This is a genomic window from Providencia sp. PROV202, from assembly GCF_028479565.1.
Classification (GTDB): Bacteria; Pseudomonadota; Gammaproteobacteria; order Enterobacterales; family Enterobacteriaceae; genus Providencia; species Providencia zhijiangensis.
The window spans coordinates 1-57671 of sequence record NZ_JAMPNV010000018.1; the positions used below are offsets into that span (position 1 = coordinate 1).

The 57671-nt window shown below is 42.5% G+C and carries 49 protein-coding genes (1 of these 49 running past the window's edge); 21 read left to right on the top strand and 28 right to left on the bottom strand.

Annotated features, from left to right (window positions below):
* The 10 genes from PR799_RS13365 to PR799_RS13410 form a co-directional block, all read left to right on the top strand.
* Positions 1 to 2252, top strand: a 2252-nt coding sequence (locus PR799_RS13365; RefSeq protein WP_272522384.1) for an Ig-like domain-containing protein, incomplete at its 5' end; no start/stop codon positions are given.
* A gap of 82 nt (positions 2253 to 2334) precedes the next feature.
* The gene (locus PR799_RS13370; RefSeq protein WP_272522385.1) at positions 2335 to 3594 is read left to right on the top strand and encodes a TolC family protein; all 1260 of its coding nucleotides are present in this window, start codon (positions 2335 to 2337) and stop codon (positions 3592 to 3594) included.
* Between the two features lie 3 nt (positions 3595 to 3597).
* Positions 3598 to 5814: a type I secretion system permease/ATPase gene (locus PR799_RS13375; protein ID WP_272522387.1), complete on the top strand. Its 2217-nt coding sequence runs from the start codon at positions 3598 to 3600 to the stop codon at positions 5812 to 5814.
* A 1-nt stretch (position 5815) separates the two neighbouring features.
* Complete coding sequence (locus tag PR799_RS13380; RefSeq protein WP_272522388.1) at positions 5816 to 7051, top strand: HlyD family efflux transporter periplasmic adaptor subunit; 1236 nt, start codon at positions 5816 to 5818, stop codon at positions 7049 to 7051.
* A 482-nt stretch (positions 7052 to 7533) separates the two neighbouring features.
* Positions 7534 to 9528, top strand: coding sequence for a transketolase (gene tkt / locus PR799_RS13385; protein WP_154604462.1), 1995 nt, complete (start codon positions 7534 to 7536; stop codon positions 9526 to 9528).
* Positions 9529 to 9865: 337 nt separating this feature from the next.
* Positions 9866 to 10885, top strand: coding sequence for an erythrose-4-phosphate dehydrogenase (gene epd, locus PR799_RS13390; RefSeq protein ID WP_272522390.1), 1020 nt, complete (start codon positions 9866 to 9868; stop codon positions 10883 to 10885).
* A gap of 103 nt (positions 10886 to 10988) precedes the next feature.
* Positions 10989 to 12152: a phosphoglycerate kinase gene (gene pgk, locus PR799_RS13395; protein WP_272522392.1), complete on the top strand. Its 1164-nt coding sequence runs from the start codon at positions 10989 to 10991 to the stop codon at positions 12150 to 12152.
* A gap of 60 nt (positions 12153 to 12212) precedes the next feature.
* On the top strand, positions 12213 to 13289 hold the full coding sequence (gene fbaA, locus PR799_RS13400) for a class II fructose-bisphosphate aldolase (protein WP_132496207.1): 1077 nt from the start codon (positions 12213 to 12215) through the stop codon (positions 13287 to 13289).
* A 172-nt stretch (positions 13290 to 13461) separates the two neighbouring features.
* Positions 13462 to 13737 carry a VF530 family DNA-binding protein gene (locus PR799_RS13405; protein WP_154628280.1) on the top strand — a complete coding sequence of 92 codons (276 nt, stop codon included), beginning with the start codon at positions 13462 to 13464 and terminating at the stop codon, positions 13735 to 13737.
* A 79-nt stretch (positions 13738 to 13816) separates the two neighbouring features.
* Positions 13817 to 14230 carry a GNAT family N-acetyltransferase gene (locus PR799_RS13410; protein ID WP_154628279.1) on the top strand — a complete coding sequence of 138 codons (414 nt, stop codon included), beginning with the start codon at positions 13817 to 13819 and terminating at the stop codon, positions 14228 to 14230.
* Positions 14231 to 14348: 118 nt separating this feature from the next.
* Here the strand turns inward: PR799_RS13410 and PR799_RS13415 are convergent, their stop codons facing one another.
* From PR799_RS13415 to PR799_RS13535, 25 genes are all read right to left on the bottom strand, one after another.
* Positions 14349 to 14606, bottom strand: coding sequence for a helix-turn-helix domain-containing protein (locus PR799_RS13415; protein WP_154628278.1), 258 nt, complete (start codon positions 14604 to 14606; stop codon positions 14349 to 14351).
* Positions 14607 to 14639: 33 nt separating this feature from the next.
* A complete protein-coding gene (locus PR799_RS13420; RefSeq protein WP_272522396.1) occupies positions 14640 to 16028 on the bottom strand; it encodes an O-antigen ligase domain-containing protein in 1389 nt (462 codons plus the stop codon).
* A 21-nt stretch (positions 16029 to 16049) separates the two neighbouring features.
* On the bottom strand, positions 16050 to 17105 hold the full coding sequence (locus tag PR799_RS13425; RefSeq protein ID WP_272522398.1) for an adhesin: 1056 nt from the start codon (positions 17103 to 17105) through the stop codon (positions 16050 to 16052).
* Between the two features lie 15 nt (positions 17106 to 17120).
* On the bottom strand, positions 17121 to 17627 hold the full coding sequence (locus PR799_RS13430; protein ID WP_272522400.1) for a fimbrial protein: 507 nt from the start codon (positions 17625 to 17627) through the stop codon (positions 17121 to 17123).
* A gap of 10 nt (positions 17628 to 17637) precedes the next feature.
* Complete coding sequence (locus PR799_RS13435; protein WP_154628275.1) at positions 17638 to 18174, bottom strand: fimbrial protein; 537 nt, start codon at positions 18172 to 18174, stop codon at positions 17638 to 17640.
* Positions 18167 to 18532: a hypothetical protein gene (locus PR799_RS13440; protein WP_154628274.1), complete on the bottom strand. Its 366-nt coding sequence runs from the start codon at positions 18530 to 18532 to the stop codon at positions 18167 to 18169. Before PR799_RS13440 ends, PR799_RS13435 begins: the two co-directional genes overlap by 8 nt.
* A 27-nt stretch (positions 18533 to 18559) precedes the next feature.
* Complete coding sequence (locus PR799_RS13445) at positions 18560 to 19288, bottom strand: fimbrial biogenesis chaperone (protein WP_272522403.1); 729 nt, start codon at positions 19286 to 19288, stop codon at positions 18560 to 18562.
* Positions 19289 to 19300: 12 nt separating this feature from the next.
* A complete protein-coding gene (locus PR799_RS13450; protein WP_272522404.1) occupies positions 19301 to 21790 on the bottom strand; it encodes a fimbria/pilus outer membrane usher protein in 2490 nt (829 codons plus the stop codon).
* Between the two features lie 26 nt (positions 21791 to 21816).
* A complete protein-coding gene (locus PR799_RS13455) occupies positions 21817 to 22371 on the bottom strand; it encodes a fimbrial protein (RefSeq protein WP_272522405.1) in 555 nt (184 codons plus the stop codon).
* Positions 22372 to 22412: 41 nt separating this feature from the next.
* A complete protein-coding gene (locus tag PR799_RS13460; protein WP_006657258.1) occupies positions 22413 to 22964 on the bottom strand; it encodes a fimbrial protein in 552 nt (183 codons plus the stop codon).
* A gap of 468 nt (positions 22965 to 23432) precedes the next feature.
* A complete protein-coding gene (locus tag PR799_RS13465) occupies positions 23433 to 23915 on the bottom strand; it encodes a FidL-like protein (protein ID WP_272522406.1) in 483 nt (160 codons plus the stop codon).
* Positions 23905 to 24597: a winged helix-turn-helix domain-containing protein gene (locus PR799_RS13470; RefSeq protein WP_442959923.1), complete on the bottom strand. Its 693-nt coding sequence runs from the start codon at positions 24595 to 24597 to the stop codon at positions 23905 to 23907. Before PR799_RS13470 ends, PR799_RS13465 begins: the two co-directional genes overlap by 11 nt.
* A gap of 299 nt (positions 24598 to 24896) precedes the next feature.
* The gene (gene hpaC / locus PR799_RS13475; RefSeq protein ID WP_272522409.1) at positions 24897 to 25415 is read right to left on the bottom strand and encodes a 4-hydroxyphenylacetate 3-monooxygenase, reductase component; all 519 of its coding nucleotides are present in this window, start codon (positions 25413 to 25415) and stop codon (positions 24897 to 24899) included.
* 19 nt (positions 25416 to 25434) lie between these two features.
* Positions 25435 to 26997 carry a 4-hydroxyphenylacetate 3-monooxygenase, oxygenase component gene (gene hpaB / locus PR799_RS13480; protein WP_108479482.1) on the bottom strand — a complete coding sequence of 521 codons (1563 nt, stop codon included), beginning with the start codon at positions 26995 to 26997 and terminating at the stop codon, positions 25435 to 25437.
* A gap of 450 nt (positions 26998 to 27447) precedes the next feature.
* Entirely contained in the window at positions 27448 to 28326 is an 879-nt protein-coding gene (hpaA, locus tag PR799_RS13485; protein WP_154604476.1) for a 4-hydroxyphenylacetate catabolism regulatory protein HpaA, read from the bottom strand.
* Positions 28327 to 28650: 324 nt separating this feature from the next.
* The gene (gene hpaX / locus PR799_RS13490) at positions 28651 to 30021 is read right to left on the bottom strand and encodes a 4-hydroxyphenylacetate permease (RefSeq protein WP_272522410.1); all 1371 of its coding nucleotides are present in this window, start codon (positions 30019 to 30021) and stop codon (positions 28651 to 28653) included.
* Between the two features lie 153 nt (positions 30022 to 30174).
* Positions 30175 to 30981 carry a 4-hydroxy-2-oxoheptanedioate aldolase gene (gene hpaI, locus PR799_RS13495; RefSeq protein ID WP_036954009.1) on the bottom strand — a complete coding sequence of 269 codons (807 nt, stop codon included), beginning with the start codon at positions 30979 to 30981 and terminating at the stop codon, positions 30175 to 30177.
* Positions 30982 to 30991: 10 nt separating this feature from the next.
* Positions 30992 to 31795, bottom strand: coding sequence for a 2-oxo-hept-4-ene-1,7-dioate hydratase (gene hpaH / locus PR799_RS13500; protein WP_006662720.1), 804 nt, complete (start codon positions 31793 to 31795; stop codon positions 30992 to 30994).
* Positions 31796 to 31987: 192 nt separating this feature from the next.
* Positions 31988 to 33451, bottom strand: a complete 1464-nt coding sequence (locus PR799_RS13505; protein WP_272522412.1) for an NAD-dependent succinate-semialdehyde dehydrogenase — start codon at positions 33449 to 33451, stop codon at positions 31988 to 31990.
* Positions 33448 to 34677, bottom strand: coding sequence for a Bcr/CflA family multidrug efflux MFS transporter (locus PR799_RS13510; protein ID WP_195848248.1), 1230 nt, complete (start codon positions 34675 to 34677; stop codon positions 33448 to 33450). The genes PR799_RS13505 and PR799_RS13510 overlap by 4 nt, the downstream gene beginning before the upstream one ends.
* A gap of 70 nt (positions 34678 to 34747) precedes the next feature.
* The gene (locus PR799_RS13515; protein WP_006657317.1) at positions 34748 to 35131 is read right to left on the bottom strand and encodes a 5-carboxymethyl-2-hydroxymuconate Delta-isomerase; all 384 of its coding nucleotides are present in this window, start codon (positions 35129 to 35131) and stop codon (positions 34748 to 34750) included.
* Between the two features lie 9 nt (positions 35132 to 35140).
* Complete coding sequence (gene hpaD, locus PR799_RS13520) at positions 35141 to 36022, bottom strand: 3,4-dihydroxyphenylacetate 2,3-dioxygenase (RefSeq protein WP_006662718.1); 882 nt, start codon at positions 36020 to 36022, stop codon at positions 35141 to 35143.
* Between the two features lie 223 nt (positions 36023 to 36245).
* Positions 36246 to 37712, bottom strand: coding sequence for a 5-carboxymethyl-2-hydroxymuconate semialdehyde dehydrogenase (gene hpaE / locus PR799_RS13525; RefSeq protein ID WP_006657319.1), 1467 nt, complete (start codon positions 37710 to 37712; stop codon positions 36246 to 36248).
* Positions 37712 to 38479, bottom strand: a complete 768-nt coding sequence (locus tag PR799_RS13530; RefSeq protein WP_154628264.1) for a fumarylacetoacetate hydrolase family protein — start codon at positions 38477 to 38479, stop codon at positions 37712 to 37714. Before PR799_RS13530 ends, hpaE begins: the two co-directional genes overlap by 1 nt.
* Positions 38480 to 38481: 2 nt before the next feature.
* The gene (locus tag PR799_RS13535; protein ID WP_154628263.1) at positions 38482 to 39111 is read right to left on the bottom strand and encodes a fumarylacetoacetate hydrolase family protein; all 630 of its coding nucleotides are present in this window, start codon (positions 39109 to 39111) and stop codon (positions 38482 to 38484) included.
* Positions 39112 to 39590: 479 nt separating this feature from the next.
* Between PR799_RS13535 and hpaR the strand changes: the two genes are divergently transcribed.
* From hpaR to PR799_RS13560, 5 genes are all read left to right on the top strand, one after another.
* On the top strand, positions 39591 to 40043 hold the full coding sequence (hpaR, locus tag PR799_RS13540; RefSeq protein ID WP_272522415.1) for a homoprotocatechuate degradation operon regulator HpaR: 453 nt from the start codon (positions 39591 to 39593) through the stop codon (positions 40041 to 40043).
* A gap of 444 nt (positions 40044 to 40487) precedes the next feature.
* Entirely contained in the window at positions 40488 to 42161 is a 1674-nt protein-coding gene (locus tag PR799_RS13545) for a ShlB/FhaC/HecB family hemolysin secretion/activation protein (RefSeq protein WP_272522417.1), read from the top strand.
* A 24-nt stretch (positions 42162 to 42185) separates the two neighbouring features.
* The gene (locus PR799_RS13550; protein WP_272522418.1) at positions 42186 to 45209 is read left to right on the top strand and encodes a two-partner secretion domain-containing protein; all 3024 of its coding nucleotides are present in this window, start codon (positions 42186 to 42188) and stop codon (positions 45207 to 45209) included.
* Positions 45145 to 47334, top strand: a complete 2190-nt coding sequence (locus tag PR799_RS13555; RefSeq protein ID WP_272522419.1) for a DUF637 domain-containing protein — start codon at positions 45145 to 45147, stop codon at positions 47332 to 47334. Before PR799_RS13550 ends, PR799_RS13555 begins: the two co-directional genes overlap by 65 nt.
* Entirely contained in the window at positions 47334 to 47666 is a 333-nt protein-coding gene (locus PR799_RS13560; protein ID WP_272522421.1) for a hypothetical protein, read from the top strand. Before PR799_RS13555 ends, PR799_RS13560 begins: the two co-directional genes overlap by 1 nt.
* Positions 47667 to 47892: 226 nt before the next feature.
* On the opposite strand, the gene PR799_RS13565 is transcribed toward PR799_RS13560, so the two are convergent.
* From PR799_RS13565 to cptA, 3 genes are all read right to left on the bottom strand, one after another.
* Entirely contained in the window at positions 47893 to 49899 is a 2007-nt protein-coding gene (locus PR799_RS13565) for a BCCT family transporter (RefSeq protein WP_272522422.1), read from the bottom strand.
* A gap of 524 nt (positions 49900 to 50423) precedes the next feature.
* The gene (locus PR799_RS13570; RefSeq protein WP_154628259.1) at positions 50424 to 50879 is read right to left on the bottom strand and encodes a hypothetical protein; all 456 of its coding nucleotides are present in this window, start codon (positions 50877 to 50879) and stop codon (positions 50424 to 50426) included.
* Positions 50880 to 51102: 223 nt separating this feature from the next.
* Positions 51103 to 52812 (bottom strand): phosphoethanolamine transferase CptA, encoded by a 1710-nt coding sequence (cptA, locus tag PR799_RS13575; protein ID WP_272522423.1) that lies wholly within the window; start codon positions 52810 to 52812, stop codon positions 51103 to 51105.
* Positions 52813 to 53159: 347 nt separating this feature from the next.
* On the opposite strand from cptA, the gene PR799_RS13580 reads away from it, so the two are divergent.
* From PR799_RS13580 to PR799_RS13605, 6 genes are all read left to right on the top strand, one after another.
* Positions 53160 to 54338: an ion channel gene (locus tag PR799_RS13580; protein WP_272522424.1), complete on the top strand. Its 1179-nt coding sequence runs from the start codon at positions 53160 to 53162 to the stop codon at positions 54336 to 54338.
* 33 nt (positions 54339 to 54371) lie between these two features.
* Positions 54372 to 54989 (top strand): cytochrome c biogenesis heme-transporting ATPase CcmA, encoded by a 618-nt coding sequence (gene ccmA, locus PR799_RS13585; protein WP_272522425.1) that lies wholly within the window; start codon positions 54372 to 54374, stop codon positions 54987 to 54989.
* Positions 54989 to 55654: a heme exporter protein CcmB gene (gene ccmB / locus PR799_RS13590; protein WP_272522497.1), complete on the top strand. Its 666-nt coding sequence runs from the start codon at positions 54989 to 54991 to the stop codon at positions 55652 to 55654. The genes ccmA and ccmB overlap by 1 nt, the downstream gene beginning before the upstream one ends.
* 66 nt (positions 55655 to 55720) lie before the next feature.
* Complete coding sequence (locus PR799_RS13595; protein ID WP_272522426.1) at positions 55721 to 56089, top strand: thioredoxin family protein; 369 nt, start codon at positions 55721 to 55723, stop codon at positions 56087 to 56089.
* Complete coding sequence (locus PR799_RS13600; RefSeq protein WP_272522427.1) at positions 56077 to 56892, top strand: sulfite exporter TauE/SafE family protein; 816 nt, start codon at positions 56077 to 56079, stop codon at positions 56890 to 56892. The genes PR799_RS13595 and PR799_RS13600 overlap by 13 nt, the downstream gene beginning before the upstream one ends.
* Before the next feature lie 261 nt (positions 56893 to 57153).
* Positions 57154 to 57671, top strand: the 5' portion of a protein-coding gene (locus PR799_RS13605) for a LacI family DNA-binding transcriptional regulator (RefSeq protein WP_154604492.1). Its footprint extends 487 nt past the window's final position; 518 of the gene's 1005 nt are visible here — the first part of the coding sequence; its start codon is at positions 57154 to 57156; the stop codon falls past the right edge of the window.

The window sequence follows — 57671 nt, forward strand, 5'->3', positions numbered from 1 at the left end:
CTATCGTCGACGGCAAATTGGTGTATACCCCAAATGCTGGCGAAGTGGGCACGGATACCATCACGTACCAAGTGTTCGACAAGAACGGTAATGTCTCCAACGAAGCGACGGTGACTATTGAAATCGATGCGGCGCCAGTGGTAACGAATGACAGCGGTATTACCTTAAAAGATACGCCAGTAACGGTCGATCTGAGTGACAACATCAGTGATTTAGATGGTGACGTTGACTTGTCCACATTAAAAATCGTCACTGATGGTGAAAAAGGCAGCGCCACAATTGATGCAAACGGAAAGCTGATTTATACGCCAAAACCGGGTGTAACAGGCACGGATACCATCACTTACCAAGTGTTTGATAAGAATGGTAACGTTTCAAATACAGCAACAGTCACTATCTCTATTAAAGAGCAAGGATCTGAAGCTGTTGATGTTTACGAAAAAGGCTTAAGAACGGATGGTACTGCGAGCGATTCTCAAATCCTTGCTGATGGAAAAGTTATTCTCGCAAACCCAGAAGATAAGCCAGTTGCTGAGCAAGATATTCAGATCACTAAGCCAACAACGGAATTAACCTCCGGTGGTAAGCCTATCACTTGGGAAAGTACCGATAATGGTTTTGTAGGTAAAGACGCTGACGGTAAAGAAGTGATTACGCTGACAGCCAATAGCACAACCGATAATGGTCAAACGACAGTTGACTACAAAGTTGAGCTCAAAGGCCTTGTCGATCACCCAGCAGGCAAAGACTCTCTGAATATTGAGTTTGGTGTGAAAAATGGCACCGATGAAGTAAAAACAGAAATCGTGGTACATGATGATAAGCCAAGCGCTGCGGATGTTGAGTTGTCAGTAGAACCACCGGCTGAAAATACCTTTTATGCTAACTTGATTATCTCGTTAGATTTGTCCAGTAGCATGGGTAGAGATGACAGTGGTATTCAAGGCGGTAATACAGCATCAGGAATGAAAACGCGATATGACGCTGCGTTAGATTCAATTGACAGCGTGTTAAGTAGCTATGAAGAGCGTCTAAACAGCGCTGATGCAGGAGAAGTGCGTGTTAGCATTAATGGTTTTGCTAAGCAAGCATCTGCAATTGGTGGAGCTGCGGGCTACCCAATGGATCAACCATATTGGTGTACCATTTCTGAAGCGAAACAAATTATTGAAGGTTTACGTGGTGCTCAAACGTTACGCCCAGACTGGAATGTTATCGGTGTAGATACTAACTATGATGCGGCATTGCAGCAGGTAATCAGTATTTTCCAAAAAACATCCAGTAGTGGCATGGAACCGATTGATGCGAAAGATATTAATGGGAAACTAGATAACACATTGTTTGTCATTACTGATGGTATTCCGAACTTCGGTAACCAAAGCAATAGCCAGGATCCTGTAGCAGGAAATGGTATCGCACCAACATCGCCAAATGGTTTTATCCCAGGAAGCCCAAATACTGATATTGGTGAAGATAGCTGGAAGGCCTTCTTAACGGAAAAAGGTATTCGTTCTGTGGCGATTGGTATTGGTCAAGATATGCTCAATAGCGTAGGTGGCAAAACAGGTGAAGAGTTTATCAAACCTATCGCTTTTGATGGCCAAAAAGGCGAAAACAACGACGCTAACGATGTCATCGTTCTGAAAGATATGAGCTCTTTAGGCAACATCCTGGGCAAATATGTTCCTAACGAAAACACTATCGAAAGTAGCTTCTCAAAAGCGAATGATGGCAAGGAAACTCTGAGCTTCGGCGCAGATGGCATGAAATCCATCAGCATTGAAGTGGATGGTCACACGTACAAATACGATCCAAAAACCAAGGGAATAACGTCGGATAACCTTGATAAGAGTATGTGGGTTGATTTTGGTCAGGGCGAGTTAGCCGTTAAAACAGATGCGGGCGGTTTACTCTCTATCTCTTTAGGCGAGAAAAACTTTGGTCACTTAACCTATCGTCCGGGGGCAACACGCCCAACAGGAATGGAAAAAGAGACCTTTACGCTGACGTTAACCGATAACGACGGTACCAACGGTAAGTCATCAATTACAGTGGATATCAGTAAGTTAAAAGAGTCTGGCAACACCGGCTTAAATGATACTGATTTAACAGCGCTGAAATTGTTCTCACCAGAAAGTGCAATGGAATTACATGGAGTAGACACCGATGTCAATGCAACATCAAGTCACTCTACTGGTTTCATGAATTCATCGTTAGATGCATTACAAGAAACTCAGAACGCCATTATTTAAGGCTAATGATTGAGGGTTACCATGGGTAGCCCTCAATCTTTTATTTCGCCAACACCCGTTTTATTTACTTTGTGCCAACTTTATGAAATCTCTAATTAATAGCATCTTAGCGTTATTCTTCGTGAAGATGCTTTCCCTTTCTGCTGTGGCAGATGTGGTTGAATTAAAAAACCTATTAAAAGATTCACTCGATAATGCCCCAGAAGTCCAAGAGGCTTATGCCAATTATCAAGCGGCACAAAGCAACGTCAGTGCAGCGGAAGCGGGGCATTACCCTGTCATCAGTTTAATGGGAACCCAGCCTCTTGCGCAGCAACACAAATACGAAAGTAACGCGATGGAATCAGGGTTTCACCTCGGTACCAAAGCGACTATGAACATTTATGCTTGGGGGGGAATTGAAGCGGGTGTTGACCGCGAACAGTCCAAGCAAAGTTACTATGAAAACCAATATATTCTTTCTCAAGAAGATATCAGCGTGCGCATCAGCCAGCTTTATTTGCAGGTTTTGCGTCACAAAGAAACTCTTGATGTGATTGATGAAAACCTTGTTCGTCATCACCAAATTGAAAAGCAACTGACCACGATTGTTCAATATGATTCCGGTCGAATGAGCGAATTAACGCAAGTCAAAGCGCGTACTTTAAAGGTGGAAATGAGCCGCGCCGAAACAGAGAGAAACCTGAATTTAGCCCTGAGCCAATTATCGATTTTGACTCAGCGCCAGCTAACCGTTGACCAATTTGTTGACCCATTCAGAGCGACAACCAGTGGTGCGATTCTAGCTAAATTTCAAGAAGATAATCTAGAAAATAATCCAAGCTATAAAGCCCAAGTCGCTGATGCCCAAAGCCTTGATGCTGAAGTCAAAGTCGCCAGCGCCATGAGAAAGCCAGCACTGAATTTAGAAGTTAATGCGACGCCAGATAATAGCGAAGTTTTCTTACGTGTTTCTTGGAATATTTTCGACCAAGCCAGCTATTACAGCCAAGCACAGAAAGAGTACGCCCTGTCCGCAGCCAATGAGCGTATTAAAAAGACATTCCGTGAAATCAAAGAGATGAGCCAATCTGCGGCGATCAATATGGCGCAAAGTGAAAAGCAAGGAAACATTGCGAAAGCCTATATTGCCGAGCAAAAAGTGGTGATCAGCAACTATGAAAAACAGTTCACTATTAACCGCCGCACCTTGATTGATTTGCTCGATGCTTATAACGAGCTGGCGAGCATTCAAACCAGTGCAGTTATCTTACAAAACGACTTCCGTGACGCGACACTTAATTACCTCAGTGTGCAGGCAAAAATGTCTGCATGGATGAACCAAGAATTGGCTTCCAGATAAATTATGAACATTATTAATAACCTATCATTAGTTACCAAGCGTTTGGGTTATACCCTTTCACCGGAAATTTTATTAGCACAAACCAAGCGTACTGAGTCGAAGTCTTTCGATTATGCCTCGTTAGTGAATGTGTTGAATTCCCACCAATTTGATAACCAGATCATTGAAATCGATCTGCATAAGATCCCAGCGATTGCGGCGCCGTTTCTGGCGCTATTGGCAAATAATGAATCAGTGGTGATCAGCAAAATTGAAGATGGTGAAAATGGGCGTCACTTTGAGATCTTAACGGAAGAAGGCTTACGTCAAACATTAAGCGTACAAGATCTGGCAGTGAATTACAGCGGCTACAGCTGGTTTATTAAACGTAATATTCGCTCAGAAACCCGTTCGGAAATCGATAAATACGAAACCAACGGTTTCTGGAAAGTGATTTGGCGTTATAAAAAATATTACTACCAAGTGATCATTGCATCGTTTGTGATCAACTTATTAGCCTTAATCAGTTCCCTGTATGTGATGAACGTGTATGACCGCGTGATCCCAAACCAAGCTTACGAAACCTTATGGGTACTGACCATCGGTGTTGTGCTGGCAATCAGTTTTGAGTTTCTCGCTAAGATGTTGCGATCTTACTTACTCGATATCGCAGGGAAAAAAGCGGACATCGTGATCAGCGCCATGCTATTCCATCGCGTGATGGGAATTCGCCTTGATAAGCGCCCAGCCTCATCAGGATCGTATGCCAACAATTTACGTGACTTCGAATCCATTCGTGAATTTATGACCAGCGCGAGCCTACTAGCCCTCGTCGATCTGCCGTTTATTTTGCTGTTTATCGGCGTGATCAGCATGATCGGTGGTTACTTAGCATTGGTGCCACTGACCATTATCCCGATTGTGGTGATCGCGGGTCTTTTGATCCAAAAACCGCTGGCAAAAGGGATCAACGCATCAATGAAAGAGACGTCTCAACGCCAAGGTTTAGCGGTGGAATCCATTGAAGGGATTGAAACCTTAAAGCTGAACAATGCGGTGAACTGGGCGCAACAGCGCTGGGAAATGCTCACAGAAAAAACCGCATTTTCATCCATTGCGGTGCGCAATCTTACCAACTTTATGGTCAACTTCAGTGCGGCGATGCAGCAGCTGAATACCGTCGGTTTAGTGTGTTTAGGGACTTATTTGATCCACGCGAACGATGTGAACTCGCGTATTACGATGGGGGCGCTGATCGCCAGTGTAATCTTATCTGGTCGAGCATTAGCGCCACTGGGGCAAATTGCGGGTCTGGCAACACGTTTCCAATCAGCGCGTATGGCATTAGCCGGCGTACGCAATATCTTTAGCCGTCCTATCGAACGCGAAGATCATAAGAAATACATTTCGCCGACTTCCGTTAATGGCGCATTACGACTGGCCAATGTGACCTATCAATATAATAAAGATGGGCAGCCAGCATTAAACAACATTAATTTGGAGATCAAAGCGGGAGAGAAAGTTGCGATCCTCGGCAAAATTGGTGGCGGGAAAAGTACACTATTGAAATTACTCACCGGGCTATATGAACAGCAGCAAGGGAATATCAGCTTAGATGAGCTCGATATTCGTCAAATTGACCCGATTTTCCTCAGAAGCAAAGTCGGCATGTTGACACAAAAGCCACGTTTATTCTTCGGAACTCTGCGTGAAAACTTGGATTTGGCGCGTCTTGACGGCTATTCCAGCGATGACGATTTAGTGCGTGCACTCAAGCGCTTCCAGCTCGATAAAATCATTCGTCAGCATCCAGCAGGTTTAGATATGCCGCTAGGGGAAGATGGTTTAGGGCTTTCAGGCGGACAAAAACAGATGGTGGCACTGGCGCAGTTAACCCTGCATAACCCAAATGTGGTGTTGCTGGATGAGCCAACCACGGGCATTGATGTGGATACCGAAAAACGGGTGCTTGATGCGCTAGAAGCGTGGACGAAAGACAAAACGCTGATCGTCGTCACCCATAAATTGCCAATTTTACGTTTAGTTGACCGCATTATCGTGATGGACGAAGGCAAAATCTTAATTGATGGTCCGAAACAAAAAGTCTTAAAAGCGTTAGGACAAACGGAGCAAGCCACTGGCACGGTCACGACAGATAAACCCGCTCCACAACCTGCGCCACAAGTGCGAGTCGTTTCACAGGTTAGACACGTAATTAATAAAGAAGAAGGGGCGATTTAAAATGGATCAATATGGTAAAGCGCCAAAAGAGCATCGCACTTTTTCCAGCGATTTTTCTCACGATTTAGAATCGGTAATGAGAAAAGAGCGCAGTAACTTACTGTTTTTGCCTATTATCTTTCTGGCGCTATTACTGACAATTTTTGTGGTCTGGGCCTATAACAGTAACTTAGAAGAGATCATTCGTGGGCAGGGAACTATTATCCCAAGCAGTCGCGAGCAAGTTATTCAAAGTATCGATCCTGGCAATATCCAAGAGATGTACGTCAAAGAGGGGGATATTGTTGAAAAAGGACAAATTTTACTGAAACTGGATGATGCGCGCAGTATGGCATTATTACGTGAAAGCCAAGCGCGAGTGCAAAACCTTGAAGCCATTTCAGCGCGTTTGCAGGGCGAATCTCGCAACGAAGCTCCTGATTTTTCAAAGATAGCCGACCAAGAATTAGTGGCGCGTGAAATCAACGCCTACAACGCGAAAAAAACGCAGCGTGACCAAGCTATTGCAGGTTTACGCCAAAGCAAAGGGTTATTAGACAGAGAAATCGCTATCACTAAACCATTGGCGAAAGAAGGGTTAGTTTCCAATGTGGAAATCCTGCGAATGGAAAGGCAATCTGTTGAATTAGCAACGCAAATTAACGAACGCATGAATAACTACCTTGCGGAAGCGAACGCCGAATTAGTGAAAGTGGAATCGGAACTGGATCAAGCGGAAGAGACCATGAGCATGCGCGAAGACCCTGTTACACGCTCGGAGATCCGCGCACCCGTTCACGGCATCGTAAAAAACATTAAGATCAATACCATCGGTGGCGTGGTGAATACAGGGCAAGACATCCTTGAGATCATTCCCCTCGATGATAAATTGATGGTGGAAGCTTATATTCGTCCGCAAGATGTGGCTTTCTTAAGACCGGGAATGCCAGTGGTGGTGAAAGTAACTGCTTATGATTACGCTATTTATGGTGGCTTAAATGGGGTGGTAAAGTTAATCAGCCCTGACACGCTGAGTAATGATAATCGCCGTAGTGAATTGAAGCTTAATCCGGATGAGACGTTCTACCGAATTCTTGTCGAAACGGATACCAATTATTTATTAGATAAAAATAACCATAAAATGGAAATCATTCCGGGTATGGTGGCATCGGTGGATATCAAAACGGGCGAAAAAAGCGTCTTTGATTACCTGATTAAGCCTATCACGCGGATGAAACAGGCGATGACAGAGCGTTAATCGCTATAAAAGAAAACAAAAAGAAAGCAATGTGAAAACAAGGGCGCAAAGATGAGCGCCCTTGTTGTTTTGTGCGGGTTTTCCAGTAAAAAATTTGCCAAATATCACTAATATTGCGGCTAATTACTCAAGAAGCATAAATCACCTTGATCCTAAGTGGTGAACTCAGGTTTAATACGGTCAGGCAATTGCGCAAAACGAAGAACTCAAAGGGATATTTTGCGCAATGGAAAGGATTCAGCTTGACGGTTGCGATAAAGATCCGCAGTCTGCTGTCATATTGTTTCAAATAATTGCTGTATGGATGAAATTGCGCTAGTTTCGTAGGGTCTCATCGCCAAACTTCAAGTTGTGGGTAGGTCTAATAAGCTTTTATGCACCTGCGGCTCGAATTATTGAGGCTAACTCTATAAACCGCAATGATTCCCTATTGCGTTGTGAATATTGGTTTAAGTACGTTCTATCCTACTTGGAGTATACTAATGACGACTCGTAAAACCCTTGCTAATGCTATCCGCTTTCTAAGTATGGATGCGGTTCAAAAAGCAAAATCAGGGCACCCTGGCGCACCAATGGGCATGGCTGATATTGCTGAAGTTCTTTGGCGCAACCATATGAATCATAACCCAGCAGATCCACATTGGGCTAACCGCGACCGCTTCGTACTGTCTAACGGTCACGGTTCAATGCTGATTTACAGCTTGCTGCACCTGACCGGTTATGACTTATCTATTGATGAGTTAAAGAACTTCCGTCAATTACATTCTAAAACCCCGGGTCACCCAGAATATGGTTATACGCCAGGCGTTGAAACCACTACCGGTCCTTTAGGTCAAGGTATTGCAAACGCAGTGGGTTTTGCGATTGCAGAACGTACTTTAGCGGCACAATTCAACCGCCCAGGTCATGACGTTGTCGACCACCACACCTATGTGTTCATGGGTGACGGCTGTATGATGGAAGGTATCTCCCACGAAGTGTGTTCATTAGCGGGTACCCTGAAATTAAATAAACTGGTCGCATTCTACGATGACAACGGCATCTCTATCGATGGTGAAGTTGAAGGCTGGTTTACTGATGATACCGCCGCTCGTTTCGAAGCTTACGGCTGGCACGTTATCCGTGACATCGATGGTCACGATGCAGACCAAATCAACGCTGCAGTGAACGAAGCACACAAACAATCAGATAAACCAACACTGATTATGTGCAAAACCGTTATCGGTTTTGGTTCACCAAACAAAGCAGGCACCGAAGCGGTTCACGGCGCACCTTTAGGTGATGCAGAAATCGCAGCAACTCGTGAAGCACTGGGCTGGAAATTCGGTCCATTCGAAATCCCAGCGGATATCTACCAAGCTTGGGATGCGCGCGAAGCTGGTAAAGAAAAACAGCATTCTTGGAATGAAAAATTTGCGGCATACGCAAAAGCACACCCAGAATTAGCGAAAGAATTCGAACGTCGTATGGCGGGTGAACTGCCAGCGAACTTTGATGCAGAAGCGAAAAAATTCGTTGAAAATCTGCAACAAAACCCTGCGAATATCGCAAGCCGTAAAGCATCTCAAAACGCGTTAGAAGCATTCGGTAAAGTATTACCAGAATTCATGGGCGGTTCTGCGGACTTAGCGCCAAGTAACTTAACCATGTGGTCTGGCTCTAAACCTCTGAACGAAGACAAAGCGGGTAACTACATCCATTACGGTGTTCGTGAATTCGGTATGTCCGCAATCATGAACGGTATCGCTCTTCACGGTGGTTTCATCCCTTACGGCGCAACATTCTTAATGTTCGTTGAATACGCACGTAACGCAGTACGTATGGCAGCGCTGATGAAAATTCGCAGCATCTTCGTTTATACCCATGACTCTATCGGTCTGGGTGAAGATGGCCCAACGCACCAACCAGTAGAACAACTGGCAAGCCTGCGTGTGACTCCAAACATGAGCACATGGCGTCCATGTGACCAAGTGGAATCTGCAGTTGCATGGAAATATGCCATTGAGCGTAAAGATGGCCCAAGCGCACTGATTTTCTCTCGTCAAAACCTGGAACAGCAACCTCGTACCGCTGAGCAATTAGCAAATATCGAGAAAGGGGCTTATATCCTGAAAGATTGCGCAGGTACGCCTGAGCTGATCTTTATTGCAACCGGTTCTGAAGTTGAATTAGCAGTGAAAGCGGCTGAGCAACTGACTGCGGAAGGTCGTAAAGTTCGCGTGGTTTCTATGCCTTCTACCGATGCATTCGACAAGCAAGATGCGGCTTACCGTGAAGCCGTTCTGCCTGCAAACGTAACTGCTCGTGTGGCTATCGAAGCGGGTATCGCTGATTACTGGTTCAAATACACTGGCCTGAATGGCGCTATCATCGGTATGCACTCATTCGGTGAATCAGCACCAGCGGATCAGCTGTACAAAGAGTTCGGTATTACGGTTGAAAACGCCGTTAAAGCTGCGAAATCTCTGCTGAAATAATTCATTTGATTGCTTGAGGTGTGTTCCGAATAACCGGCTGCGCCTCTGAAAATAAAGTGAATTAATCTAATTTACGCCTCAATATCAAGTTTGGTATTGGGGCGTTGTTTTTTTGTGCACCGTTTCTTGTTTTTCTATTGCGTTCTCTAAATATATCCCTTAATCTAAAACTCAATAAGCTGAACCGTTTCAGTTGAATTTGAAATAATGTAAATAAATTTTAAAAATGTCGAGTGAAGCACACTTTTGATGTTTGACAGTTAAAATGAGCAGTAGAGTTGGTGGTAGTCAGTTATCCTTAGCAACCGTGTGATTTTGCTCAGATACAAGGTGTAGAATGGCAATCAGGGTAGCAATAAACGGCTTCGGTCGAATTGGTCGAAGTGTTCTCAGAGCGTTATATGAATCAGGTCGCCGGGCAGAAATTGTCGTTGTTGCGGTCAATGAATTAGCGGAGCCGGAAGGTATCGCTCATTTGCTGAAGTATGATTCAAGTCACGGACGCTTTGCATGGGATGTCCGCCTCAATGGCGATCTGCTACAAGTTGGGGATGACAATATGCGTCTTTTCCATCAAGCGGATATCAGCAAGCTACCTTGGAAAGAGTTAGGTGTGGATGTGGTGTTAGATTGCACGGGCGTTTACGGCTCTCGCGAAGATGGGTTAAAGCATCTGCAAGCCGGCGCGAAAAAAGTGCTCTTTTCCCATCCGGGAACCGATGATCTCGATGCGACCATTGTGTATGGCGTTAACCATGACAGCCTACAAAGAAGCGATAGTATCGTTTCCAATGCATCTTGTACCACCAACTGTATTATTCCAGTCATCAAAGTGTTGGATGATGCATTTGGTATTGAGTCGGGCACAGTCACCACCATTCATGCATCCATGAATGATCAACCTGTGATTGACGCCTACCATAAAGATTTACGCAGAACGCGGGCAGCGAGCCAATCGATTATTCCTGTCGATACTAAATTGGCAGCGGGGATCACACGAATTTTTCCAAAATTCCAAGGCAGCTTCGAAGCAATTTCTGTACGCGTTCCAACCACCAATGTTACTGCCATTGACTTAAGCGTCACTGTCGATGCGGATGTTTGTGTTGATAAAGTCAACAAGCTATTACAGAGCGCCGCGCACGGGCATTTTCGTGGTATAGTAGACTATACTGAACTACCGTTAGTCTCGATGGATTTTAATCATGATCCGCACAGCGCGATTATTGATGGCACGCAAACACGAGTTAGCGGCAAGAACTTAATCAAAACCCTGGTTTGGTGTGATAACGAATGGGGGTTTGCTAACCGGATGCTAGATACAACCCTAGCGATGGCAGCAACAGGTTTAAACTAATTGGCGTCTGACAGACAGCGGGGCACAATAGACAAATACGCTATTGACCACCTTGCACAGTCGCTAATGAAAACTTTATAGAGAATCAACAAGAGGATTCACCATGTCTGTAATTAAGATGACCGATTTGGACTTAGCGGGTAAACGCGTTTTCATTCGTTCGGACCTAAACGTTCCTGTTAAAGACGGTAAAGTTACTTCAGATGCACGTATCCGTGCTTCATTACCAACAATTGAATTAGCACTGAAACAAGGTGCTAAAGTCATGGTTACTTCCCACCTCGGTCGTCCGACGGAAGGTGAGTACAATGAAGAATTTTCACTGCAACCTGTTGTTGACTATCTGGCAGAAAAATTAGACAACCCAGTTCGTTTAGTTAAAGACTACCTGAACGGTGTTGATATCGCCGCTGGCGAATTAGTCGTTTTAGAAAACGTGCGCTTTAACAAAGGCGAGAAAAAAGACGACGAAACGCTGTCTAAACAGTATGCAGCACTGTGTGATGTCTACGTTATGGATGCATTCGGTACGGCTCACCGTGCTCAAGCGTCAACGCACGGCGTTGCTAAATTCTCGCCAGTTGCGTGTGCAGGCCCTCTGTTAAGCAACGAACTAGAAGCATTAGGCAAAGCGTTAGGTAACCCAGCGCGTCCAATGGTGGCTATCGTTGGTGGTTCTAAAGTTTCCACCAAACTGACCGTATTAGATTCCCTGTCTAAAATCGCTGACCAACTGATTGTGGGTGGCGGTATCGCGAATACTTTCATCGCAGCAGAAGGCAACAATGTGGGTCGTTCACTGTATGAAGCGGACTTGATCCCAGAAGCGAAAAAATTACTGGCTAACTGCCAAATCCCAGTGCCAACCGATGTTCGCGTGGCTACCGAGTTCTCAGAAACGGCTGAAGCAACACTGAAAGCAAGTAACGCTATCAAAGATGATGAGCAAATTCTGGACTTAGGTGATGAATCCGCAGAACGTCTGGCTGAAATTCTGAAAAATGCGAAAACCATTCTTTGGAACGGCCCTGTGGGCGTATTCGAATTCCCTAACTTCCGTAAGGGAACTGAAATCGTTGCTCGTGCTATTGCAGACAGCGACGCTTTCTCAATCGCTGGTGGTGGTGACACCCTAGCGGCGATCGATTTATTCGGTATCGCTGATAAGATTTCATACATTTCTACCGGTGGCGGTGCTTTCCTTGAATTTGTTGAAGGTAAAAAGCTCTCAGCCGTTGTGATGCTAGAAGAACGTGCTAAAGCGTAATTAATTTGTTCATACACAACAGGCAGCGTAGGCTGCCTGTTCACCACAGGACCTTTTCACATGTCTAAAATTTTTGATTTTGTTAAACCAGGTGTTATCACTGGTGATGATGTACAGAAAGTTTTCGCGGTTGCCAAAGAAAATAACTTTGCATTGCCAGCTGTGAACTGTGTTGGTACTGATTCAATTAACGCCGTACTTGAAGCGGCGGCTAAAGTACGCGCTCCAGTTATTGTTCAGTTCTCTAACGGTGGTGCTGCATTTATCGCAGGTAAAGGCCTGAAAGCTGAAGGGCAACAAGCAGCTATCTTAGGTGCAATTTCAGGTGCATACCACGTACACCAAATGGCAGAGCACTACGGTGTGCCAGTGATTCTGCACACTGACCACTGTGCGAAGAAATTGCTGCCATGGATTGACGGCCTGTTAGATGCGGGTGAAAAACACTACGCGAAAACCGGTAAACCACTGTTCTCTTCTCACATGATTGACCTGTCAGAAGAATCTCTGGAAGAAAACATTGCAATCTGTTCTAAATATTTAGAGCGCATGGCGAAAATCGACATGACTCTGGAAATCGAATTAGGTTGTACTGGTGGTGAAGAAGACGGTGTTGATAACACTGGCATGGACAGCTCAGCGCTGTACACCCAACCAGAAGACGTGGCTTACGCTTACGAAAAACTGAACGCTATCAGCCCACGTTTCACTATCGCGGCTTCTTTTGGTAACGTACACGGTGTTTATAAGCCAGGTAACGTACAATTAACGCCAAAAATTCTGCGTAACTCCCAAGATTACGTGTCTGAGAAATTTAACCTGCCACACAACAGCTTAGATTTCGTTTTCCACGGTGGTTCCGGTTCAAGCGCTGCTGAAATCAAAGAAGCAGTAAGCTACGGTGTTATCAAAATGAACATCGATACCGATACTCAGTGGGCAACATGGGATGGTATTTTACAGTATTACAAAGCGAAAGAAGGCTACCTGCAATCTCAGTTAGGTAACCCAGAAGGCGATGATAAGCCAAACAAAAAATACTACGATCCACGTGTGTGGCTGCGTAAAGCACAAGACTCAATGGTTGTTCGTTTAGAGCAAGCATTCAAAGAACTGAACTGCGTAGACGTTCTGTAATTTACGAGTTTAACTTGTGAATAAATCATCCCCCAGCAGGGTAGCTTGCTGGGGGATTTTTTATGTTTTCACTAAGGAGCCTGTCACTTGCCGTATTGATTGCGAGCGCCTTGCTTTTCTTGTAACCTTCGCGTGCTTTGAACACTCTGAAATGCCCTATAAGGTAATCCAAATGACTGAACATAAATCTAAAGACCCGTTACATGGGGTTACGCTTGAAATGCAGGTAACAGAATTAGTTAACCATTATGGCTGGGCAAAATTAGGCAGTATCATCAAAATTAACTGCTTCAACAAAGATCCCAGTATCAAATCAAGCTTAAAATTCCTACGAAGAACGCCATGGGCACGAGCTGAAGTTGAAGCGCTTTATCTTGATATGCTAGAAGACGATTCAATGGATGATGCTAATTTGTCTGATGATCCGTGGGGTAATCACCGCGTTTAATGCCTCGACCAAAAGATACATCCCGTCCCGCTATGATCTCTATCTATGGATCGTCACTACGAATGGAGAGTAAACCACTATGCTGATTCGTCTAGCCACTTTGCAAGATATTGCTGCACTCCTCAATATTGATACCTATATCATGGTTGACTCTATCCGTAGGCAGCAAATTCAAGACTGGGTTATGAGTCAAAGCTGTTACCTTGCGGAAGAAAAGGGAGAAGTGCTGGGGTATGGCGTATTAAATTACCATTTCTTTGGCTGTGGTTTCATTGAAATGCTTATGGTTGCTGAGCGGTTTCGCCACCGAGGTATTGGTCTTGCATTATTGAAGGCTTTACAGGAAATTTGTCATCACCCTAAATTATTTACATCGACCAACCAATCCAATTTGTTGATGCAAAAATTACTGTTAAAATCGGGTTTTATTCCTAGCGGGCAGATTGACAATCTCGATGATAATGACCCAGAAATTATTTTTTATCATAAATAAAAGTCATTGATATTAGTTTAGACTGCTTTATAAATGAAAATACCCTCTAAAAAGAGACTTAGAGGGCATGATTATGTCGCGACTAAATTAGGCTGTCGATGGTATGAATACAGCGGCATTACAGATTAATCGGTAATGTTACCGAAGAATTCCTACGTTCTAAAAAGTAATTTAAATCGCACTGAAGCACATTAGCAAAAATACATAATCGGTGGATCGTAAAATTTTGAGTTCCGCGCTCATAACGAGAGATTTGTTGTTGGCTTAAGCCAGTTTTTTTACCAAGAATACTGGCGCTCCAACCTAATAATAGGCGGCGCTTACGAACTTTTGCACCAATATCGGTATTGGAGATTTGATTGTCATAGAGAGTCATTATGCTGTCCTCGTTTATCCTTTAATTTTCTCATTATGCAAATGAGAAAATATTGGTGTGAAAGAAAGATTGGCCATTAAATAAATTTAATCCAATAATAAAAACGCTTAGGCCAATAATAAAAGTGCTAAAGCTAAATAATAACGATAAGTGCTTGTTAATATAAAAGTTTGATTGTTCTTTTAATGGGAATGACGCATCTGAAAATGATAAAAATAGTATAATCATTCCCCAATGCAGTACCGACTGTAAAAATGGGTGCTCTAAGTTACTGTTGATGACAACAGGCGTTAGCGCTAATACCAACGATATTGAGTATCCATTTCCATTTTTTTTATATTTAATGATTGACTGATAAATAACATAAATTCCTCCTGTAATAAGAAATGACATGAAAATAAGATTAATATATCCACCTGTCATCACCCAACGTAAAATTTCATTAAAAACATGTGGCATGATGTAATTATCAGAACTCAAGAATGGAATTTGATTTGCTTCAAAGCTCGCATTCATTATTAATGGTTTTTCCCACACTTCAGTTGGTGGTGAGATAAACAGTGAAATGGAAAACCTCAACATTTGTTTAATATGGAAACGATTAATAATTTCACTATCAATATATTTTGGACATAACTGAATCAAGTAAACACCGATAAAAACGGCAATAGCAATGATGAAGTAGCTTACACTCACTCTGAGTTTATTTTTCTGATAAAACAAGCAGATAAATGTAAAGGCGCACACTGCAAAGCTCAATATTATCGTCATGGACTGCAAGATAACTAGCATCATAGTAAAAAGGAAAATGCCAATACCCAATAGCATCGTGCGGCATTTTTCTTGGAAAATTGATGCTAATTTAAACTGCGATAAAACCATCGCCATTAACGATAATATGCAACTCATTGCCATATTAACCGACAAAACGGTGATTTGCTGGGTCAAGCCGTATGAGCGCATGCCCGTTGCAAAATAAAAAATATTAGTTTCAAAAATATACTGGTAAATAGTAAAGAGACACTGAATTACATTAATAATTATGAAACAATAAATACAGAAAGATTGAATTAACCATTTTTCTCTTATTTGCAGCCCGACAATATAGAGTATTACACCGGCACTAATTCCAGACCAATACCAAAATATGATATTGGTATTTTCTTGCACATAAAAAAGATTAATACTTAATATCACGAGCCCTAGACAAAAACACATTGCAGGAATCGTAATGAAAATCCGATTTTTTCTATAAAATACGGTAAATGCAATGATGGAAATGATTAATGCAATCGCTAACCAGCTAATAATGTTTTGAGGCAGCGATTGCCTTAAACTACCTAAATTATCAATATAAATTATGCTGGCGAGATTCCAAATAATAAAAATACTAATAAATACAGCACGAGAAAGCATAATCATATTATTTTTTACAACATGTTATTATAAATAAGTCGCAATTAACCACGCATTACCGGTATATTTACCTGGTTCAGCATCTAATCCGTAAAGATGACTTTCAATTTGAATATTCTTTACTTTTTCAATGGTGGTTTCGATGGTTTTACCCCGTTGATTGGTCTCTGCATCGTACAGGGATAGCTCGGAATAAATGGTGTTATTGCCTGATTTTAACGGCACCCGCTTTTGTGGATCACTATCTGTTACATAATCTAAGGCGAATTTCACTCTAACCCCCTGACTTCTATCACATTGATAGGTTGCAGTGCGGGTTTGTTTACTGTCAAATTCAATGGCATCCAGTGTATTGTGATTGATATTTAAGTTATCAATATTGGATTTACAGTTTGATGGGTAGTTAATTATTGATTGAGTTAAATCCAGTTTCACGCCTGATTTTTCAGCAGGAATAAACATGTCTGGTGTTCCTGGGTATTGGAACATACGTGTATAACCCGCAATCATTGCTGGTGGAATAACAACTTTGCCATCCAGTGGAATTTCTTTTACATAGATACGGACTTCAAATGGAAATTGAACGGTAAAATAGGAAGTACTTTGTGAGGTTTCCGTACCACTACATCCATTACCGGCAATATTTTTCCAGCCTTGGGTAATTCCGTTGTCTGAATACAAAGTAAAAAACGTATTACCATTAATTTTATATGCAGTTAACCCTTTGATAGTAAATCCAGCTTCAGGCATATACGAAAATACACGGTGGAAGGCATAGCTTGAAGCCAGCCCGCTTTGGTAGTTACCTTCTAAATAGTTAACTTTACAGTACACCGTGCCAACAGGTTGTGAAGTGCTTTCATCAATCACAATGCCTTCTTTATTAGGCGGAGCAACGGAATAGTATTTCTCTCCATTACTGCCAATCGTTGGGGTGTCGGCTAATACAGAATTATTAGAAACAAGGTTCATTTTATAGGAGCCACCACTACCCGAATAGCGGGTTAATCCATGGGAAACTTGGTTGTATAAAAACAATGACATAACCATTGCCATTAATGAAATTTTCGATGTTTTTTTCATTGTCGTTACCTAACTTTAAAGATAATCAATCATGACTGACAGTGCCGCACTAAATGGACCCACTTCAAGGGTTTCTGGTAACTGATTCGTAACTAATTGTGACTGCAAGGTCAATGTGGCAGTGTCACCACTCACTGACGGGAAGATGGGCTCCCATTTCAGTAGATTGATAGCGGTATTTCTATTGGCTTGGGAAAAGCGGATCCCTAAACCTTGGATCGTGGTGCTTAATACCGTTTCGTTATTAATCGTGAGGGTCGAACCCTCTTTTGGGGACAAATAAATCCGTAAGTTTTTACGCAGATCGCATTGCTTAATTAGGATCCCAAAGTTTTGCTTTTCTTCTGTTAGGCGGTCCAAAGCGACATTTTGAAAATTGACGTACAGTTCTTTATCACCGTTTTCATTGGTGATCACACAGGATGGACGCACCAATGTGGTTTCCAACGTAATTAAAATATCAGCCAGTGAAAAGCTGCTCATCAGTAGGCAAATCGCCCCTAAAAAACCGGATATTTTCATCTGCATTCTCCTACTGGTAGTCCAGATTGAAAGTGACTAAGGATGAGAAACTCCCTGTTTTGAGCCGCCCGTTAAAGGGCTTTTGTGCATATACCCCAAATTGCAGCGGATTAATGGAGCCTTTTCCCGATTCCGTGACGGTACTGATATCAATCGGGGTATTAAATTTCAACGCTTGAGCATTCTTGCCATCAGTTAACGCCAGTAACACATTGGACTCGCCAGTTGTTTTCAAATAGGTGACGCCATTGTGAGTTTCCGTATCTTGAGTATTTAGCGTAATTTTGATGGTCTTATTTAATGCTGCGGTTGAGCAATCGACGATATCCAACTGAAAAGGTTGAATATCAGAACGACCTTGATTTTCAAGTTCAGAAAATCGTAAGCCAGATAGGTAGACCTTTTTCTTCGTATCGTCATCGGATAGACGGCAACCAAGAGGCACGAGTGTTCCTTCAAAATAGACGGATAAGCTATTTGCCAAGCTGCCGTAGCTGGTGAATAACAAGCTACTCATGCTAACCATAAGTGCGAATGTTTTAGTCATAAATCATCTCCAAACGGCGTGCTGAATTCTCGGCTGGAAGTAAAAAGGTCATACTTTCATTTGTCTGCGGCTTTGAAAAAACATATTGCTGACCCGCAAATTTCAACGTGAATGGCGCCCACGTTTGGTTATAAGTGCGGGTGACACAATGGGCATAACTCACGGTAAATTGATAAACAGGCTCATTGACATGATTGACTGCTCTCGTCATCGTCACATTAGGCTGGCAAGGCGTTATGAGAAAACGCGCATGAACATAAACAGTGCCTGTTGTTTCCAATAATGAGGGTTGCGATGGCGTTTCTGCCAATACAGGCATGGCGAACATGAGCGATAACCCAAAGTGATACAGTTTCATGTTGATATTCCTGTTTATCCGTTACGTCTATGGTGCGACTGTGCACTGCGATGCTTGGCACTTAAACGCCAGTGATGGCTTTCCACCATAATCATTGATATAGGTGAGATATGGTGTCGCAAATTTTGCTGATTTTAGGTTATGGGTTGATTTCGGTGGCACCATAACGGCATCAAAGTCACTCTGCTCAGACTGCTTCTGGCTGTTACCAATGCCGATAATAGTCAGATAAAAACTTGTTGGGTTATTCAGTTGATAACCATTGGCTGTTGGGGTTAATGTCACCTGTTTTGTCCAATCTTTTTTGCTATCAGCCACAATCGCTTCTGGGCGATAAAACAGTTTTACACGGCTTTGTAGGGCGATTTGTAGAACACCCGCTTCTGTTGATTTTGGTGGAATTTCACGCAAGTTATAGTAAAACAGAGATTCTCTATCCTGAGGTAACTTACTGATATCTGGCGCAGTGCTTAAACGCACTAAGCTGGTGGATTTTGGCTCCATACGCTGAATCGGTGGTGTCGCGATAATCGGGCCAGCTTCCAATTTTTTCTCTGATGCATCTTCTAACCATGACTGCGCTAAGTAAGGCAGTTCAGGGTTATCATTGCGAATAGTGATGTTAATAGACTGCTGATCACCATCAAAAATAATACGAGTACGATCCAGTGTCACTGCGGCGTAAGTAGCGCCCATAGCACAGATAGAGGTCAATAAGACACTGGTGCGAAGTAAATTAAAAAGATTTGATTTCATTTAAATTGTTTCCTAATGACAAATTAATACAGGGTAGCTTTCCGCACTGTTTTTAAACTCAGTGACTTGCGTGCTGCATTGCAATTTATTTCCCCAGTAAAGGTTAAGCAGGTCATTTGGCATCACGCCGACAATCCATGTGATCCCTTGCTCACCCACAATGCCGAGCTCAATGTTATTTTTATTACGCACACTGGCGCCAAAGGGTGGATAAGTACCATCTGCCAATTTTAAACGGGCAAAGGTTTTTTCCCCTTGGATAACATTAAGGCTGCGATAACCGATGGCTCCACGAGTTAATGTGGCTTCGGTAACGCTCTCTAACGCTTCGATATTGTTCGGTAATTTACTGGTATTAATTGATGCTGTTGTCTTGCGATAGCTACTTACGTTAGGGAGTACGGTTAAGCCAAAGCGGTTAGTTTTATAAACACCGCCATTTAATGGCACGTTACTCGCGCCTGGCGTTTCAACGACTAAGCGTGTTCCACCATAGGCTGCCTGATGCATTGCAATCCCTTCTTTGACCAACGTGATCCCACCATTTATCGAACCACCAATGGTGTGGTATTGGTTCGGTACATAACTGGCATTGGCGGATAGCGATGCCGTTGGAAAGTTCTGGCTCAAGTAACCGCTGAAACTGGTTTGTGAATCCTGAAATTGTCCCGTTTGATAACCCACGTTGAGGTTATAGCTACGTTGATCGCTGTAGCCGCTGTATCCCACATTATGGGTTGATGAGCGGCGTCCACTCTGGTCTTTTGTGTAGCCTTCAGAGAAACTAAAACTACTCCCCATAGTGAATGGAACTGTGACGTACAAATTAATCGCATCATCTTGATATCCAGATCTTTTGGATCGAGTCGCTGATGCAGTTAGGCTAATGTTTTTCAACCCTAAAGCGACAATATTGAATGCGGTGTTAATGTAAGCCCCAAATTGCTCTTCGGTTTGGCTATTCCAATACGTGTTGTACTGGTAATTTCCACCCAGCGAGAACGAGTCAAAATATTTATTAATATTGACCTGATAGCTCTCTTTATGCGCTTGGGTTTCTGTCCCCGTGCGACGTTCATCCAGTGTTTGTTGCAAAGAACGATAGGTTTCATCCGAGAATCGATATCCTGCGAAGGTGATATCTGTCCTCGCTTCATCAAACGATTTTGAATAACTTAAGCGATAGCTGCGCCCTGTCAGGGTGTTGTCCAGCAATTTCGCATGGGATTGTGTCACGTCAAATGACAGGCTCCCGAAGGTAAATAAGTCTCGCCCAAAACCCGCAGAAAAAGCTTGGTAGTTTTTGGATAAAATCGAACCACCATAAATAGACCAAATATTGTTAAGTCCATATGACAGCTCGCCTGATGCGGTCATGTCCCCTTCCAGGTGACGACCATCGTAACGTGGTTTACCAACGGCAAATTTGTAGCGAATTTGTCCCGGACGCGTTAAGTAGGGGAGTGCCGCCGTGGTGATGCTGAATTTTTGCTCTTCGCCATTTTCTTCACGTACGGTGACATCCAAGGTTCCACGAATTGAGCTATCCAACGTTTGGATCTGGAACGGTCCCGCAGGAACCGTGGTCTCTAACACGATACGATCATGGCTTTTAACGATGACCGTTGCGTTAGTTTGTGCTATCCCAATAATCTCAGGTGCATACCCCGTCAGTTTGGGTGGTAGCATATTTTCGTCGGTTTCTAATGACAAACCGGTAAACTGCCAAGAATCAAAAATTGCGGAATAGAAATAGTTTTCCCCTAACGTGAGAACCGAGGCGATATTTGCTAATGAACGATAAGCATATAAACGGCTGAATATGGCATCGCTATATTCATTGTTATAGTTACCCGATGATTTACGGTAGTTTGCTTGGTAATCCCCACGTAAACGCCACGCGCCAAGGTTTAATCCTGTGGTTCCGTTAGCTGATAAATAGGACTCTTTGGTTCCGCTATCTCGACGGCTGAATGAGCCCGTTAAGGAATAGTCGAGTAAAAAACCATTAATACCTTCTTCCCAGCGAGAAGGTGGCACCCAGCTTGGATCGGTATATTCCAAATAACTTTGTGGGATCAGAATTGACAATGTTAGCGTCGATAAATCCACACTCAGCGTACTACCTTCAAGAGCAGATAAATCCATACACTGATCGTTATCACGATATTTGACTAAACGAATCGCTTCAGGTTTTAAACCGAGTTGATCTGTAATTTCCGCTGGAATACATATGACACTAAATAATGAATCTTCAGAAGACGTAGGTGCACCAATAGTAATATCGCGCGCGTTACCCAAACGTTCGTTATTGACTTTAATCGTTAAGTGATAATTTCCAGGCATAATAAATCCGGCCTGAGAAAACTGGCTAAAGTCAATATTCTGAGTATCTTTGGTATCAAGCATATCTGTATTAAATTCAACAGAAAAAGCGACAGTAGGAATACTGGATAAGCAAGATATAATAATTAACTGGTGAAAAACATTAAATTTAGCCATAGTGTTCTTATCATTTAAAATATTTATTAGTCGTAACTCACATTGAATTTAATCGTGGCAAAGTAATTTCCGGGTTCAATCTCATTATTAATGGTGTCAATTTCTGTTTCATATTTCAAAAAGCTAGTTTTTGTTTTTCTATCAAAGTAAATGGCGCTATTTGAAATAGAATACGATTTATTCGGAGTGACTAAATTGTTATTGGTGTCATAAATATAGACAACGACGCCATCCGTGGGGCCTGATAGTTTGATTGCATTGTTGTAGATATCACTATTGGCAAAGAATTTAATTTTTATGCCTTTGCTATTATCTTTGTCATATTCACTAATGCAGTTGTTTAATTTAATGTTGAATATTTTTCTATTATTATTTTTTGCTTCTTCTGTACTGATGTCACTTTTAGAAACAAGGTCATAATTAATATATTGATATTGGCTGTCTGTTTCTATTGAGCAAGGGGCAGCAACAATATATCCACGCATCACTGTTTCGCCACGAATACCGCCATCAATTGTGTATTCAGCATTAGAAATAAAAGGTGTTAATAATATTGACCATAAAAAAAATAAATTTCGCATAATGAACCTTTTTATTGGGAGGGTTTCCCCTCCCATAAAAATTACTCGTAAGTGATTTTGAAATCAGCGATAGAGTTAAATTCACCTTCAGTTACTGGAGTTGCAGCATCAACACGTTTTGCTAATGCAGTAAATTCCAGAACGTTTTCACCTTGTCTGTTACGAATTTGGTTCAGAATAGATTTAGCTTCATCAAATTTAAAATCTTTAATTTGAATACCAACGTTAGTAGCAGTACCAGTTACGCCTAAGAATTCTTTATTTGTACCGACGTAGTTTTTACCACCGAAAGTAATTTTGATGTCTTTAACTGCAACCCATTTACCTTCAGTATCTTTACTGAATTCGTCGAAGTTACATTCTTTTAATTTAATTGCGATATTTTTTTCTGCTGCATTACCAGCTTCTAAAGATGCACGTGAAAGTTGACCAAAAGGAACTTCTTGTTTAGTGCTTTCAGATTCGATATTACATGGAGAGTTAATAACTTGACCGCTGAAATGTAATTCACCTGTGTTACCGCTAGCTAAAACTGAAGCAGACAGAGTAGAAGCTGCAAATAAAACAGCAACAGATAATTTATTCAATTTCATATTATAGATCCTTAAAGATAAGTAATTGTCAGTCCCTAAAAAGCCTAAGCAACTGAATGTTTCAACTTAGGATTGAAGACTTCATTTTTAAACGTACTTGGTATTTAAAAGTACTAAACGTTAAATCATTCCCTGAAGTGTTGAATGCAATTTGCCTGATGTATCCATTCGTAGGCTTTTTGTGTAAGTCATTTCGACGAAAACAAGTTTATCCATTAGAGGAGTTTTTTGAAATAAAATGTTGATACTTTAATAAAGTAAAATATTTAATTCTAATATTAATGTTTTTAACGTTGATTTTAATGTTTTAATTTCAATATCGTCTGGCGATGAATGTTTAATGACTTTTGCTTTAAGGTAAATTAACAAGTAAATTTTAAGTTATAAAAAAATAGAGCATCAAATATCATAATTCGATGCTCTATTTTTGTAGTTATTGAGATGTTATTGAGAAATTACTGAGATAGGTCAAATAGTACAAATAAAAAGAGGGGAAAAATTTTCTTCAAAAATATAATTTTTATCACTTAAACGTTTTATTTTCACAAAATAGATTTGGTCTTTCTGTGGAATTCCGCGTATTTTGATTTTATCTTGGGCTTGGTCACTTGGATCAATGAAAATATTTTCAACGCGTGAAAAAAAATGCCCACCTTGATAGACATATTTCATATAAAACTTACGAGAAATTGCATAATTTGTTCCATTACTATTAATTGTTCCATTCATTATAAAAGTATGATGATCAGGAGCATGCTCATTTGGGATAATACTTAATAGGTAGTATCCTTTTAAATCTGAACGACTGTCTGATATGTTAATTTTCAAAGTTGCTCGGCAATTTGGAACGACGGGAGTATGATTTATATAATAAAAATAACCGCTCATAATGACTAATATAGTTGAAACAATCAGTAACCAAACGGTTCTGACCGATTTCTTATTTGACATAGAAATTCTCACAACTCACAGTTGCACTGTCTTTTGGGGTGGTAGGACAATAAGATAAAAACAAAAAGTTATCATAGAGATTTTTATCGTTAGTGACGATACCCACGTTGTAATAAAACAAGGTTGCTGGTTTTTTACAATCAATGTTTAATCGAGTTAGCTGATTTTGTAAGTCAGTAAAATTGATCGTGGTCATATCAGGTTTATGGTAGCTATTTATATAGCGTATACTGCATTGGTCAATACGTCCAACTTCAGGGTATTCAGTGCGCGTAGCAAAAAAATAGCTTTTAAAAAGATACAACAAGCAAAAAATAATAATGACAACTAAGGTAAGCTCAATATAGCGGTTATTGAGAATGTAACTCTTTTTCTTTACCGATAGTGGTGGGGTATTTTCTATAATTGAAGGCTGTTCAGATTCCTTAAGTAATATATTGGGTTGCTCTTCTTGATGGGGCTCTTGATTTAATTCAGTCGATAGAGACTGTAATTTTGCATCAAACTTTATGCCCACTTTGGGAATCGTTGTAATAATTTCCTCCTCAAAAAAGGAAGAAAGGTGGCGGCGTAAAACAGAAATGCTGCTATTAAGGTTATTATCAGATGCAACTTGGTTATGTTCATCCCATACTCGGCTTAATAATGTATCCCTATCTAAAACTTCACCATTATTTTGCACTAACACCAATAATAAGCGGTTTAGTGTGGTAGTTAGTTTAATTGCATCGTCGATATTATCGCGATATAACAACCCCTGATGGCTGTCATAAATAATATTATTTATAAGATATTTCATATTTTGATTATTTTTATTTATTTAGGTGTTATATAAGTATTAATCCAGTTTATACCTCTAATTTGGTCGGTGTCAATTAGACAGAAATAGCTTAATTATTTATTTCATTTAAGATCATTAAGTTAGATTAAGGTAATAAAAAAGCCCCTTAATAGGGGCTTGTTTTACATAATGAAGGTCAATTAGGCCGTAGGTTCTAAAATTTTATGCAAAACGGGATGGAATTTACGTTTAAAATAGACTAAACCGTGTCCATCATCGCTAACAACAATCTTTTTCATCTCAACCATATAGACAGAGTGAGTGCCAATATCTTGGACTTGGGTAATTTCCCCCTCAAGATTCGCAAGGGCATTTCTTAACAATGGTTGTTCTAAAATACCTTTATCCCACATATCCCATCCAAAGCGCTCATCCATTGTCGAGCCTTTCATACCCGCAAAGTGACAAGCTAAATCTTCTTGGTCATGGTTGAGAACGTTAACGCACAGGCGGCCATTCTTTTGAAAAACCGCATTCATAGCACTGTTGCGGTTAACGCATACCATCAAAGTTGGTGGCGTATCAGTCACAGAACACACCGCGGTGGCAGTAATACCGCAACGACCTTCTGGACCATCCGTGGTGACGATGTTAACAGCGGCACCGAGACTTGCCATCGCATCTCTGAAGCGTAAGCGATGTTCATTTTCTAAAGACATTTTGACCTCCTGCTGCCGATTACTTCAGCAGCGAATCTAACAGATTAATATCGTTGTTGTTGTGCAGGTGAGGGCGCTTCCAGCCGTGCTGATCATAGTCAGACAGGCAGCGATCAACCATATCTGTCATGGCTTTCATATTGCCAGAACCGTATGCATGACGCAGACATTGCAGACGAATTTCGTCTTGGCTTCCCGCGTAGTTAATTTCATACAGCTCGTGGCGACCACCGAATTCACTACCGATAGCATCCCACATTAATTTTAAAATTTTAATACGTTCAACGTGATCCATCCCATTTGAACCGCGAACATATTTTGCCAGATATTTGTCAATCTCTGGGTTATTCATATCACGAACGCTTGATGGCAGATAGATCAAACCACTTGTTACGTTACTTTCGATGATATTCTTGATTTTGGTGTAGGCCATTGGTGCCATAACGCGATACGTTTGGATGGCTTGAGTATCTGGCAGGAACGCGCCGCCTTCCCAAGCTTTTGCTTCTGAACACATAGCATCAGTCAGTGACCAGAACAGGTTACGCCAAGCAACCACTTCACCAAGATCCGCTTGAACGCCACGGAAATCAATAACACCCGTACATTCAAGGCTCTTTTGTAGAAGACCTGTAATGAAGTCCAGTTTGACGGCTAAACGTACACACGCTTGTAATGGGAACAGGCGAGCAAAGCCACCTTGTACCGCCCAGTTACGAGCACGGTCGAAATCACGATAAATCAGCACGTTTTCCCATGGAATTAACACATGATCCATGACCAGAATGGCATCATTCTCATCAAAACGGCTTGATAACGGGTAATCAAACGGAGCCCCTGTTGCACCAGCAACTAATTCATAAGATGCACGGGAAATTAATTTCACACCGTCCGCATCCATTGGTGCAACAAACATCAGAGCAAAATCAGGGTTATCACCCATGACTTGTGCAGAACCAAAACCGATAAAGTTGTAGTGTGTTAACGCAGAGTTGGTTGCAACAACTTTTGCACCGCTGACGATAATACCTGCATCAGTTTCTTTTTCTAGCTTTATATAAACATCTTTAACTTCATCGGCAGGCTTATGGCGATCGATAGGTGGGTTAACAATTGCATGGTTAAAGTATAAACCGCTCTCTTGAATACGTTTGTACCAGTTGCGTGCGTTGTCGGCAAACTGACCATAATATTCTGGGTTAGCCCCTAAACAGCTGGCGAATGCCGCCTTATAGTCTGGAGTGCGTCCCATCCATCCGTAGCTTTGGCGTGACCAATCGGCGATGGCGTCGCGTTGTTGGCGTAAGTCATCGGCACTTTTTGCGAAGCGGAAGAATTTGTGTGTATACCCGCCGTTGCCTGTGTCTGTGCCCCAGCAAAGCTGGTCATGAGTCGATTTATCATGAAGCGCATCATATAACTGTCCTATAGAAGCTGCAGAGTTACGAAAAGCAGGGTGCGTGGTGACATCTTTAACACGCTCACCATAGATATAAATCTCGCGACCATCTTGCAAACTTTTTAGATATTCTTGGCTATTAAATGGGCGCTTAGCATCGGAACGAAAATCTTCTGGTTTCATGTCTACCTCGTTTTAGAACAAAGAGGGCTTGCGGGTTGTCGGCGAACAAAGGTTGCAAGCTTGAATGATGTTAATTTTATGTTTGTTTTGTGTTTACTAATTGAATCGTTTTCTGTGGGGTTTTAAAAGAGACTTTCCAAAGAAACGCTGGTACTTTTCGTTGGTGAGATGGTTTTATGAAAGAAATGTGATCTTATCGATATTTTAATATTAATGCTATTTCATTTATTTTAAATAAACTCTTATTTATCATTGCTTTAATTTTTATTAAAAACTTAATGACTTTTATTTGCCATTGTTTTATTTGGTTGTTTTTTGAGCTCTATATTCACTTTTTGTTTGCGACTAATAGTACAAGTGTAACTTTAAAAATAAAAGTGCAAGACATCAAAAATGTTTGCATTATGTAAAATAATTTAAGAGGGATGCTAAAATTTTAGTATCCACGATTTAGTGGATATTTTGCTCGCGCCATTGGCTCGGTGAGGTGCCCTCTGAACGATTAAAAAAGCGGGCAAAATAGGCTGGATCTTTAAATCCAAGTTGATAGGCGATTTCAGAAACGGAGATATCGCAAAAGAGCAGCATGCGTTTGGCTTCTCGTAAAATCCTATCAAAAATGAGTTTCTTCGGAGGGCGGTTGGCAAATCGCCGGCACATATCTTTTAAGCGAGATTCGGTGACGCCGAGTTTATCCGCATAATCAGGGACAGAGAGATGCTCGCGATAATGCATATCGATAAGCTGGTTAAAACGTTGGAATAATCGATGTTCACCACGCACGCCGCTAACGTGGTGCTCGTCAAGAGGGACAGAGCGCAGTAAAAAGGTGAATAGGGCTTGGGCAAGTGAAGATAACACTTGGTCTCGACCAATATAGTTATTGGCAGATTCCCGCGCCATTAAATCCCAATAATGATTAAAAGTTTCAATATCTTGGGGTTTATCCGCGACAGATAAACAAATTGCCGGAATATCCACTCTGTCTAGGTTGGCAGAATAAAGTGATTCCAATAGTGGCGAAATTAAATCTTGCCGTACGGTCAGTACATGCCCGTCAGTATCTTCTTGGGTAAAAAACGCATGGGCGACAGAAGGGGGCGTTAAAATAAATAGCGGTGCCTGCACAGAATAACGAGACTCATCCAGCTGAAGCGTAATATGCCCAGTGACTAAATAGTGTAATTGGAAATAGCCATCGTGACGATGAGCAGGCATGTCGCGGCCGAAGAAGGCGGCGAGTTTACCGAAGGTTTGGTAGTGGACGTCGTCGTTGCCCAGGACGTCATCATAATCCTTCCCAATATCTATGTTTGTAATGCCCGTCATAATTGTTCTTCATTCTTCAAGCCGCAGCGTTGTTGGCTTCACTCCGTTACTCGGGTCACATACTTATGTATGCTCCCCAAGATTCGCCGTTCGCCGCCTAGCTACAACTCGAATTGTTCTTCATTCTTCAAGCTGCAGCGTTGTTGGCTTCACAAGATAACCCTAGTCACATACTGGTGTATGCTCCTAGGGATTAACTTGCTTGCCGCCTAGCTGCAACTTGAATTATTTTGAACAATATTTAAGGGAGAATTAAAAAATCTAAATATTTTCAATTTGTTGCAGCACTCATTTTTAGCTAACAAAACTATATAATTCTACCGTTTACGGTGTGGCTCTTGGTCTTGAGTTTTTCATTGGGATGGCGATGACCAGAAGGGCACCGACGACCAGCAAACCGGCTACAAAATAGAGACCGGAATTGAAGCTACCCGTTTGATCTTTCAGCCAACCGATTAATAGTGGACTGACCGCGGAGCCTATATTACCTGTTGCGTTGATTACGGCAATACCGATTGCGCGAGCGCGTAAACTGATCGACTGATCTGGCGTGGTCCAGAAAACCGCCATCGCAGTAAACGAACCTGTGGATGCCATAATGATCCCCAATAATTGGATCATTGGCTGATGAGTCATTGCTGCAATGATCCAACCTGCCGCCGCAAACAAATACGGCAACGCAGTGTGCATCTTACGCTCTTGCAAGCGATCCGAACGACGGCTCCAATAAATCATCCCCAAAATCGTACAGAACTGAGGGATCGCCGTTAATAGCCCAATCATGGCATTACTGCTGCCCTGATTAAAACTCTGCATAATTTGTGGCGTCCAAATATTAATGGCACTCAGTGTGTTAGTTAGACAGAAATAGGCAACGGTATACATTAAGATCACTGGGGTGAAAATCTCTTTCCACAGACTGGTATTTTGTAGTGCAGTCTGGCTTTTTGAACCGTGTGGCTGTACTAATTCTAATTGATCTTTATCCATCATCTCTTGCAGGGTGTCTTTATCTTCCTGAGTCAGCCACTTCGCTTTCTTCGGAGAATCATCCAGATAAAACCACACTAAAATACCCAGCAGTACGGATGGGAAACCTTCCAGTAAGAATAACCATTGCCAGCCTTTCAGATCTAAAACGCCATCCAGCCCCAGAATATAACCAGAAGCTAGCGAGCCAAATGCCATGGTGACAGGCATTGCAATCATAAATAGCGCGTTAGCACGAGCACGGAAATAAGCTGGGAACCAGTAAGTTAAGTAAACTAAAATTCCCGGTAAGAAACCGGCTTCAGCAATACCCACCAGCATACGCAGAATATATAAACTGGTTGGCCCGGTGGCGAACATTGTTGCGGTAGAGGCTATACCCCATAACACCATGATAGTGGCAATCCAGCGACGAGCGCCGACAATGCCGAGCATGATGTTACTTGGAATACCAAAAATAACGTAAGTTGCATAAAACAGGGTAGCCGCTAGACCAAACATGGTAGATGTCAGACCGATGTCTTTCCCCATTGTTAGTCCCGCAAAGCCGATATTAATCCGGTCTAAGAACGAGAAAACAAACAGAACGAACAGAAATACGATCAGTCGTTTAAAAAGCTTATTAATCACCCGCTGTTGCGGTTCGGTAAGGTTCTTATGTTGCTCTGCAGGGTTGGTACTAGCAACATTCTGTGAATGACTCATTATAATGCCCTCTAATTACAATTTATTATAGGTACAAGGGTCTACTAGGCAGTCATTTGGGCTGCCTTGTTGTGGTTGCGATTTTATTGCTTACTATCTAGGTCGCCCATGAGCGTAGGGTAAAATTGAACGACCTAGAGGAGTTCAGATTGCTTAGTACACGCTAGATGCGCTGTTATCCATATCGGAAACTGTTTTACCAAATTTCGCCGCAAGGGCTTCAGCGGTGCGCGCTAATAATGTGGTATCCACACCCACGGCGACAAACAGGGCGCCGAGCTTAATATAGTGTTCCGCGATATCCGGCGCTGCCATCAAAATTCCCGGCGCTAAACCTGCTGCTCGAATTTGCTTAATGGCATCTTCAATCACCGCTTTCACTTCAGGGTGATTTGGGTTGCCAGAAAAGCCCATATCTGCACTCAGATCCGCAGGACCGATAAAGACACCATCAACCCCTTCAACTTTGAGTATTTCAGGTAGGTTTTTGATAGCTTCGCGGGTTTCCACTTGGACAATCACGCACATTTCATCATTAGCGCGTTTTAAATAATCAGGAATACGATTCCAGCGAGAGGCGCGCGCTAAGGCACTGCCCACCCCACGAATTCCCGCCGGTGGATAACGAGTTGAGCGTACCGCTTGCTCTGCTTGTTCCGCATTTTGCACCATTGGCAGTAAAAGTGTTTGTGCGCCGATATCCAGCAATTGCTTGATAATCACCGGCTCATTCCATGCCGGGCGAACCACGGGTTGCGATGGATACGGAGCGATAGCTTGTAATTGCGCTAAGGTGGTTTGCACATTGTTTGGTGCATGTTCACCATCGATCAACAGCCAATCAAATCCAGCGCCCGCAACCAGCTCAGCGCTGTATGGGCTGCACAATCCTAGCCATAAACCAATTTGTGGTTTGCCTGTTTTCAGGGCTTTTTTGAATTTATTTTCTAACAGATCCACAGCGAACTCCTTATACAAAGCGGCAGCTAATTGAGCCCATCACGCCGTAGTCAACGTGGAAAACATCCCCTTTACGAGCAGGAACAGGGCGAGTGAATGAACCGCCAAGGATAATTTGTCCCGGCTGTAGCTCGACATTGTGCGGGGCTAATTTATTGGCTAACCATGCCACACCATTGGCAGGGTGATTCAGAACTGCCGCCGCAACACCGGATTCTTCAATCACGCCGTTACGATAAAGCAAAGCGCTGATCCAACGCATGTCTAAATCGCGAGGTTTAATCGGACGTCCGCCTAAGATGACTGCGCCGTTTGCCGCGTTATCTGAAATGGTGTCGAACACTTTACGTGGACGGTTAGTGTCAGGATCGATATTGTGGCAACGGGCATCGATCAGCTCTAAAGCGGGGATCACATAGTCCGTCGCGTTATACACATCAAATAAGGTGCAGTTAGGGCCGCGCAGCGGTTTTGCTAACACGAATGCCAGTTCAACTTCAATACGCGGAACGATAAAGCGATCGGTTGGAATATCACAGCCATCATCAAAGAACATATCATCGAGTAGTGCGCCATAATCCGGCTCATCAATCTGAGAACTGGCTTGCATCGCTTTGGATGTCAGACCGATTTTATGCCCTTTTAATACACGCCCTTCCGCCAGCTTTAAGCCGACCCACTCTTTTTGAATGGCATAGGCATCTTCAATGGTCATCTCGGGATGATCCAAAGAGATTTGACGGATTTGCTGGCGGCTTTTTTCCGCTTGGTTTAGGCGTTGAGCGATTGTTGAAATGGTATCTTGTTGCAACATCTTATTTTTCCTTTTGCACCTCAGCTCGTCATACTTCGAGCTATAACTACGTTAGCTTCACGATAGGCTTGCGCCTATCCCCTAGTCACACGGTATGCTCTTAGGGGATTAGTCTCATTTACTGTTTTGTTCTAACTTGAATTATTTAGAGCTAAGATTTTAAAAGCGAAGACCGCCAGCTAATGTTTCTTTCTAATTAGAAAGACCACCAAAGCAGAGATATTTCACTTCCAGATAATCTTCGATTCCGTAGCGTGAGCCTTCACGACCAAGTCCTGACTGCTTAATACCACCAAACGGAGCCACTTCATTTGAAATAATGCCTTCGTTAATACCCACCATGCCGCTTTCTAATGCTTCAGCCACACGGTAGATACGTCCGATATCACGTGAATAGAAATAGGATGCCAGGCCAAACTCAGTATCGTTGGCGAGGTCGATAGCTTCTTGTTCATCACGGAATTTAAATAACGGTGCTAATGGGCCAAATGTCTCTTCCTTCGCGACTTTCATGGATTCAGTCACATTGACCAATACGGTAGGTTCGAAGAACAGACCACCAAGGCTGGATGATTTACCGCCCGCAGCGATAGAAGCGCCTTTCGAAACGGCATCCGCGATGTGCTCAGACACTTTATCCACGGCAGCTTGGTTGATAAGCGGGCCTTGCTCAGAATCAGCTTGGGTCGCTGGACCAATTTTTAAGGCACTCACGGCTTTCGCGAGGCGAGCCGCGAACTCATCGTAAACACCTTCTTGAACTAAAATACGGTTTGCACACACGCAAGTTTGTCCGCTATTACGGAATTTAGCCGCTAAAGCCCCTTGAACCGCAGCATCTAAATCCGCATCGTCAAATACGATAAACGGTGCGTTACCACCTAATTCCAGAGACATTTTTTTCACGGTATCTGCGCACTGTTCCATCAGTAATTTACCCACGCGGGTAGAACCGGTGAAGGTTAGTTTGCGAACAATCGGGCTTGAAGTCATGACTGCACCAATCGCTTTGGCATCGGTACCCGGGACGATATTGAATACGCCAGCAGGGATACCCGCTTCTTCACCTAACGCGGCTAATGCCAACGCAGATAATGGGGTTTCAGCCGCAGGTTTTAGTACCATGGTGCAACCCGCCGCGAGGGCAGGGCCGACTTTGCGGGTGATCATCGCATTCGGGAAGTTCCAAGGGGTGATAGCGGCGACCACACCCACTGGCTGCTTGATGGTCACTAAGCGGCGACCCGGCAGTGGGGATGGGATAGTTTCACCGTAAGTGCGTTTACCTTCTTCGGCAAACCACTCGATAAAGCTGGCGCCGTAGGCAATTTCACCCATAGATTCATTGAGGGATTTACCTTGCTCAGTACTCAGGATCTGCGCGAGTTCTTTTTGGTTTTCCATCATTAAACGGAACCATTTATTCAGAATTTGGCTGCGTTCTTTAGCGCTTTTGGCACGCCAAGCTGGCAATGCTTTTTCTGCGGCTTCAATGGCTTGCTGAGTTTCCGTGGCACCCACATTACTGACGCGAGCAATCACTTCTCCATTTGCTGGGTTAGTCACATCAAACTGGCTACTGTCTTGGGCATTCACCCATTGACCATTAATGTAAGCCTGTTGGCGGAATAATTTAGAATTGGTGTTTAAGCTCATTTTTCGTTGTTCTCCGAAGACACTGAATGAACGTGTGCGTGGACATTTTTAGCGGACAAGCGTTGGCTTGAAAAACTCAGTCCGGCACAAATCGCCATTACGAGTGCCATAGCAAATGGGGATTCATCTTGTAGTATGGACACTGCAACACTGGCAAGGGCTGCCAAGGCAAACTGAATTGAGATGGCGAGCGCACTGGCGCTGCCTGCGATTTTCCCGCGGTGTTGCAGTAACAGTGACAAACTGTTGGTGCCGATAGCATTAACCATCGATAGGAACAGAACCACTAGGATAACAATAATTGGTAGGCTTTGTTGATAGAAAATTAACAACAGGACACCAAAAATCAATTGGATACCGCTTTGCATGCCCAAGATTCGTGGCAGGCTATACACCTTGAGCAACCGGACGTTAAGCAGCAACATGGCAATCATGCCCAAAATATTGCAGCCAAACAGCAGCCCATAATACTGTTCAGAAACACCAAAATAATTGATATACACAAACGGTGAACCACTGATAAAGGCGAACATACCGGCAAAAGAGAATGCCATGGTGCCAATGATACTCAGTGCTTCTCGGTCTGTGAGCACCAACCGATAATTATGAAAGGCGATACCCACTAAATGGCGGGATTCACGCTGATGAGGCAAGGTTTCAGGTAGCAGTAAGAAAATTGCTGAAACAGAGCACAATCCCACGGCCGCGAGCACATAGAAAATGACTTGCCATTCAAAATGAATTAATAAAAACCCGCCCACTAATGGCGCTAATAATGGGGCTATCATGGTGACTAATGTCATCAGTGACAGCACTTTAGGCAGCTCGCTAGAAGGATACACATCACGGGCAATGGCGCGCGCCATCACTATCGCGGCACCACTTCCAAATGCTTGTAATGCTCTAAAGGTAATTAAGGCTTCCGAGCTGGTGGCTTGGGCGCATAGCAGGCTGGCGAGGGTAAAAATGACCAGTCCACTTAGCAACATTTTACGGCGTCCTAGCAGATCGCTCAGGGGACCATAAAACAACATGCCGACGCAGAAACCTGCAAAGAATGCCCCGAGGGTATACTGCATCTGTCCTTGGGTGGCATTCAGCGCTTGTGCCATTTGTGGTAAGGCTGGCAAGTACATGTCAATCGATAGGGGACCGAACGCCACCAGTGAGCCCAGTAACGGGATCAACCAGCGCGGTATCGGTCTATTGGTAAATGAAATTGGCATATTGCCCCCTATCGTGATTTATCAATGAATACGCATCAATGACAACTTAAATTTTTATGACTTAAACTTTCTATGACTTAAACAAGGCATGCACATTGTTCTGTTTGTAGTTCAGAACAGGATCGAGCTCTTCCATGGTGAAAGAGAGCGCCAAGTAACGCTTTGCCATTAAATCGGCAAAATGTACTTTGATCAGATCAAACAGCATCTCCCCAGTTTTTTGGCGATCTTCAAGGGAGCGACCCGCACCAATTTTTAAAGTCATATGCACAAACGCGTAATCGTGTTTGCCATCCGCCATTTGCCAAGTATCCAGCCAGATTGCACGGCTACGAATACCCCCTAACGGGAAAATTCCTGTGCCAGCTAGTGCGCTGTTTACTTTAGCGAACAGCTCGGGTAGGGCGGCTTCTTCACGAATGTTGTCGGTGCATTCAGCATAAAAATGAGGCATATCCGTTCCTTATGCGTTGGCAGCTTGTTTATCAGTAATAAACTTTGGCAGCGGGAAAATCGCGTTGATTTGCCCAGTTCCGGAGCTGGCGAACAGGTCGGTCAATACTTCCACTTTCTCGTCATATTTATCCCAACCGAGCAGACCCAGTAACATCACGGTGTCATGCATGTGACCTTCGCCGTAGCAGTAGTCCGCGTACTCTGGCAGCATTTTGCAGAATTCAGCGAAACGACCTTCACGCCACAGTTTGACGACGCGTTTGTCCATTTGCTCATCAAATTCGCGGGTATAGCTGTTCATACCGTCTTCCGCACGATGATCATCAATAAAGCGGTGAGACAGGGAGCCACTCGCTAATACCGCCACGGTACCATCATATTTTTCAATCGCAGTCAGTACGGCTTCACCTAATTTACGGCTAGTTTCAAAGCTGTGTGAGGTACAGAATGCTGAAATGGAGATCACTTTAAAGTGGCGGTCGCTGTTCATATAACGCATTGGAACCAGCGTTGCGTACTCCAGAGTTAGGCTTGGAATTTCATGAGCTTGAGCGCGAACGCCTAGCTTGCGAGCTTCTTCACCGATCATCTGACCCAATACAGAGTTGCCGTCATACTCATATTCCATATCGCGGATAAAATGCGGCAATTCATTACTGGTATAGATGCCTTTGAAGTGATCGGCACAGTTAATGTGATAAGCGCTGTTGACCAGCCAGTGAGTGTCAAAAACGATAATGGTGTCGACACCGAGTTCACGGCAGCGACGACTGATTTCTTTGTGCCCATCAATGGCGGCTTGGCGACAGCCGTGGTTTTTGCCCGGCAGTTCAGATAGGTACATTGATGGGACGTGTGTTACCTTCGCCGTTAATGCCAACTTACCCATTTCCTTCCCCCTTAGCTTATCCGTCATACTTCGCGCCGTAGCGTTGTTGGCTTCATAAAGTCACCCTAGTCACATACTTCAGTATGCTCCTAGGGATAACTTCACTTGCCGCCTAGCTACAACACGAATTATTTAGGATAAGTAGCTAAATTAATTATCATTGATTCAAAATTACTTAGAATAAAGAATGGTGTAGCTTGCTACGGAATAATTTTGCTTTTTATTACACACCCCAGCGTGGGATGTTGTGGTCGCCGTAGGAGATACAAACGTTCTTCATTTCCGCGAAGACTTCGAAGCTATATTCGCCGCCTTCACGGCCCACACCGGAGGCTTTTACGCCGCCGAATGGTTGGCGTAAGTCACGGACGTTTTGGGTGTTAACAAACACCATACCGGCTTCAATATTGCGAGAAAGACGCAGGATCTTGCTGACATCTTGAGTCCAAATATAAGAAGCCAGACCGTACTCCACATCGTTCGCCATACGCAGACCATCTTCTTCGGTCTTGAATGGGATCAAACAAGCGACTGGTCCGAAGATCTCTTCTTGAGCCACCCGCATACGGTTGTCCACATCCGCCAGAACCGTAGGGCGCAGGAAATGACCATTTTTCAGATGAGCCGGCAGATCCGTTGGTTTGTCTGGGCCACCCGCTAACAAGGTTGCACCTTCTTCCATACCAATACGGATATAACCAGACACTTTGTTCCAGTGCTGTTGACTGATCAGCGCGCCCACTTGGGTTTTCGGATCCGTTGGGTCGCCAACGATCAGGCGATTTGCACGCTCAGCAAAGCGTTTTACGAATTCTGGGTAAATGCTTTCTTGAATGAAAATACGTGAACCCGCAGTACAACGCTCGCCATTGATAGAGAAAATGGTGAACAGCGCGGCATCCATTGCACGTTCAATGTCGGCATCTTCAAAAATCAGAACCGGAGATTTGCCGCCTAATTCCATTGAGTATTTTTTCAGACCCGCGTTTTGCATAATGGCGCGACCCGTTGCGGTGCCCCCAGTGAAGGAGACAGCGCGAACGTCATGGTGTTTCACCAGTGCATCACCCGCTGTAGCACCGTAACCTTGCACCACGTTCAGTACGCCCGCAGGGATACCCGCTTCAAGGGCTAATTCACCTAAACGGTTTGCAGATAGTGGAGATAATTCAGACATTTTCAGAACCGCGGTGTTACCTAGCGCTAAACATGGTGCTGTTTTCCATGTCGCGGTCATAAATGGTACGTTCCACGGCGAAATTAATCCGCACACACCCACTGGCTGGATCAAGGTGTAGTTCATCATTTTGTCGTCAACCGGATAGGTGCGACCGTTCATTTGCTGGCAAATTTCAGCAAAGAATTCAAAGTTGTGTGACGCACGAGGGATTAACACGTTTTTAGTTTGATGGATAGGTAAACCAGTATCGTTAGTTTCCATCTCAGCAATTTGAGGAACGTTTTCGTCGATCAGCTCACCTAAGCGGCGCATTAAGCGTGCGCGTTCTTTCATTGGCGTGTTTGCCCACTTAGGGAAGGCTTCTTTTGCAGCAGCAACCGCTTGGTTGATCTCGTCTTGGCCGCCGGATGCCACTTCCGCTAATACTTCACCCGTTGCTGGGTTAGTGGTTTCGAAATACTCTTTGCTTTCAACATTTTTACCGTTGATCCAATGGTTAATCTTAGTCATCACACTCGCTCCTCATACTCTTTTTCGCTGATAATGGTATTGATCAGCCTGCCCACACCTTCAACTTCAACGATCACTTCATCACCTGGAATCACATCGGACAGCCCTTTTGGCGTGCCCGTTGCGATCATGTCGCCCGGTTGCAGTGTCATAAAGTCACTTAGGTAGGCAATTAAAAATGGGATATTAAAAATCAGATCCGCGGTGGTGCCTTTTTGACGCAATTCACCATTAACGTAGGTGTACAGTGCGAGGTTGTGTGGATCTTTAATATCTGACTTGTCTACCATCCATGGGCCGATTGGCGTCAACGTATCGCGGCTTTTTACGCGCAGGTTTGGACGGTAGTAATTCTCTAAATAGTCACGGATCGCGTAGTCGTTACATACGGTGTAGCCTGCGACGTAATCCATGGCATCTTCTTGAGAAACTTTGTGTGCCGCTTTGCCAATAATCACGACCAGCTCAGACTCATAGTGCATATATTCAACATTGTCTGGGCGAACGGAGACTTGGCGGTGACCGGTTAAGCTGTTTTCTGCTTTGATAAAAATCAGTGGCTCTTCAGGTGGCTTAAATTCTAATTCAGTGGCGTGGTCGGCATAGTTCAGACCTAACGCGAATAAAGTACCTTGTGCAGGTGGTAGCCATTCAACATCTGCGCTATCGCCAGCAATTACATTGCCATTTGGCAGCTTGATGGTTTCGTCGTCACCGACAGTGACGGAATATTCAGTGCCTTGATAACGAATTTTTGCGTGTTTCATGATTATTGTCCTCCTGCCGCAACAACGTTGTTCTTGAGGCTTGGGAAGCCAGCTGCTTGGATCTCAACGTGATCACCCGGTTTGATGGTGACGCGTTTATGAGGAGTACCCAGTAAAATCACATCCCCTTGTTTTAGGGTTGCAAAGTCGCTCAGTGCAGCCACTAATTCGCTTGCGCTACGAACGAGATCCTTGGTTGACCATCTGTCAGCTTCTTGGCCGTTAATTAGTGTCACTATCTCAACAGGTGAAGATAACGATGTTTTCACTAACTCGCCGATTGGGCAGAAAGTATCACGGCATTTTGCTTTAATCGCAGGGCGGTAGAAGGTGTCTTCTGGCAGGCTAACTTCATTCGCCAGAGCAAAACCAGCAATAAATTCCAGTGCATTCTGAGCGCTAACTTTGCGTGCATCTTTACCAATCACTAACGCCAGCGTTGCGCCACTTTGCACTTCTTCGCCAGCAGGATGCAGGATGTTATCCTCGGAATTAATGCGTGTATTACGCGGCTTAATAAACCACACAGGTGTTTTCGGTGGGGTTTTATAAGGGGCTTGCTGGAACGCCTCGAGCCAATGATCAAGCTGGCTTTGATGGTTGAGGGCAACGGCAAAAACAGTGCCTTTCATTGACAACTCCTTATTAAAGAGATCGATTCTGAGTAATTATTAATATATTAATAAAGTATTATTTTGTAATAAGCAATAGCTTTATGGAAATGTTAATTTTAATTGTGATCTTATTAACATAATAAAGAGGTGACTGTGTAACTGGCTGTATATAATGAGTTTATTATTTTTTTAACTTTTAGGATTTTACAATATATTAACTTTAGGTTTTTAATAAAATTTATTTACTCATTAATATTTTGGTGTTTTTCTTTGTGATTGTTAGTGCTGCATGCTACTCTTGCATTTAAGATAATTGAGTGTGTTGCAGTTACCCTATGATTTATTGCTAACCCTTAAAGCGGCGTTAAAAACGGTAGTGTTAAAAAAACAGCCGCATTAAAAATGGCAGCGTTAAAAATGGTAACCAGCACGGAGGCTGACTAACCCCCTGTCGTGGGTGTTTCATAACTTTAAATAGCGTGGTGAGTTTTAAGCTTATGCATGAATCATTGACAATTGCATTATTACAGGCGCGAGAGACCGCAATGGGCTTCTTTCGACCAATATTAAAGTCCTATAATTTGACCGAACAGCAATGGCGTATCATCCGCGTGCTAGCGGATAATCGCTCTATTGATTTTCATGAATTATCAGTACAAACCTGTATTTTGCGCCCGAGCTTAACGGGAATTTTGACTCGTATGGAACGTGAAGGGCTTATTTTCCGTTTAAAGCCATTGAATGACCAACGTAAACTGTATGTCTCACTGACCCCAACAGGGCAAGACTTGTATGACAAGGCGCGTCAGGAAGTTGAAGAGGGTTATCAAAAGATTGAACAGGCTTTCTCCCAAGAGAAGATGCAGCAATTGACGGCTCTGCTGGATGAGCTGATTGCATTAGAGAGCCCAGATTACAGCAATATTATGGATAGAAGTAAGATCGCGTAAGAGCGCATAGCCTTCTTCAAATTTCGTATGATAATGCTGTTGGTGGCTATACCTTAATATAAATATGACTTGTCGATGTTTTGGTCGTGGGATTATAAATAATGATCTCGGGCTTATCGAGGAGTCATTTCTTTCCCATTGACCATATCAAATTTATTCCAATCTAAAGTATTATATTTTCCTGTGAAACCATTGTAGTTGAATTTGTATTCACATCGACTCAATAAGCTTGGAATTCCCGCCTCTTTATCGCTAATTTATAATAGCGTTTTTTTTGTTAAATGAAGATTTATTGAAGCAATTGAATGAAAAGAGTGCGATAAATAAAATCTAATACAAGAAAGATTAAATTTTAGTCATGATGTATGTTTTTTAGCTGAAAAAGTTGAATGAGAATGAGTTACATTACGTAAAAATAACTACTCATGCGTAAACTCAAACAACATGACTACTCATCAAATTTTTTGGCGTTTATTATACTTATCGTTATTCATTATTTCTCCTTATGGTTATACAGAAAACCAATTTCTGAACTCATCACAGGAGAGCATCCAGTTTGAACAAAAACAACGGTTAGAGTTGGAGCTGAACGAACGTAATCAACTGGAAAAACAAAGTACTATAATTGTTGATAATGCTTTTTTAAAACCTGCTAAAGATGGAAGATGTTTCCCTATCGACAAGATCCAATTTGTCGGTGCCACACAGCTTAGCATCACAATTCAGGATCAATTAACATCAACTTATCTCAATCGTTGTCTTACACTTAGTGAAATACATGGACTCACAAAACTCGTCACTAATTATTACATCGAACAGGGATTTATTACCTCCCAAGCTATCATTCCAGAACAAGACTTATCTTCACATCAACTAATACTGCAAGTCATTGAAGGACAAATTGAAGCTATTGAAATTGAAGATTCCCCTGAGCGTTTAGCGCATCAAATATTTCCTCATCAACGAAGTAACATATTAAATCTACGGGATATTGAACAAGGGTTGGAACAACTCAATCGATTATCGTCTGCTAAATACACTATTGATATTCAGCCAGGAACCCAAAATGGCTACTCTCGAATTATTATTCATAAACAAGGTAAAAAATGGCCGATCACGAGTCAATTGAACCTCGATAATTCAGGGATGAAGGCAACAGGGAAACAGTTACTTACTGGCAGTTTGACGGCTGATTCCCTTTTGGAATTTGGTGAACAGTGGTCATTCAGTGCCAGTACCGATACAGATTTCAGTCGTTCTCATCACAGTCGCTACACGGTTGCTGCAATCAACGTTCCTTATGGCTATTGGTCTTACCGCTATCAATTTTACCGTAACAGCACGCTACAACCGTTTAAGACGTCAGGTCAGCAATACCGTTATGAAGGCAAAAATACCAACCAACAATTTGATGTCAGCCGTTTAATTTATCGTGATGGCAAGCAGCGTTTAACCTTACAAGGTAGTTTAAAACATAAAAAAGCCAATACTCAGTTGGCTTCCCAAACACTGAGTATCAGTAGCCCAACATTAACCTCTCTCTTGTTTACCCCACAATACAGTACCACACTTGGACAAGGTTATTTTACGTTTAACCCTACCGCAGAATGGGGAATATCCGCTTTTGGGGCCTCATCGGACACCCTTGCGAAAGATTCACCTCGCAGTCATTACCGTAAATTCAGTCTAAGCAGTAGTTATCAGTATTTTTTTTCCAATGGTTTGACCTATTTAACCTCATTTTTCGGTCAATACTCACCCGATAACTTATATGGTATTGAACGAATCAGTGTTGGTGGGCAGTACTCTGTTCGTGGCTACCATGAGCAGTCTTTAAGTGGTAACCGAGGTGGGTATTGGCGTAATGAAATTAACAAAGACATCGCCAATACAGCAATTGGGCAACTGCGATTCATCAGTGCGTTAGATTACGGGTTTATTGGCTCAGATAAATACCACGTTGAACATGACACCCTAGCGGGTGGAGCCGTTGGTCTCTCTTTTACCGGCAATAGCTTGTTTTATTCTCAGTTTTTACTCAGTAAGCCTTTGCATTATCCCTCACAACTTAAACCAGATAATTGGTCGGCTTATTGGTCGGTCTCATTCTCTCTGTAGCTCTACGTTTTTAAAGGATTATTTATGCTGAATGAACAGTTTCCTTCGCGCCCTAAGCGGCTATTAAGTTACACCATTATTTTCTTAACGGCTGTCTACCCCTTACATCCCACTTGGGGTGCAGCCATGACGGCGGCAGATAAAAACACCCAAGTCAGCCAGCAAAATAATATTCCAGTTATTAATATTGCCACGCCGAATGGGGCGGGGATATCACATAATAAATTTCAAGACTTCAATGTGGATAAACAAGGCGCGGTACTCAATAACGCCACCACCAATATGAACTCTCAAATCGCAGGGCAAATCAAAGCTAATGCGAATTTAAAGGGGAGTGCTGCCAATCTGATTATTAATGAAGTCACGGGCAGTAGCCGCTCAGAATTGCAAGGCAAGCTGGAAGTGGCAGGAAAAGGGGCGAATGTCTTAATTGCCAACCCGAATGGGATTACCTGCAATGGCTGTAGTTTTGTGAATACCCCTGCGATTACTTTGACCACGGGGAAACCCATTTTAGATAACAAAGGCGCTTTATCTGCGGTTGAGGTGAAAAAAGGCAGTGTGGTTATCGGTGCCAATGGCATGAATGCTGAAGTGCAAACCTATGCGGATATTATCAGCCGTGCCACCGAATTGAATGGGCAAATCAAAGCTAAAAACTTGACCCTGATGCAAGGCACCAACCGCGTTGACTTTCAAAAAGGTACCGTGACACCGATTGCGGGTGAAGGGGCAAAACCAAGTGTCTCGGTGGATACTAAAGCATTAGGGGGAATGTACGCCAACCAAGTTAAATTAGTCAGTACTGAGGCGGGGGTAGGGATTAACCTCAGTAATGTGCAAACCAACCAAAATGACCTGACATTGACCGTCGATGGCAAAATAACCCTTGCAGGTAACATCCAAGGGAAAAAAGACATTAATGCTAGCACCAAAAACCTACAAATTAACGCCAATGCTAACGTGAATGCCGCCAAGGACATCACATTAGCTACCAACATCCTCACCAACAACGGAAAGGTTATCGCTGGTAAGGATATGCGTATCTTTGCCGAGTCGGTCAGTAATACGGGCAATGGTGCGCTTATTCAGGCACAAGACAATCTGTGGATGCAAAAAAATGCCAATGGGGATTTGAGCACCTTGATTGAAAATAAATCAGGGACGATAAAGACCAATGCAGGGGATTTGGTTGTTAGAACAAAGAAACTGACCAATACAGCTATCAGCTCACCTATTCTTATTAAGAATATAGAAGCTGATTCTACCGTACATAGAAAGTATGTTACATCGTTCTTTGGGCGCAGAGAGGGTGTTGTATCGATAATAACGCTTTATGCCAATTTAAAAAAATTTCCATATAAAAAATGGTTTGGCACCATCAATCTTATTGAAAGTGATAGCATCAATGTAGAACGAAAAGAATATAAATTGAAAAATGAAGCAGGAAAGATAGAGTCAGGAAAAAATATTTATATAAATGCCAATGAACTAGTGAATGATTTTGGAGGGATTTCTTCCAAAAACAATATGGTATTAACAGGGCAAAATGCGTCTATTTATTCTTTTAATCCAGGGATGTTAAATTTCTGGTATAAGTACGATACTTCTTATGATGATTTAGGTAAATTTGCAGATGAAAGTGAGGATGAAGGAACTTACGATATTTTCTATGTTAATGAGCCACTAGATTTTATATTAATTGATAAGTTTTATTCTTGGGCTCCTAACGCATTAAATTATAAGTCTATATCTGCAGGAAATAATGTTGTTCTTGATTTTAAAAACACCATTAATCTTGAAGGCAAACTTCCTAACACCGAAAAATCGATAGCGAAAATAGTACAATTAGGTGATCCTTCTTTCGCTATTACCGCAAAAAATATCATCTTAAATTCTAATAATATAAATATTTCCACTAACTTACAGTCTGTAAATGACCTGTCTATCATCGCGGGTCAAAATATCAATATTAATAATGCGCAATTAGTTGCCAATCAATCACAAAGCCTAATTGCGAATCACGACCTTAATCTTAATCAAGCCAATTTAACCGCGAAAGACAGCACATTAATTGCGAAAAATGGCAATCTTCAGTACAGCTTAAACCCCATCTCAGCCTTTAAAGATAACGTGTTATCTCCCCCAATTATTAACGCTGCGAATTCGTTATATATTCAAGCGGGTAAAAATATCACTTTCGATAATGCGCAATTAGCTAAAACGAATAAACTCACCCTCAGTGCCAATGACAATATTGTTATTCGTCGTGATGAGTCCAATTTAATGAAACTCGCGGCTTCAGAGCCTGTGGCAAATATCAATGCGTTACTCACTAAAACAGGAAACTGGGCAAGTTCGGAGGACATCAACCTCACCGCAGGTAAAAATATTGAAGCGCGGGGTATAACCTTTAACAGTGAAAAATCCCTGACGCTCAATGCGGGTCAAGATATTTTGTTAGGCTCTAAAGCCATTAAAGATGTTGACAATGTATTTAAAACCAGTCGGTATCCAGAGCTACGCTCTCAACTCATTGCGAATGGCAATATCACGTTAAATGCGGCTCGTGATATTGATTTTCAATCCGCAAACCTTCAATCCAAGGGCAAACTCACTGCGCTCTCGGGGCGTGATATTAAATTAACCGCTACGGCTTATTCTGCTATTCCGAATCCAAATGAAGATAACCTAGATATCCGCTATGTGGCTTCGACGCTTTCGGGAGATAAAGGCGTTACACTGGTCTCAAACGGCGCTCTCACCGCACAAGGTAGCATAATCAAATCTCTGGGAGACATTACGATTTCCAGTGGGGGAAATATTCGCATAGAGTCAGTTAAAACCCACTATCGTAAACAATCGGGTAAACGATTAGAGGATTTATATCGCCAAATTGGTACTGAAATTAACAGCGGTAAAACCCTGACCATTTTGTCTGAGGGGAGTATTCTTTTTCAAGCGTCTCGTTGCCAAAGGTGCGATGGATATTGCGGCAAAAGGCGGGTATCTCTATGCACAAGCGATGGAAGAAACCAGCCACTATGAAGAACAAAAGAAAAAATGCAATAAATGGACACTTTGTATAACCAAAAAAGAAGTCAAAAAAACGCGTAGTGAAACAACCAATAAAGTGACTGAATTTATCGCTGGCGGCGATATTAACCTATACGCCAAGGATGATGTCACGTTAGAAGCTACCAAAATCAATACGGGCAAGAATGCCAAAATCACCAGCCAAACCGGTAAGGTGAATTTTAAAGCGGTGAAGAACACCACTTTTGAGCAAGTGATTTCTAATTCGAAAGGGTTTTATATTACCCAACGCAATAAAGGGTATACCGAAGATAAATGGATACTGCCAGCCCTGCACATTGGTGGCAAGTTGACCATTGATGCCGCAAAGGGCGTCACCGCAGATGTTAAAGCTAAAAATAACCAAAGCTTACAGAATGCCCTAAATACCCTTGGGCAAACCGAAGGCACAAAATGGCTCGCAGGTCTAAAAGATCGCAAGGATGTACAGTGGGGGTTAGTTAAGGATGCATATGACAGTTGGGATTATAAAAGCCAAAGCTTAAATCCTGTTGCGTCAGCTTTAATCATGATAACTGTTGCAGCCATGACATCAGGTACTGCATCACAGTTTGCCGCTTGGGCAGCATCTGGAACTAGTGGAACCACCGCAGCGGTCATCTCAGGCGCAGCCTATTCAGGCATGACAGCACTCTCTACGCAAGCTGCGGTCGCACTGGCTGAAAACCAAGGAAATCTATCCAAGACACTTAACTCGCTTGGAAAAAGCGATACCGTCAAATCCATTATTGCTCAAATGGTGATTTCAGGGGCGCTCAATGGTCTTGATATCAAAATGGAGTGGACTAAAGGCAATCCTACAGATGCAAAATTGCCGTTACTGACCAATGGTGATTGGAATAAGGTTGCCCAGAGGGTAGCTGCACAGTCAGTGATTAGCTCAACTGTAAATACCACCATTCAAGGCGGCAGTTTCACCGATAATTTTAAAAATGCTCTACTCAGTAATATTGGCAATCAAGTTAATGCGGAAGGTGCAAAACTGATTGGTGATAATGGTGAGATCTTAGGGCATACAGGAAAGCTTTTAGGTCACTCCGTTGTGTCGGGTATTAGTGCTGAAATTGCTGGTGGAAATGCCAAAGGCGCAATTGTAGGTGCATTAGCGGCCCAAATAGCAGGTATTACGATTAATGATAATCTTGATAAAACTGATAATTGGCAAGAGCAGCAAGCACAAATTAGCCGCATAGCAGGAGCTTTCGCAGGTCTAATCGCAACAGGTGAAGCAAGTGGTATTAATAGTGCTGCGAATTCAGCTGAAATTATAGAACGTTATAATCGCCAACTTCATTTAGAGGAAATTAAAGCTGTTAATGAGCTTGCTAATGGCGATAAAAATAAACTAGAGCGATTATTAGCTTCATCATGTCGTAAAGTAAACTGCATTGCTCAAGAGTCACTCGAATCCTCAGATCGAGTTTATTATGAGTCACTCATGAAGAAGTACCCTAGTACTTATATTGAGGACTCTTTATTAGCGGACTATTGGATAACAAAAGAAAGGAAAGTAGTTGGAAATTACCCTGCTTTTGGTGGCGTGGAATCAATACGGCTATTCACTTACTCTAAAATTGATAGTTCAACTGATATGGAAGCGTTTGTTTTTAATCAATGGATTGAAAATGCCAGTAACTATACAGGGTGGAGTAAAAAAAATTTAGAAGACTTGTATTTTGCCGCTTCTATAGGTGCAATGGGAATTACTAAGCAAAAGCCCACTATAAAAATAAAAAATCCAGTTATTTTCCATGAGGACAAGTTTAAATATCTATTTGGTCATGTTACGAGCGGTGATCATAACAGTAGTAGAACAAATCAGATGGCTAATACGATGAAAAAATTAGGGATATTTGAGGACGTTATCGGAAAAAATATCCTTATCGAACATTTTAAAGTAACACCTCAGCTGAAAGGTAATACAATTAATACATTTGAAAATAAGTGGGGAAAATTTGAAGAGCGCGAGTCGTTTCTTATTGGGCCATCAGGTAAGGCTACAGTTTTCCATACGACATATAAAATAGAAAACAATGGCAATATGACTTTTGTAACAACAATTCCTAAAGGTGAATAATGAGCATTTATAAATATCCGGATAGTGTTGAATTGCTTGAATTCTTTGAAAATGAGCCTTTTTACACGAACTTAGATGATGGTTTAACTTTTGGCTATGAATATAGTACTGGCGATATCTCTCTCCTCTTTTATTTTACTATATTAGAAAACAGCGCAACTCTTATATTAAAAGTTAGAGATATCAAGATTGCAACAATAAATGTTATTAATATCAATAAAATAGAGATTATTGGTGATGAAATCATCATTACTTCAGTAGAAGGACACAATGAGAAAATATTTTATGCGCAAATAAAACCATCAATACTAATTAAAAATAGTTATTATTAAAATATTACTAATAGAGTAATGGCAATTCAGCATAAAACTAATTGTGGGCAGCTCGTCGGAACTGCCCACAAAATGAAATTGAGAGCCTGTCAGTTAGGCTCTGCTGAAAACTGTTATGCCTGTAGATAATTTTGTACAGGTCAACGATGTGTTATTTACAGCTGGTCATTGACCCAACTATCAACGTGGATCCTAAACCAGTTCATTGATGAACTCCATTTTGGGGCTACTTACCCAGTAAATGTAAAAAGTGAATATGCTTTTCATACTGGTCGAGGATGTCATGGATGATTTGCTCTTTCGCCCAGCCCATCACATCGTAGTCTTGCCCACCTTCTTTTAAGTGAATTTCTGCGCGGTAGTATTTTTGCTCTTCACTGCGCTCTTCGTCGTTGTCTGTTCCCATACCAGCAAGGGCAAAGGCCGGCTGAATATAGTAACGTAGGCGAACTTCGTATAAAAAGTTCATATCTTCGCCTAAATCCACCTCAAATCCGATCCTATCGTCTTTATCGGTATGGATATGGCAAACCGTCCCTTGCTTGGCGAGCTCCTCAGAAACCATCTCCATGGATGGCTTCACTGACTCTTCCATAAAGCGTTTTACATGGGCACGTTTTGGGAAATAGACAATATTACGTAAGCGGCGCTGCCACGGAATCGGGTTACGGCTCGCAGTTGGGGCGATGGTAGCTAATTGCTGGCTATCACGTTTATAGGCGTCCACGCGTAACGCTTTGAATAACCCATAAATGGAGACAAGCAGAACCGCGGCGAATGGCAAGGCGCTAGCGATGGTTAAGGTTTGCAGCGCTTGTAGACCACCTGCAAGTAACATCGTGATAGCGACAACGCCCATTAAGCCAGCCCAGAAAATACGTTGCCAAACTGGGGTATTTGAGTCACCGCCAGAGGCGAGGGTATCGACCACCATGGCACCAGAGTCCGCAGAGGTGACAAAGAACACTACCACCATCAGCATGGCGAAGAACGATAACACCGTAGAGAACGGGAAGTAAGTCAAAAACTCGAATAGCGCGAGAGAGACATCAGACTGCACCGTTTCCGCCAGTCGGGTTGCTCCTTGATTTTTGATTAAATCAATGGCGGTATTACCAAAGAAGGTCATCCACATCAGGGTAAAGCCCGCAGGAACAAACAGCACGCCAGTAACAAACTCACGAATAGTACGACCGCGAGAAATTCGGGCGATAAACATCCCAACAAACGGCGACCATGATAACCACCAACCCCAATACAGTAGCGTCCAGCCCCCTAACCAATCACTGGATTTCGGTTCGTAGGCATACAAATTAAACGTCTTGCTGACAATTTCAGAGAGATATCCCCCCGTGTTTTCCACAAAGGATTTTAACAGCAAGACTGTCGGGCCTAATATCACAATCAACAGTAATAATAGGAAGGCGAGACCGAGGTTCAGCTCAGATAAAATACGGATCCCTTTGTCGAGCCCTGAGACAACGGATAAGGTCGCGAGAGCGGTGAAGGTGATAATCAAGCCGACTTGCACAGTCTCATTCACCGGTAAACCAAACAGATGGTTCATTCCGGCGTTAACTTGCAGCACCCCAAAGCCAAGAGAGGTCGCGACACCAAACACGGTACCCACGACCGCAAAGACATCAACTGCATGACCCAAAGGACCATAAATTCGGTCACCAATAATCGGGTATAGGGCAGAACGCAGAGTGAGTGGTAAACCGTGGCGATAGCTGAAAAAGGCCAGAATCAAGGCGACAATGGCGTAGATAGCCCAAGCGTGTAATCCCCAATGGAAGAACGTCAGGCGCATGGCTTCTTTGGCGGCTTCTACGGTTTGCGGATCCCCCACTGGTGGGTTGAGATAGTGCATGACAGGCTCGGCAACGCCGAAGAACATCAAGCCGATACCCATACCCGCTGAGAACAACATAGCAAACCAAGAGACATAGCTGAAGTTGGGCTGTGCGTGATCAGGACCTAATTTTATCTGTCCATAACGCGAGAGTCCCAGATAAGTCACACTCAACAAAATGATGGCTACAGCGAGAATGTAGAACCAACTGGCGTTGTTAAATAGGTTCTTTTGAAGATGACTTAGATGAGATTCTGCCATTTCAGGCATTAAGGCGGCAAAACCGACGATAAGCAGAATAATGATAGCCGAACTGTAAAATACAGGGGGGCTGATTTTGGTGCGTACTTTTTTGTTTTCAGTCACGTTTTGACTCATAACGACCTTCTTTGATTTTTATTTTATTTTTTGCATACCAATCTTAAGGGGGCATGCGGCGAGCTGTCCTTCTGAATGAAACAATAGGTTATTGCGAAAGGGTTTCCCTGTAGGAAACGAAATAGAAAGAACAATAAAATGGCTAAATTGTGAGCGTTGATAATGATGGTTTATAGCTGAATTATCAACAAAAATTGGTGAATGATGACCCCCTTTGAACCCTGTTATGAACAAAAAACGAAAGGGTATACTGCCATGGTAGGCATCAATGATCAACCTAAGGGGTAAAATGAAAATAAATAAAGGGTGTAAATTTCATGTTATTTATCAATTCATTGTTTATTTATCTTACTGTATTTTGGTGTTATTTATAGGAATTTAACCAAGTGAGCAAAAGAGATGATTATGTTGCTAAAAATAGCCTTAAACCGGGCTAAATAGCAAAATGAATTAATTTCAGTGCGCATAAAAAAGCAGACAAGATCTGTCTGCTTTAGAATGAAAAAAGGGGAAAATACGATGATTTATTTCTTCGCATCATTCTCTGATTTTAACGCCTCAGTTTTGTCTTTAGCGTCAGTGGCGAGTTCGTCAGCTTTGTTAATAGCATCCGTTTTCATGTCTTGTGCTTTTTCTGAAAACTCACTAGACGCTTTGTCATACTGATCTTTGAGTTTATCGGCGGAGTCGGATGCATCTTGTTTCAGCTCATCCGCTTTTTTCTCACCTTGGTCCGCTAATGCTTTGGCTTTGTCTGAGAGTTCAGATGTTTTGTCAGAAACATCATTTTTCACATCTTGCGCGGTGGCTTTTGCGCTATCAGATAACTCAGTGGCTTTTTGCTCAGTCGCGTCTTTTAACTGGGTAGCTTTTTCTTCGACTTGTTGAACCGCGCTGTCTTTTTTTGATGAATCATCACAGCCAGCGACGAGAGTTAAAACGCCTGCAACAACAAGAGAAGAAATGATTTTATGTTTCATTATTAATTCCTTAACAGGTAATGTTAGAAAAATACTAATTAAACGGTAAATTCATTTGGGGCTAAAATACCGACATAGACAAATCAAAATGTAGCATATGAAATGGCGAGAGATCCATGTGGTATCTGTAAAGATGCGTAGGAAACAGCGTATGCGGGAAGGAGCTTGTGTTAGACGGAGATAGTGCGCAAGTGAGTAAACACCCACTTGCGCTGATTTAAGGCTATTTCTTTAAGTCGTCATACAGCATCATGGATGCTTTATTTTCTGGGTCACCAATCCAACGAGGCTGTGGTTGGTACTCATTGTTAATCAGACTTTTTTGTGGCTCAAATCCGGTGTACTTGAGACCCGCCAAATCAGACCATGTATAGATAAAGTCCATATTGCTGTATGGGCGAGCGGTTTTATCTTTCAAGTCAAATTGATGGGTCTGTAACCATTCTGGCGACTGCCATACTAAGAATGGTACGTTGTACATCACTTTGCTTGGCTTGCCTTCGCTACGGCCTAACATTTCATGTGGTGGCGTGTCGTAAACATCTTCACCGTGATCGGAGAAGAAGACTAAGAAGCCATTTTCTTTTGAAGAGTCGAAATCTTTGATCAGCGACGAGACCACATAGTCATTGTAATGCTGAGCATTATCATAGGCATTGTAATCTTTAATTTGGTCGCCTTTTAAGTTGGTCGGCACTGGGCTATTGCTATCGGTGAAGATGGCTTTATCTTCAGGATAACGGAACTCATAGCGCATATGGGTTCCAAGCAGGTGCACCACAATAAATTTCTTCTCAGCAGGATCGGCTAAGGCTTCTTTGAATGGGTCAAGCACCACGTCATCATAAATACGGGAGCTTTGCGCCATATCGTTGTTCAAATAATATTGCTTATCGGTTTGACGAGAGAACGCCGTTAACAGCGTATTTCGCTCAGTCATGGTTTGCTGATTGGTGATCCAGAACGTTTTAAAGCCAGCTTGTCTCATCATATTCATGATAGATGGGCGGGAATTAAACAGATCAGGCTCAGTTTCTGAAGCAAAGGTTAAAATTTGCTGTAACGCTTCGATGGTATAAGGGCGTGGCGTAACCACATCATTAAAGACCGCCAAATTGTTAGGATACTGTTTTTCCAGTTGATCAAGCTCTGGCGTTGTTTGGCGAGAATAACCATACAAGCTCATTCTGTCGCGGCTGGTGGATTCACCAATTACCAACACAAATGTTCTTGGGGTGTTGCCATTGGCATCAACAAAATTTTCTAACGGTGGAATTTTGCTGTTGTCGCGGATTAATTCTTCCATGTTTGCCAGTTGGTTCTTATACAGGAAGTAACCACTTACAAACTGCCATGGTGCGGCATACGCTAATTTACTGTTAACGTAGGAAACTACGTTTTCGAAAGGACGCTGCTGTTTGATGGCTTTATTGTAGTAAGGCACGCCAAATAGCACGATCAGAACGAGCGCGGACACAATCACGCGCCCAGTCACTGGCAACGAAACAGGTTTCAAACGTGTCCATAGGAAAATAGCGCCCAGGGTGTAAGCCAAAATCACCGCAATCACTTTAAAGCTCAGATATTGGCGTAAGAATTCACCCGCTTCGTTGGTGTTGGTTTCGAACATCACAAACATCACGCTTTGGGATAATTGATGCCCATACACCACAAAATAAGCGAGAGCGACAACCGAGGATAGCCATAAAACAATCCCGATTAAGCCTGCCACAAGTTTGATTTTTCGAGGGAAAAATAGCGCGGGAACTAGCCAAAGTGAGCTATAGAGTAAAGAGTCTCTTAACCCGATGGTGTTACTTTGTCCCGTAACAACCACATACAACTGCAGTAAAGATGAGAAATACCAGAAAAATATTAACAGCCAGAACAAGGACATCCAGCTAAACTTTCCTGCTTTTATCGAATTAACCATAAATTTTTAGCTCTTAATTATTAGTTTCGTAAAGTAACAATCAAAACATAGTCGAAAAATCGTTTTTTAGATAGATAGTTATCGAGTAAGTTCAAATTATATTAAGAATGTATTTATTGTAGGTAAGGACTAATTTATTACACTGTTTATCAATGATTTTTAAATCATTTATAAATTTTTCTTTTTGGCGCTCATTTAATGATTAATGCATTCAGAAATGAGGCTTTTCTTCACGCTTTTCATTTATTGCATAAGCAATGGAATTGATATTATTCTTTGTTAATCTATTAGCTAGAAATACTGATGGCATTTAATTGATAGGGGATGCGTAATGCGAGGCATAAACGATGCTAGATAACGCCTTTGTGGCTTTTTTGAAATCCGCTTTAGCCGTGAGAATTCTGCTCTCCATTCTGATTATTGTTGATGGCGGGCTCATCTTGAAGCCCGTCTTAAGCGCCTACACGGACTATATCGATTGGCGCCAAAGTGGATTTACCGAGTGGTTAAAATCCTTAGGGTTTATGAAATTGTTGGATATCCCCCGTTTCTTACTGGGTATCTCGCTTATCTTTCTTTCGCTATTTATGATCAATGGCGCGCGCATTGCCTGGGTTTTTGCACTCTTATTATTGGCAATCATTGCCTTTGTTGACTTAAAAGTGGCGACGGAGCATGTGCGACAAGGTTATTTCTCTTTTGGCTTGTTAGTCGCATTAACGCTCTTTTGGAAACTGTACCCTCGACACAGTATTAGTAGCGCGGGGTTTGTGGCGCTCACCTGTATTATTTCATTATTGCTCTATTCCATTTTCGGTACGCTGTATATCGGCGATGAATTCTTGCCAGTTGTGAAAGATGGCACAACGGCATTTTATTTTGCGCTGGTGTGCATGACGACAGTAGGATTTGGCGATATTGTGCCTGTCACCTTGGATGCCAGAGTCTTTACGGTGACTGTAATTATTTTAGGGATCACTATTTTTACTACCTCCGTGGTGTATGTGGTGGGTGTATTAGCCAAAGGCACCAAAGAGATTGTTCGCAAGAGGTTTTCATATATGAAAAGTCATTATGTGGTGATTGGTAGTACACCGATGGCGGTCAACGTCTATCAAGCACTGAAAAAACGGGAGCTGCCTGTCGCCGTAATTTGCCAAGAAAGCCACCGCAGCCACTATCCCGAAAAAGATAATATCGTGACAGGCGACCCAACGGACTCCGCGTTATTGGCGGAAGCCAATGTGAAACAGGCGAAATGTGTGCTGATCATGACCGATAGCGATTCGTTAAGCACCTTTGCTTTACTCGGTGTAAAAGCGCAATCAGGCAGTAAAAGCGAAGCAAAAACCGTGGTATTGGTTAACCAAGAGTCAAACATGGATAAAATCCGTTTGTTGAACCCGGATATGCTGTTTTCACTCTCATCCCTTGGCTCGGAAGTTTTGATGCAAGTGCTTTGCGGTGAAACAATTTCTAATGACAGTATTAGTGATATGCTGCTGAACAAAATCACAAAAAGCTAGCGACCTCACGGATGTTAAAAGGAACTCACCCCCATGTTAAGTGCGGATAAAATTACCTGCCATCGACAAAATAGAACGCTATTCCGGCAGCTAGATTTTTCGGTTTTGCCGAATCAAATTTTGCAGGTCGAAGGACCTAACGGGGCAGGGAAAACCACACTGTTACGCATGATGGCTGGGTTATTAAAACCAGATGAAGGTGAAATTTTATGGCAGCAGCACTCCATTGAAAAACTTAAAGAAGAGTTTACCCGCCACTTGCTGTATCTGGGGCATAAACCGGCCGTAAAGTCACTGCTAACCCCCTATGAAAACCTGAAATTTTATTACCAAATGTACCATCAAGAACCCGAAGGCGACAAAATCTGGTCTGCGCTCGAAGAGGTCTCCTTGATGGGGTATGAAGATATTCCTGTCGGGCAGCTTTCAGCAGGGCAGCAGCGCCGAGTCAACCTTGCTCGCTTATGGTTAAGCGAGGCGCCACTGTGGATTTTGGATGAGCCATTCACGGCCATTGATGTGGCGGGTGTCAATCGGTTAACTGAGCGTTTTCATCAACATGCAGAACAAGGTGGTATGATTTTATTTACGTCGCACCAAGCGATGACAGGGCACTTCGGGACATTAAAACTGACAGGCGGGTACGAGTGATGTTTTGGCTATTAATAAAAAGAGAGCTCAAAATTGCCTTTCGTAGCTTCTCCGAATTGGTTAATCCACTGTGGTTTTTCTTAATCGTCATCACGCTTTTTCCATTGAGTATAGGCCCTGAACCGCAATTATTGGCACGGATCTCTGTGGGGATTTTCTGGGTGGCTGCCATTTTATCGTCGCTGCTATCATTAGAGCGTTTATTTAAAGATGACTATCTGGATGGCTCGTTAGAGCAATTATTGCTGGCTCCACATCCTCTGTTTATCACTGTGTTAGCCAAAGTGATTTCCCACTGGCTAGTGACGGGGCTGCCGCTGGTACTACTTTCCCCTGTAGCGGCGGTCATGTTATCCATTAATGGTGAGACATTATTGGTGCTGGCGGGCACGTTACTGCTAGGAACGCCTGTATTGAGCTTTATTGGTGCGATTGGTGCGGCGCTCACCGTATCATTAAAAAAAGGGGGCGTACTGGTCAGTTTACTGGTGCTACCGTTGTATATTCCGGTGTTAATTTATGCGACGGGCACGATGGAAGCATACAGTTTTAATATGCCTCTTGGCGGATATTTTGCGATCCTCGGCGCACTATTTGCCGCAAGCATAACCTTTTCTCCGTTGGCAATTGCTGCTGCATTGAAGATCAACGTGAGTAATAGCTAGGGGAGATTTTTTCCAACTGAGCTGATATAGTCGGTGATGTGATGCTCAGCGTAAAAGGAAAAAAAGATGTCCGCCGTTCCCCTTATTAGTAGTGATAATTTTAGCCGGCTGTTATCTGACCCGATGCAGCCGAGCGGGCAATGGGCGTTAATCTATTTTTCAGCATCATGGTGCCAGCCATGTAAGAGCATGCAGCCTATCTACTTACAACTTGCTGATTACTTTTCTGATAATGGCCCGCATTTTGGTGGTCGTATAAATTTTGGAATAGTAGATATTGCCCAATCCCCGACAATAGCTCCTCAGTATGGAATTAAATCCGTGCCTTCTATTGCGCTTTTTCACGATGCTCGTTTGGTGGATTTGATGGCCGGAGAATATCAACTTTCTTCGCTGATTGCGAAAATAGAAAATAAGTTGTTATGTTCACATTAATCTTTGAAGGTTTGGTGATTGGCTGCCTATTAGGATTAACGGGCGCTGGTGGTGGTATTTTAGCGGTTCCTGCATTGATGACATCTCAAGGATGGGGCGTTGCACTCGCCGCGCCAGTGGGGCTATTAGCGATTACATTGGCGGCATTAGTTGGTGTTATTCAGGGGCTTATTCAGCAGAATATTCGTTATAAAGCGGCTATTTGGATTGCGTTAATGAGTATTCCCACCGCTAAATATGGTGTTTATTTAGCTCAAATTATTTCACCCCAATGGCTGACTTTAGCATTTAGCCTCGTGATGCTGGTGGTTGCATATCGTGTTGTTTTTAAAAAAGTAATTGAAGAGGATGATGCCCCGTGCAAAATAAATCAGCAAACGGGAAAATTTATTTGGAATATCAAAACGGCATCTATATTAGGGGGAATTGGATTAGTTGCTGGATTACTGACGGGGCTATTAGGTGTAGGCGGTGGGTTTATTATTGTGCCTGCAATGAAAAAGTTCACTAACTTAAACCTTAAAAGCATTATTGCCACCTCGCTGATGGTGATATTCCTCATTGGCAGCATTAGTATTTCAATTAATATCTTGAATGGTTTTGAATATCCATTAGAGGTGAGTGCAACCTTTATTTTAGCCTGCGTTTTTGGGTTGGTTGCGGGACGTTTTTTGATTGGCTACATCCCTGTTAATATTGTTCAAACTATATTTTCATTATTAGTTATTTTTGTTTCATTATATTTATTATATTTAATTTTTGTTTTTATAAATAATAATGGGATCCCCAGTTTGTTAATATAATAATTTCATTTCCATTACTCATTTATTAGTGGTTTTTCAGTTATTTTACGTTTAAAACAATTTTTTATATTTGGCTTGATTCAAATTGAGAATATTAGGCATAAGATGCTATTGGTTTGATGTATAAGAAAGAAAACTGATTTATCTTCAATGATAAATAGGTATAATGGATTAATCGCAATTCTTATTCAGCAGCGACATCAACAGAACACGCTATACCCTACCAAATACAATAATCATTACAGGTTGACTAGCATAAATATGACTAAACAAGATAGTTCAACAACCATCATTGATATCGCCAAACGTGCGAATGTGACCGATATTACGGTATCTCGAGCTTTTAATCACCCAGAATTGGTAAAAAAAGAGACGCGAGAAAAAATACTCGCTATCGCACAAGAGTTAAATTATGTTCCCAATGTATTTGCACGGAATTTAAAGAATAAAAATAGCCGTATTATTGGGGTCGTTACGGACAGTACCTTTAACCCATTCTATGTGGTATTAATCCAGACGGTGTCGCGCTTAGCGAAAGAGAAAGGGTATCAGGTGATGATCTTTGATACCGATAGCGATGAAAAAGCTGAACAAACCGCCATTGAAACCTTAGTTAGCTATAAGGCCAGTGGCATTTTACTTTCACCTGTTCGTGACGATAAAGCCTATCAACCGAGTTATTTGTCATTGATTGATCAGCATAAAGTCCCATTGGTTTTTGTTGACCGTTCTATTTATGGCAAAGATTACCCTGGGCTATTTCTGAAAAACTTTGAAAT

Bases quoted from the DNA above. Each gene is read 5' to 3' on its own strand.
- PR799_RS13370 (WP_272522385.1), top strand. From the start codon at position 2,335: ATGAAATCTCTAATTAATAGCATCTTAGCGTTATTCTTCGTGAAGATG.
- PR799_RS13375 (WP_272522387.1), top strand. From the start codon at position 3,598: ATGAACATTATTAATAACCTATCATTAGTTACCAAGCGTTTGGGTTAT.
- PR799_RS13380 (WP_272522388.1), top strand. From the start codon at position 5,816: ATGGATCAATATGGTAAAGCGCCAAAAGAGCATCGCACTTTTTCCAGC.
- tkt (WP_154604462.1), top strand. From the start codon at position 7,534: ATGACGACTCGTAAAACCCTTGCTAATGCTATCCGCTTTCTAAGTATG.
- epd (WP_272522390.1), top strand. From the start codon at position 9,866: ATGGCAATCAGGGTAGCAATAAACGGCTTCGGTCGAATTGGTCGAAGT.
- pgk (WP_272522392.1), top strand. From the start codon at position 10,989: ATGTCTGTAATTAAGATGACCGATTTGGACTTAGCGGGTAAACGCGTT.
- fbaA (WP_132496207.1), top strand. From the start codon at position 12,213: ATGTCTAAAATTTTTGATTTTGTTAAACCAGGTGTTATCACTGGTGAT.
- PR799_RS13405 (WP_154628280.1), top strand. From the start codon at position 13,462: ATGACTGAACATAAATCTAAAGACCCGTTACATGGGGTTACGCTTGAA.
- PR799_RS13410 (WP_154628279.1), top strand. From the start codon at position 13,817: ATGCTGATTCGTCTAGCCACTTTGCAAGATATTGCTGCACTCCTCAAT.
- PR799_RS13415 (WP_154628278.1), bottom strand. From the start codon at position 14,606: ATGACTCTCTATGACAATCAAATCTCCAATACCGATATTGGTGCAAAA.
- PR799_RS13420 (WP_272522396.1), bottom strand. From the start codon at position 16,028: ATGATTATGCTTTCTCGTGCTGTATTTATTAGTATTTTTATTATTTGG.
- PR799_RS13425 (WP_272522398.1), bottom strand. From the start codon at position 17,105: ATGAAAAAAACATCGAAAATTTCATTAATGGCAATGGTTATGTCATTG.
- PR799_RS13430 (WP_272522400.1), bottom strand. From the start codon at position 17,627: ATGAAAATATCCGGTTTTTTAGGGGCGATTTGCCTACTGATGAGCAGC.
- PR799_RS13435 (WP_154628275.1), bottom strand. From the start codon at position 18,174: ATGACTAAAACATTCGCACTTATGGTTAGCATGAGTAGCTTGTTATTC.
- PR799_RS13440 (WP_154628274.1), bottom strand. From the start codon at position 18,532: ATGAAACTGTATCACTTTGGGTTATCGCTCATGTTCGCCATGCCTGTA.
- PR799_RS13445 (WP_272522403.1), bottom strand. From the start codon at position 19,288: ATGAAATCAAATCTTTTTAATTTACTTCGCACCAGTGTCTTATTGACC.
- PR799_RS13450 (WP_272522404.1), bottom strand. From the start codon at position 21,790: ATGGCTAAATTTAATGTTTTTCACCAGTTAATTATTATATCTTGCTTA.
- PR799_RS13455 (WP_272522405.1), bottom strand. From the start codon at position 22,371: ATGCGAAATTTATTTTTTTTATGGTCAATATTATTAACACCTTTTATT.
- PR799_RS13460 (WP_006657258.1), bottom strand. From the start codon at position 22,964: ATGAAATTGAATAAATTATCTGTTGCTGTTTTATTTGCAGCTTCTACT.
- PR799_RS13465 (WP_272522406.1), bottom strand. From the start codon at position 23,915: ATGTCAAATAAGAAATCGGTCAGAACCGTTTGGTTACTGATTGTTTCA.
- hpaC (WP_272522409.1), bottom strand. From the start codon at position 25,415: ATGTCTTTAGAAAATGAACATCGCTTACGCTTCAGAGATGCGATGGCA.
- hpaB (WP_108479482.1), bottom strand. From the start codon at position 26,997: ATGAAACCAGAAGATTTTCGTTCCGATGCTAAGCGCCCATTTAATAGC.
- hpaA (WP_154604476.1), bottom strand. From the start codon at position 28,326: ATGACGGGCATTACAAACATAGATATTGGGAAGGATTATGATGACGTC.
- hpaX (WP_272522410.1), bottom strand. From the start codon at position 30,021: ATGAGTCATTCACAGAATGTTGCTAGTACCAACCCTGCAGAGCAACAT.
- hpaH (WP_006662720.1), bottom strand. From the start codon at position 31,795: ATGTTGCAACAAGATACCATTTCAACAATCGCTCAACGCCTAAACCAA.
- PR799_RS13505 (WP_272522412.1), bottom strand. From the start codon at position 33,451: ATGAGCTTAAACACCAATTCTAAATTATTCCGCCAACAGGCTTACATT.
- PR799_RS13510 (WP_195848248.1), bottom strand. From the start codon at position 34,677: ATGCCAATTTCATTTACCAATAGACCGATACCGCGCTGGTTGATCCCG.
- PR799_RS13515 (WP_006657317.1), bottom strand. From the start codon at position 35,131: ATGCCTCATTTTTATGCTGAATGCACCGACAACATTCGTGAAGAAGCC.
- hpaD (WP_006662718.1), bottom strand. From the start codon at position 36,022: ATGGGTAAGTTGGCATTAACGGCGAAGGTAACACACGTCCCATCAATG.
- hpaE (WP_006657319.1), bottom strand. From the start codon at position 37,712: ATGACTAAGATTAACCATTGGATCAACGGTAAAAATGTTGAAAGCAAA.
- PR799_RS13530 (WP_154628264.1), bottom strand. From the start codon at position 38,479: ATGAAACACGCAAAAATTCGTTATCAAGGCACTGAATATTCCGTCACT.
- PR799_RS13535 (WP_154628263.1), bottom strand. From the start codon at position 39,111: ATGAAAGGCACTGTTTTTGCCGTTGCCCTCAACCATCAAAGCCAGCTT.
- hpaR (WP_272522415.1), top strand. From the start codon at position 39,591: ATGCATGAATCATTGACAATTGCATTATTACAGGCGCGAGAGACCGCA.
- PR799_RS13545 (WP_272522417.1), top strand. From the start codon at position 40,488: ATGACTACTCATCAAATTTTTTGGCGTTTATTATACTTATCGTTATTC.
- PR799_RS13550 (WP_272522418.1), top strand. From the start codon at position 42,186: ATGCTGAATGAACAGTTTCCTTCGCGCCCTAAGCGGCTATTAAGTTAC.
- PR799_RS13555 (WP_272522419.1), top strand. From the start codon at position 45,145: ATGGATATTGCGGCAAAAGGCGGGTATCTCTATGCACAAGCGATGGAA.
- PR799_RS13560 (WP_272522421.1), top strand. From the start codon at position 47,334: ATGAGCATTTATAAATATCCGGATAGTGTTGAATTGCTTGAATTCTTT.
- PR799_RS13565 (WP_272522422.1), bottom strand. From the start codon at position 49,899: ATGAGTCAAAACGTGACTGAAAACAAAAAAGTACGCACCAAAATCAGC.
- PR799_RS13570 (WP_154628259.1), bottom strand. From the start codon at position 50,879: ATGAAACATAAAATCATTTCTTCTCTTGTTGTTGCAGGCGTTTTAACT.
- cptA (WP_272522423.1), bottom strand. From the start codon at position 52,812: ATGGTTAATTCGATAAAAGCAGGAAAGTTTAGCTGGATGTCCTTGTTC.
- PR799_RS13580 (WP_272522424.1), top strand. From the start codon at position 53,160: ATGCTAGATAACGCCTTTGTGGCTTTTTTGAAATCCGCTTTAGCCGTG.
- ccmA (WP_272522425.1), top strand. From the start codon at position 54,372: ATGTTAAGTGCGGATAAAATTACCTGCCATCGACAAAATAGAACGCTA.
- ccmB (WP_272522497.1), top strand. From the start codon at position 54,989: ATGTTTTGGCTATTAATAAAAAGAGAGCTCAAAATTGCCTTTCGTAGC.
- PR799_RS13595 (WP_272522426.1), top strand. From the start codon at position 55,721: ATGTCCGCCGTTCCCCTTATTAGTAGTGATAATTTTAGCCGGCTGTTA.
- PR799_RS13600 (WP_272522427.1), top strand. From the start codon at position 56,077: ATGTTCACATTAATCTTTGAAGGTTTGGTGATTGGCTGCCTATTAGGA.